At 55.0% G+C, this 57,671-nt stretch carries 49 protein-coding genes, 1 tRNA gene and 1 pseudogene (1 of these 51 running past the window's edge); 26 read left to right on the top strand and 25 right to left on the bottom strand.

Translation table 11 applies throughout. From position 1 onward, the window contains the following. The 4 genes from asnB to ACR0KN_RS15700 form a co-directional block, all read right to left on the bottom strand. On the bottom strand, nt 1-659 hold the start of the coding sequence (gene asnB / locus ACR0KN_RS15715; protein ID WP_480654865.1) for an asparagine synthase (glutamine-hydrolyzing). The gene continues 1,255 nt to the left of window position 1, outside the view; the window shows 659 of its 1,914 coding nt (coding positions 1-659); the start codon lies at nt 657-659; its stop codon lies beyond the left edge, outside the window. A gap of 3 nt (nt 660-662) precedes the next feature. Beyond that, the gene (locus ACR0KN_RS15710; RefSeq protein WP_480654863.1) at nt 663-1,538 is read right to left on the bottom strand and encodes a class I SAM-dependent methyltransferase; all 876 of its coding nucleotides are present in this window, start codon (nt 1,536-1,538) and stop codon (nt 663-665) included. Beyond that, nucleotides 1,525-2,457 carry a glycosyltransferase family 2 protein gene (locus ACR0KN_RS15705; protein WP_480607236.1) on the bottom strand — a complete coding sequence of 311 codons (933 nt, stop codon included), beginning with the start codon at nt 2,455-2,457 and terminating at the stop codon, nt 1,525-1,527. Before ACR0KN_RS15705 ends, ACR0KN_RS15710 begins: the two co-directional genes overlap by 14 nt. A gap of 77 nt (nt 2,458-2,534) precedes the next feature. Continuing rightward, nucleotides 2,535-4,187: a hypothetical protein gene (locus ACR0KN_RS15700; RefSeq protein ID WP_480654861.1), complete on the bottom strand. Its 1,653-nt coding sequence runs from the start codon at nt 4,185-4,187 to the stop codon at nt 2,535-2,537. Nucleotides 4,188-4,222: 35 nt separating this feature from the next. Here ACR0KN_RS15700 and ACR0KN_RS15695 point away from each other — a divergent pair, with 35 nt between their 5' ends. Next, nucleotides 4,223-4,432, top strand: a complete 210-nt coding sequence (locus ACR0KN_RS15695; RefSeq protein ID WP_480654859.1) for a hypothetical protein — start codon at nt 4,223-4,225, stop codon at nt 4,430-4,432. Between the two features lie 66 nt (nt 4,433-4,498). Here ACR0KN_RS15695 and ACR0KN_RS15690 read toward each other — a convergent pair whose 3' ends face one another. After that, a complete protein-coding gene (locus tag ACR0KN_RS15690; protein WP_480654857.1) occupies nt 4,499-5,806 on the bottom strand; it encodes a nucleotide sugar dehydrogenase in 1,308 nt (435 codons plus the stop codon). Between the two features lie 226 nt (nt 5,807-6,032). Here ACR0KN_RS15690 and ACR0KN_RS15685 point away from each other — a divergent pair. The 5 genes and pseudogenes from ACR0KN_RS15685 (at nt 6,033) to ACR0KN_RS15665 (ending at nt 11,943) form a co-directional block, all read left to right on the top strand. Further along, nucleotides 6,033-6,790 (top strand): annotated as a pseudogene (locus ACR0KN_RS15685) (IS5 family transposase). Nucleotides 6,791-7,055: 265 nt separating this feature from the next. Continuing rightward, complete coding sequence (locus tag ACR0KN_RS15680; protein ID WP_480654855.1) at nt 7,056-8,249, top strand: YcaO-like family protein; 1,194 nt, start codon at nt 7,056-7,058, stop codon at nt 8,247-8,249. After that, the gene (locus ACR0KN_RS15675) at nt 8,246-9,562 is read left to right on the top strand and encodes a TfuA-like protein (protein WP_480654853.1); all 1,317 of its coding nucleotides are present in this window, start codon (nt 8,246-8,248) and stop codon (nt 9,560-9,562) included. Before ACR0KN_RS15680 ends, ACR0KN_RS15675 begins: the two co-directional genes overlap by 4 nt. A 12-nt stretch (nt 9,563-9,574) precedes the next feature. Next, complete coding sequence (locus ACR0KN_RS15670; RefSeq protein ID WP_480654851.1) at nt 9,575-10,885, top strand: gluzincin family metallopeptidase; 1,311 nt, start codon at nt 9,575-9,577, stop codon at nt 10,883-10,885. Nucleotides 10,886-11,022: 137 nt separating this feature from the next. Beyond that, a complete protein-coding gene (locus ACR0KN_RS15665; protein WP_480654849.1) occupies nt 11,023-11,943 on the top strand; it encodes a hypothetical protein in 921 nt (306 codons plus the stop codon). A gap of 164 nt (nt 11,944-12,107) precedes the next feature. On the opposite strand, the gene ACR0KN_RS15660 is transcribed toward ACR0KN_RS15665, so the two are convergent. From ACR0KN_RS15660 to ACR0KN_RS15635, 6 genes are all read right to left on the bottom strand, one after another. Beyond that, nucleotides 12,108-12,605 (bottom strand): GNAT family N-acetyltransferase, encoded by a 498-nt coding sequence (locus tag ACR0KN_RS15660; RefSeq protein ID WP_480654847.1) that lies wholly within the window; start codon nt 12,603-12,605, stop codon nt 12,108-12,110. A 7-nt stretch (nt 12,606-12,612) separates the two neighbouring features. Further along, on the bottom strand, nt 12,613-12,876 hold the full coding sequence (locus ACR0KN_RS15655; RefSeq protein WP_170471250.1) for a YjhX family toxin: 264 nt from the start codon (nt 12,874-12,876) through the stop codon (nt 12,613-12,615). Between the two features lie 92 nt (nt 12,877-12,968). Continuing rightward, complete coding sequence (locus ACR0KN_RS15650) at nt 12,969-14,738, bottom strand: tetratricopeptide repeat protein (protein ID WP_480654845.1); 1,770 nt, start codon at nt 14,736-14,738, stop codon at nt 12,969-12,971. Between the two features lie 78 nt (nt 14,739-14,816). Beyond that, a complete protein-coding gene (locus ACR0KN_RS15645; protein ID WP_480654843.1) occupies nt 14,817-15,452 on the bottom strand; it encodes a GNAT family N-acetyltransferase in 636 nt (211 codons plus the stop codon). 170 nt (nt 15,453-15,622) lie between these two features. After that, complete coding sequence (locus tag ACR0KN_RS15640; protein ID WP_010443061.1) at nt 15,623-15,922, bottom strand: lipid-A-disaccharide synthase N-terminal domain-containing protein; 300 nt, start codon at nt 15,920-15,922, stop codon at nt 15,623-15,625. Beyond that, a complete protein-coding gene (locus ACR0KN_RS15635) occupies nt 15,919-16,680 on the bottom strand; it encodes a glycosyltransferase family 2 protein (protein ID WP_480456035.1) in 762 nt (253 codons plus the stop codon). Before ACR0KN_RS15635 ends, ACR0KN_RS15640 begins: the two co-directional genes overlap by 4 nt. A 117-nt stretch (nt 16,681-16,797) precedes the next feature. Between ACR0KN_RS15635 and ACR0KN_RS15630 the strand changes: the two genes are divergently transcribed. From ACR0KN_RS15630 to ACR0KN_RS15605, 6 genes are all read left to right on the top strand, one after another. Continuing rightward, nucleotides 16,798-18,288, top strand: coding sequence for an ArnT family glycosyltransferase (locus ACR0KN_RS15630; protein ID WP_480654840.1), 1,491 nt, complete (start codon nt 16,798-16,800; stop codon nt 18,286-18,288). Continuing rightward, nucleotides 18,288-18,521 (top strand): hypothetical protein, encoded by a 234-nt coding sequence (locus ACR0KN_RS15625; RefSeq protein WP_480654838.1) that lies wholly within the window; start codon nt 18,288-18,290, stop codon nt 18,519-18,521. The genes ACR0KN_RS15630 and ACR0KN_RS15625 overlap by 1 nt, the downstream gene beginning before the upstream one ends. 32 nt (nt 18,522-18,553) lie before the next feature. Next, nucleotides 18,554-18,880 (top strand): potassium channel family protein, encoded by a 327-nt coding sequence (locus ACR0KN_RS15620; protein ID WP_170471240.1) that lies wholly within the window; start codon nt 18,554-18,556, stop codon nt 18,878-18,880. Nucleotides 18,881-19,059: 179 nt separating this feature from the next. Beyond that, nucleotides 19,060-20,139, top strand: a complete 1,080-nt coding sequence (locus ACR0KN_RS15615; RefSeq protein ID WP_480654836.1) for an AI-2E family transporter — start codon at nt 19,060-19,062, stop codon at nt 20,137-20,139. Further along, complete coding sequence (locus ACR0KN_RS15610; RefSeq protein ID WP_480617747.1) at nt 20,136-21,200, top strand: HlyD family secretion protein; 1,065 nt, start codon at nt 20,136-20,138, stop codon at nt 21,198-21,200. Before ACR0KN_RS15615 ends, ACR0KN_RS15610 begins: the two co-directional genes overlap by 4 nt. After that, nucleotides 21,190-22,200, top strand: a complete 1,011-nt coding sequence (locus ACR0KN_RS15605; RefSeq protein ID WP_010443054.1) for a DUF2955 domain-containing protein — start codon at nt 21,190-21,192, stop codon at nt 22,198-22,200. Before ACR0KN_RS15610 ends, ACR0KN_RS15605 begins: the two co-directional genes overlap by 11 nt. Before the next feature lie 669 nt (nt 22,201-22,869). On the opposite strand, the gene gntH is transcribed toward ACR0KN_RS15605, so the two are convergent. Next, the gene (gene gntH, locus ACR0KN_RS15600; protein ID WP_480655008.1) at nt 22,870-24,102 is read right to left on the bottom strand and encodes a guanitoxin biosynthesis MBL fold metallo-hydrolase GntH; all 1,233 of its coding nucleotides are present in this window, start codon (nt 24,100-24,102) and stop codon (nt 22,870-22,872) included. Between the two features lie 556 nt (nt 24,103-24,658). Continuing rightward, nucleotides 24,659-24,735: transfer RNA gene (locus ACR0KN_RS15595), tRNA-Arg, on the bottom strand. 115 nt (nt 24,736-24,850) lie between these two features. On the opposite strand from ACR0KN_RS15595, the gene ACR0KN_RS15590 reads away from it, so the two are divergent. Beyond that, a complete protein-coding gene (locus ACR0KN_RS15590; RefSeq protein WP_480655006.1) occupies nt 24,851-25,876 on the top strand; it encodes a LacI family DNA-binding transcriptional regulator in 1,026 nt (341 codons plus the stop codon). 6 nt (nt 25,877-25,882) lie between these two features. Further along, nucleotides 25,883-27,097 carry a winged helix-turn-helix domain-containing protein gene (locus ACR0KN_RS15585; protein WP_480654833.1) on the top strand — a complete coding sequence of 405 codons (1,215 nt, stop codon included), beginning with the start codon at nt 25,883-25,885 and terminating at the stop codon, nt 27,095-27,097. Between the two features lie 8 nt (nt 27,098-27,105). Here the strand turns inward: ACR0KN_RS15585 and ACR0KN_RS15580 are convergent, their stop codons facing one another. Next, on the bottom strand, nt 27,106-28,002 hold the full coding sequence (locus ACR0KN_RS15580; RefSeq protein ID WP_480654831.1) for a helix-turn-helix transcriptional regulator: 897 nt from the start codon (nt 28,000-28,002) through the stop codon (nt 27,106-27,108). Nucleotides 28,003-28,155: 153 nt separating this feature from the next. Continuing rightward, nucleotides 28,156-28,590 carry a homoprotocatechuate degradation operon regulator HpaR gene (hpaR, locus tag ACR0KN_RS15575; RefSeq protein ID WP_170773808.1) on the bottom strand — a complete coding sequence of 145 codons (435 nt, stop codon included), beginning with the start codon at nt 28,588-28,590 and terminating at the stop codon, nt 28,156-28,158. Between the two features lie 149 nt (nt 28,591-28,739). Between hpaR and ACR0KN_RS15570 the strand changes: the two genes are divergently transcribed. Then, entirely contained in the window at nt 28,740-30,149 is a 1,410-nt protein-coding gene (locus tag ACR0KN_RS15570; protein WP_480654829.1) for a pyridoxal phosphate-dependent decarboxylase family protein, read from the top strand. Here ACR0KN_RS15570 and ACR0KN_RS15565 read toward each other — a convergent pair. Further along, nucleotides 30,146-31,288: a DUF3095 domain-containing protein gene (locus ACR0KN_RS15565; protein ID WP_480654827.1), complete on the bottom strand. Its 1,143-nt coding sequence runs from the start codon at nt 31,286-31,288 to the stop codon at nt 30,146-30,148. The genes ACR0KN_RS15570 and ACR0KN_RS15565 overlap by 4 nt on opposite strands. A 146-nt stretch (nt 31,289-31,434) precedes the next feature. Between ACR0KN_RS15565 and ACR0KN_RS15560 the strand changes: the two genes are divergently transcribed. The 5 genes from ACR0KN_RS15560 (at nt 31,435) to ACR0KN_RS15540 (ending at nt 38,430) form a co-directional block, all read left to right on the top strand. Next, on the top strand, nt 31,435-32,607 hold the full coding sequence (locus ACR0KN_RS15560; protein ID WP_480654825.1) for an MFS transporter: 1,173 nt from the start codon (nt 31,435-31,437) through the stop codon (nt 32,605-32,607). 15 nt (nt 32,608-32,622) lie between these two features. Beyond that, entirely contained in the window at nt 32,623-32,754 is a 132-nt protein-coding gene (locus ACR0KN_RS15555; RefSeq protein WP_480654823.1) for a hypothetical protein, read from the top strand. Nucleotides 32,755-33,171: 417 nt separating this feature from the next. Next, a complete protein-coding gene (locus ACR0KN_RS15550) occupies nt 33,172-34,194 on the top strand; it encodes an aspartate-semialdehyde dehydrogenase (RefSeq protein WP_170591181.1) in 1,023 nt (340 codons plus the stop codon). Between the two features lie 357 nt (nt 34,195-34,551). Then, the gene (locus tag ACR0KN_RS15545; RefSeq protein WP_480654821.1) at nt 34,552-36,738 is read left to right on the top strand and encodes a HEAT repeat domain-containing protein; all 2,187 of its coding nucleotides are present in this window, start codon (nt 34,552-34,554) and stop codon (nt 36,736-36,738) included. A 216-nt stretch (nt 36,739-36,954) separates the two neighbouring features. After that, nucleotides 36,955-38,430 carry an NAD-dependent succinate-semialdehyde dehydrogenase gene (locus ACR0KN_RS15540; protein ID WP_010443040.1) on the top strand — a complete coding sequence of 492 codons (1,476 nt, stop codon included), beginning with the start codon at nt 36,955-36,957 and terminating at the stop codon, nt 38,428-38,430. A gap of 58 nt (nt 38,431-38,488) precedes the next feature. Here ACR0KN_RS15540 and ACR0KN_RS15535 read toward each other — a convergent pair whose 3' ends face one another. From ACR0KN_RS15535 to ACR0KN_RS15520, 4 genes are all read right to left on the bottom strand, one after another. Beyond that, the gene (locus ACR0KN_RS15535) at nt 38,489-39,694 is read right to left on the bottom strand and encodes an MFS transporter (RefSeq protein WP_480654818.1); all 1,206 of its coding nucleotides are present in this window, start codon (nt 39,692-39,694) and stop codon (nt 38,489-38,491) included. A gap of 179 nt (nt 39,695-39,873) precedes the next feature. Continuing rightward, entirely contained in the window at nt 39,874-40,305 is a 432-nt protein-coding gene (locus tag ACR0KN_RS15530) for a universal stress protein (RefSeq protein WP_010443038.1), read from the bottom strand. Further along, a complete protein-coding gene (locus ACR0KN_RS15525) occupies nt 40,302-42,911 on the bottom strand; it encodes a TRAP transporter permease (protein WP_480654816.1) in 2,610 nt (869 codons plus the stop codon). Before ACR0KN_RS15525 ends, ACR0KN_RS15530 begins: the two co-directional genes overlap by 4 nt. A 107-nt stretch (nt 42,912-43,018) precedes the next feature. Beyond that, nucleotides 43,019-43,981, bottom strand: coding sequence for a TAXI family TRAP transporter solute-binding subunit (locus tag ACR0KN_RS15520; protein ID WP_010443036.1), 963 nt, complete (start codon nt 43,979-43,981; stop codon nt 43,019-43,021). A gap of 244 nt (nt 43,982-44,225) precedes the next feature. Between ACR0KN_RS15520 and ACR0KN_RS15515 the strand changes: the two genes are divergently transcribed. Continuing rightward, entirely contained in the window at nt 44,226-46,616 is a 2,391-nt protein-coding gene (locus ACR0KN_RS15515; RefSeq protein WP_480654814.1) for an ATP-binding protein, read from the top strand. After that, on the top strand, nt 46,613-47,230 hold the full coding sequence (locus ACR0KN_RS15510; protein ID WP_480654812.1) for a response regulator transcription factor: 618 nt from the start codon (nt 46,613-46,615) through the stop codon (nt 47,228-47,230). The genes ACR0KN_RS15515 and ACR0KN_RS15510 overlap by 4 nt, the downstream gene beginning before the upstream one ends. Before the next feature lie 278 nt (nt 47,231-47,508). On the opposite strand, the gene ACR0KN_RS15505 is transcribed toward ACR0KN_RS15510, so the two are convergent. Genes ACR0KN_RS15505 through ACR0KN_RS15495 form a run of 3 tightly spaced genes read right to left on the bottom strand, consistent with a single transcriptional unit; the run spans nt 47,509 to nt 50,511 of the window. Beyond that, entirely contained in the window at nt 47,509-48,507 is a 999-nt protein-coding gene (locus ACR0KN_RS15505; protein WP_480654810.1) for an ABC transporter substrate-binding protein, read from the bottom strand. Then, a complete protein-coding gene (locus ACR0KN_RS15500; protein WP_480654808.1) occupies nt 48,486-49,853 on the bottom strand; it encodes a sensor histidine kinase in 1,368 nt (455 codons plus the stop codon). The genes ACR0KN_RS15505 and ACR0KN_RS15500 overlap by 22 nt, the downstream gene beginning before the upstream one ends. Further along, complete coding sequence (locus tag ACR0KN_RS15495; protein WP_170542436.1) at nt 49,843-50,511, bottom strand: response regulator transcription factor; 669 nt, start codon at nt 50,509-50,511, stop codon at nt 49,843-49,845. Before ACR0KN_RS15495 ends, ACR0KN_RS15500 begins: the two co-directional genes overlap by 11 nt. A 109-nt stretch (nt 50,512-50,620) precedes the next feature. Here ACR0KN_RS15495 and ACR0KN_RS15490 point away from each other — a divergent pair, with 109 nt between their 5' ends. The 4 genes from ACR0KN_RS15490 (at nt 50,621) to ACR0KN_RS15475 (ending at nt 54,843) form a co-directional block, all read left to right on the top strand. Further along, nucleotides 50,621-51,601, top strand: a complete 981-nt coding sequence (locus ACR0KN_RS15490) for a Bug family tripartite tricarboxylate transporter substrate binding protein (protein ID WP_170542439.1) — start codon at nt 50,621-50,623, stop codon at nt 51,599-51,601. 69 nt (nt 51,602-51,670) lie between these two features. Then, complete coding sequence (locus ACR0KN_RS15485) at nt 51,671-52,153, top strand: tripartite tricarboxylate transporter TctB family protein (RefSeq protein ID WP_170471194.1); 483 nt, start codon at nt 51,671-51,673, stop codon at nt 52,151-52,153. Between the two features lies 1 nt (nt 52,154). Next, the gene (locus ACR0KN_RS15480) at nt 52,155-53,666 is read left to right on the top strand and encodes a tripartite tricarboxylate transporter permease (protein WP_170542443.1); all 1,512 of its coding nucleotides are present in this window, start codon (nt 52,155-52,157) and stop codon (nt 53,664-53,666) included. Then, on the top strand, nt 53,656-54,843 hold the full coding sequence (locus tag ACR0KN_RS15475; protein ID WP_480654804.1) for a CaiB/BaiF CoA transferase family protein: 1,188 nt from the start codon (nt 53,656-53,658) through the stop codon (nt 54,841-54,843). Before ACR0KN_RS15480 ends, ACR0KN_RS15475 begins: the two co-directional genes overlap by 11 nt. Nucleotides 54,844-55,042: 199 nt before the next feature. Here ACR0KN_RS15475 and ACR0KN_RS15470 read toward each other — a convergent pair whose 3' ends face one another. Together ACR0KN_RS15470 and ACR0KN_RS15465 are read right to left on the bottom strand one after the other, a co-directional pair. Further along, nucleotides 55,043-56,530, bottom strand: coding sequence for a heme biosynthesis HemY N-terminal domain-containing protein (locus ACR0KN_RS15470; protein WP_480654802.1), 1,488 nt, complete (start codon nt 56,528-56,530; stop codon nt 55,043-55,045). A 10-nt stretch (nt 56,531-56,540) separates the two neighbouring features. Continuing rightward, the coding region (locus ACR0KN_RS15465) for a COG4223 family protein (RefSeq protein WP_480654800.1) at nt 56,541-57,671 on the bottom strand (1,131 nt) is incomplete at its 5' end.

The following is a 57,671-nucleotide window of genomic DNA, read 5'->3' as shown; positions in this document are numbered from 1 at the left end:
TGACCTTGCGCAGTGCAAACCAAAGCACATCCCGGTTCCAGCGCCCGTATATCCTCGAATGCTGTAAAGGGCTCGGAAACATACATACTGCCGAGAAAGGTGGCGAGCCCTTCGGGGCTATATTTGTTCGAGAAGCCCTTGACCGATTTGAGCGCATTGAGCTCGCTGGCAAATAGCAGATCACCAGGGACCGACAGGCTCTTAAGAAGATAAAGGGGCTTCATGCCAAAGCGATCGCGGGCAATGATCACCTTACCCTTGCGCAAATCGTAGATTGCAAAGGCAAACATACCGTTGAGATGATCCAGAACTTCAAGCCCAAATTCCTCGTATCCGTGAACCAGAACTTCGGTATCAGTGTCGGTGGAAAACCTGTGCCCCATTGCCGTCAGGCTGCGTACGAGGTCTGGCGCATTATAGATTTCGCCATTCATTACGACGACGACAGTGCGGTTTTCGTTCCAGATCGGCTGGCGACCGTTCTCCTCACCGACGACCGCAAGACGGGTGTTACCCATCCAGACGCGATCGCCGTTATACTGTCCACGTTCGTCAGGACCACGATGATGAAGCCGATCCAACATCGTCGCGAGACAAGCTTCAGCTTTTGTTGGATCAATGGTCTGCGTTAGCGCCAAGATACCCGCGATGCCGCACATTCCTCAGGCGTCCCGCTGTTTTTCGGCAATCATATACATTACATCGCCGGTCGGGACATAAATGGTAAGCTTGCCCAAACCCATCTTCACCGCGAGCTTTCCGAATGACTTCGGCAACAGGCCAACCCTCCCCGCCTTGTAGACAATAAACGCGACGTTGGCGTATTTCCCCATAGACTTGGAATATGATGTGTATAGCCCAGCGCTTAGAAGCGCCTGCGCCATCGCGGGACGAGTAAAAAATGAAAGGTGTTCCGGTGGTGTCATAAATGGCCACCGACGGCCTGTAAGCTTAGCCATATTCGCGCCAATGTCAGGGGTCGTCACGATCATGCGACCTCCCGGCTTGAGCCAGCTTGCCGCGCGCTTCAGAACTGGTTGCGGATCGTACACATGCTCAATGGTGTCAAAGATCAACACGCCGTCAAAGCCACCGTCCGGGAGGCTGGGGTTAAAATCTTCGACTGACCCTGAACTCAGCCTGTCGGCAGGTAAATTCGGAAGCCTGGTCCGTGCCTCCTCAATCCCGGCCTCTGAAAAGTCCATACCGTACCATTTGTAAGTATCTGCACAGGTTGCGATAAACTGCCCTGCTCCACAGCCGATTTCCAGCAGACTATCCCCGGGCTTGAACCCGGCGCGATCCATTAAATTGTGGCGACGCTCATACTCAAGCTCTATGGCTTTTGGATCGGTATATTTGGCTTTCTGAAAATAGAGGGTCCCATAGAGCTCTTGAAGTTCTGCAACAGAAGGCTCTGGGTCAATTTGCTGAAACCCGCATGCGCCACATTTGAACAGGTCAAACTGTTCAAAGCGATAACCCGATCGCAGTTCTGTCGTACCGCCGCACAGGCGGCACCGTTCATGCAGCTTCATCTTTTTGCATGGTGCCTGCTTCTATGCGCGCCAAGGCCGCGTCGGTACGGGCTTGTGCGATACGGATGGCTGAAACCTGATCGCAAACGATCCCCATGAAAAAGAGGATCAGAGATGTCAGAAGCATTACAGCGCCAAGGACAGGCAGACCCAGCCCCTGTGCGACAATCACGATCACCGAGTAAACAATACCCAGAGCGGCCAGCGTAAACGAGGGCAACAAGAACAAGCGAATTGGATCATATAAGGCCACAAGACGGGTGATCAGGAGAAGCACATTAAAGCCATCCTTGATTACAGAAACCGATGACTTGCCAACCCTTTTGCGAGTTTCAATGGGCATGAAGCTCACGTCGAATTTTTGTTTGAGATAAAGGATCAGCGATGTTGCGGAGGCTGAAAATCCATTTGGCAACAACTCTGCGAATGACAACAACTGAGTGCGTCGGTAGATCCGCAAGCCGCAATTAAGATCGGGGATTTGCTGACCCACCAGAAGCCTCGAGAACCCCGACAGTATCATCTTACCGGGTTTGCGAACCGGGTCCACATGAGAAGATTTGCTGCGTGCACCAGAAATCAGCGCGGGCTTGGTTCGCTGCCATTGTTTGATCAATGCACGGGCCTGCTGGGCCGTGAACTGACCGTCAGCATCATAAAACATGACAAACGGAGTCGTGGCCTCTTTCAAACCTGTTTTCCATGTTCCCCCATAACCACGATTGCGAGGGTGCGAAATAACATGAGCCCCTGCCGTACGGGCAACTTGGGCCGTATTGTCAACGCTTCCATCGTCAACCAACAGCAACGTCACTTCTGGAAGCTCATCCCGCAATTCGCGGATCACCGCACCGACGGCCTGTTCCTCGTTATAGGCAGGCAATATGATTGTGATATTTTCCGGTGAGAATTCTTCCACGGTTCAGCGCTTTCTATGGCCTAATCGATATTGCTGTTAACAGGGGACATGCTTTCTTACAAGCGCGGTCGTTGCTGCTATTGTGCGCGTCGGTAGTATGCAAATGGACCAAGTTCCAACTGCAAGTCAAAACCATACTCGGAGACAAGCCGTGCTTCTGCCAGTTCTTGCACGACGCGACGATCAATCACCACATCTGGTGAACCAAGCACATCCACAAATCCAGTAATAATTGGAACCTGAGCGTCGGGATCACGTCGCGCTTTGCGGATGGCATCAATTTGGTCCATCAATGCGCGATGCTCGCGCGAATCAAGGCGACCGCTGTACGATATAAAGTTATTGTCCTTGCGATTAAAAGTCAGCGGTAGGAACGCGACGTAACGCAATGCGCTAGAAAGATAATCATAGCGCAAAACCGGGGTGATCGGACCAACGCCGTCAATTTCAGCCATCTTCTGAGAGAACTGTCCAAACTGCGTCAGATTGGTATCTTCTATGCTCTGACCTTTGGTCATGCGATACAGACCGTGGCTGGTAGACGGGTAGGCAAACAACCAGACCCAGGCGGCGAGCGCTATCGTACAAGTCGGAGCGAGGCACGAGGCCTTGGGCTTAAACCGCTGCGCCAGATATGTGATCAGCATAAACATGCCAATATATGCTGCGGGAACTCCAAAACGCGTGGCTCGAATGAAATCAAGCTGCAGAGGGCCACGCGCCTGCGCCGCCGCGATAGCTTGATCAATCGCAGAAATACCCAATGCCAAAAAAATCGTGGTGGTAAAGAAACCAGCAACCCAATACCACGACTGCGGAAAAGACAGACGTGACCGTAGATGCGAAGGCAGAATGCTTGCAAAGGTGACGACCAATACGGATAACCCGCCAACAACGAATAACACGCCGAAGAAAGGTACGACAACTCGATCCGCCCACTCCATGCCCGGTACGCGAGAAATCAAGATAGACATGCGTCTGACGCCTCGCAATGTTGATAGATGATCAATCGCCATGCCGACATTCGCATAAGGAGAATTTGCAAACTGCTGCAAGGCTTCCTTGTCCCCTGCAGCGAAGGTTTGAGAAAACAACAAAGCATACGGGCTCATCAGCGCGAGATATAGCACCCCGGCAAGCACATGATGAACTAAAGCATAACCCGAGCCTTGGCCCTCACCTCGCCGCAACAAACTGACAAACAGAAGAGCCAGAGCAACAGGTGGGCCAGAAGGAAGATGCAGGTAGCTCGCAGCGGCAGCGGCGGCCATCAGTGCATAGGGTCTGGGTCGGGACGGGGATATCAATATCAACAAAAGCCAGGGCAACGCTGCACCGTATGCGCTGCGCAGAAGCGGTGAATAGTAGTGACCCCATAAATCACCGGAAATCGTAAAAACCGTGGGAATGCTGATCAGTGCAAGAGCGATCGCAACATTCCGATTTAAAAAGAGCTGTTTTCCAAGAAGGTAAAAGCCGCCCATCTGCGCCATCGCTATTGGGAAACATATGATCACATAAAAAAAGCCGAGCTGAACCCCTGCTAACCCAAGCAGATAGTTGGGCCACATCAAAGCTGCCTGATAAAAACTGGTTGTGCCATCGACGCCCAACAACACATCATCCATGAACGCTTCGGGCTGAATCCAATGCGCGATGATATAGAGAATGGAACCGTTGTCACCGTTTTCGATCACGAATGGCGCACGTGTGTTCAAGGCGAGAAACATTTGAAGGAGAAACGCGACGCCGACAAAAATTGCCCATGCTGACCACTCCGAACCGTATCGCCCAACTGCAGAGCGGTGCTGAAGTTCATCAAGATTGTCAGACCCGTTTTGACGCATGGGTTCCATTTGTTAACTTTCAATCTATCGATATACGAATCCTGCAACCAAAGACGGCTTCGCGGTCACAACTGTCTGGTGATATTTGTCAGCTCGCGGATATTACATTGCACATAGTAGATCTTTGAGCCTCTATCTCTCTTCCGCATCTGTCCACGTCAGACGCAATTACATGCGCGCGCAAAGTCACCCTGCTAGGCTCTTACGACATTTTTCGCACCAGTATCATATACACCTCTTGTGTCGATGATGAGCTGGGCGTGCTTGGTGATCATTTCATAGTCAAACTTATCATGATTGGTCGCGAGAATGATCGCATCTTGCGCGGCCAGCACTTCGGGCGTCAGCGCTTCAGACGACAAGTCGAACTGGTGTTCCCTCATATTCGGGAAAACCGGAACATGTGGATCGGAATAACTTAGGACACCACCTCGGTCCCGAACTTTCTCCATCAGCGCAACGGATGGGCTTTCACGCATATCATCTACATTTTTCTTGTAGGCGATCCCCAGAACCATGATTTTACTTCCGCGAACCGATTTGGAACGCTCGTTCAAAGCCGAGGCGAGCTTGCCAAAGACATAGTCCGGCATTGCGGTGTTGATTTCACCGGCCAATTCGATGAAACGCGTATTTACACCGTATTCACGGGCCTTCCAGGTTAGATAAAAAGGGTCAATCGGGATACAGTGCCCACCGAGGCCAGGGCCAGGATAGTAGGGTGTAAACCCAAACGGTTTTGTTGCCGCTGCTTTGATCACCTCAAAGATATCAATTCCCATTCGATCGGCTACGATCTTCATCTCGTTTACAAGACCAATGTTCACCGCGCGGTGGATATTCTCTAGAAGCTTCGTCATTTCGGCGGTCTCAGTCGAACTTACTGGAACAAGACTGTCAATCGCGTGATCATACAGAGCAAGACCTGCTTCAAGACAAGCTTCGGTGTGACCTCCAACGACCTTCGGAATAGTATGGGTAGTAAAATCTGCGTTGGCCGGGTCTTCGCGTTCTGGAGAGTAGACAGCAAAAATTGTCTCACCGGCCTTTAAGCCATTGCGTTCCAGACGTGGCAGAACTTCTTCCTTAGTTGTGCCTGGATAGGTGGTGCTTTCCAATGCTACGACCTGCCCTTCACGCAAGTACGGAGCGATCTGATCGCAAGTACTCGTGACAAAGCTCATGTCGGGCTCGCGATACTTGTTCAGCGGAGTCGGTACGCAGAGCATTATTCCGTCGGCTTCTGCAATCCGTAAGAAATCGGTTGTCGCTTCAAAGCCATTCTCGCACGCTTGTCCAATACGTGCATCTTCGATGTGTTCAATGGAGCTATGTCCGCTATTCAACTGGCGAACACGCTCTTCATCAAGATCAAAGCCCAGAACTTTGTATCCGATTTCTGAGTACCGAAGCATCAGAGGTTGGCCGACATATCCTAGTCCGACAATACCGATTACGGCAGTTTTGTCCGATAATTTCTTGAGTAGATTATCCAAACACATTTTTTGTGAAGAAGAAGCGTTCATTGAATCATACAGACCATTTTTTTAAAAGTTATTTCAGACCAAGAGAATTTTCCCGGCGGGCTCTTTAGGTCGGCTTTTATATATTTGCACAAGGATGGCAAACAAAAAACTGTTACTGAGCTTGTCTAGGTTCTGGACTCATTAAATTGGTGATGGTCATCCCACCTGCGCGATTCATACCCGTGAGTTTCAGGGGTATAACATGAGCAATCTATTCTGGTTGAGTGACGAGCAGATGGCGCGGCTTCAGCCTTACTTTCCAAAGAGCCATGGTAAGCCGAGGGTTGATGATCGACGCGTTCTGAGTGGAATTATCTTCATAAATCGCAATGGGTTACGTTGGTCCGATGCGCCGCGCGAATATGGGCCACCAAAGACACTGTACAATCGCAGGAAACGATGGAGCGATTTGGGTGTGTTCGCTCGCATCATGACTGGGCTTTCTGCGGAGGGAAGCGATCATAAGACCATCATGATTGACGCGACTTACCTCAAAGCACACCGCATGGCTTCCAACCTGCGGCTAAAAATGGGGGGCGCGGCAGGCTGATAAGGCGCACCAAGGGTGGCATGAATACAAAACTGCAGGCCGTTACTGACAGCCTCGGACGCCCTATCCGCTTCTTCATATCCGCTGGGCAGGTTAGCGATTTCACGGTCGCCAGGGCTCTGGTGAACAGTCTGCCTTCGGCTGACTGGCTGCTGGGTGACCGCAGCTATGACGCCGACAGGTTCCGCGAGGCCCTTAATGAAAGGAGAATAAGACCCTGTATCCCGAGCCGCGAATCACGCGATAAACCTGTCCGGTACGACAAGCGTCGCTACAAACGTCGCAACTGAATCGAGATTACGTTTGGACGTTTGAAAGACTGGCGCCGGGTTGCTACGCGCTAAGACCGATGCCCAAAGGTCTCCCTCCCTGCCATCGCTCTAGAAGCTACCGTGCTATTCTGGTTGTAAATCAATGAGTCTGGAGCCTAGAAGTATCTAACTGGCAAATATGGCGCCTTGAGGGGTCTCGAATTCCCGACCTTCGATTATGAAGAATCTGCTTTACCGGTAGAGCTATTGAGGCGCTCCATCTAGTCGCGCGATGTGGGCCATGCATCGCCGGTTCGCTCAGGCAGTGGTGTTGACCCATTCGCTATCATCCCGCATCCTGACTCCGACTTGATCCGCTTGGCGGGTTTGGTTGGTTAATCAAATATTTACCAAGGTCATTTGAATGCTCGGAGAATCGCAGAAGACCTATGTTCTGGATACCCACCGGCTGCGCGATCCGGAAGAGACCCTTGCCATCGTCAAACCGTTTCTCAAAGAGATGGGCATCACACGGATCGCAAATTTGACCGGACTGGATCGAATCGGGTTGCCGACCGTGATGGTGACGCGGCCGAATTCGCGCTCGGTTGCGGTGTCGCTGGGCAAGGGATTGTCGCTGAGTGCGGCGCAGGCCTCGGGGGTGATGGAGGCGATCGAGTCGTGGCATGCGGAACGGATCGAGCTGCCGCTGCGGCTGTGCAGCCACACCGGTCTGGCGCAGGAAAACGTGGTTGATGTGGACCGCCTGCCTCGCGTGACCGGAGGGCAGTTTGACCCTCACGGCGCGATGCTGTGGGTGCAGGGGCAGGACCTGAACGCGGATGCTGCTTGCTGGGTGCCCTATGAGATGGTGGATACGGATTACACGACCTCTATGGCCAACGGACAGCGCGCGTTTCCGCGTACGACAAATGGTCTGGCATCGGGCAACGATGCCGCTGAGGCTAGCTGCCACGCGATCTGCGAACTGATCGAGCGCGATGCGACGACGCTGTGGCATCATCGGGGTCCAACACCCCGCATCGATCCTGATACAGTCGATGATCCGCGCTGCCGTCAGGCAATGGGCCTGATCACAGAGGCAGGGCTAGAACTGGGGATCTGGGACACGACCTCGGATATCGGCATCGCCAGTTTTCGCTGTGTAATCTGCGAGACCGGAGAGGCAAACGGCCATATCGGGATCGGGGATGGCTGTCACCCCGACCGCGCCATAGCGCTGCTACGCGCGCTGACCGAGGCGGCGCAGACACGGCTCACCTATATTTCAGGCGCGCGAGACGATCTGGACCCTGAGGAGTTTATCGACGAGGCGCGCCTGTGGCGTGGACGGTATGTACGCGAGCTGATCGAAGGCGCAAAGCCGACAGAGCGTTTTCCGGATTGCCCCTCGCATGTAACAGGGTCTTTCACGGAGGATCTCGATCTGATTCTGTCCCGGTTGTCTGAGGCCGGGATCGGCCAAGTGGTAACGGTTGATCTGTCCCGACCCGAGATCGACATCGCGGTCGTCCGCGCGGTCATTCCGGGGCTGGAAGCCCCGCATGACGATCCTGACTTCATCGCCGGTCCGCGGGCGCGAGCGGTGTCGGCATGACCGTCGTTGTTTTTGTTGGACCCACGCTGCGACCCGAGGCCGTGCAGGAACAACTGGATGCCACCATCCTGCCCCCAGTTCAGCAGGGCGATGTGTATCGTGCGGTGCGCGACAGGCCGCAAGCAATTGGCATTATCGACGGGTATTTCGACGGGGTGCCTTCGGTCTGGCACAAGGAAATCCTGTGGGCGCTGGAACAGGGCATTCCCGTATTCGGCAGCGCCAGCATGGGTGCTTTGCGGGCGGCGGAACTGGCTGATTTCGGGATGATCGGCGTCGGACGGGTGTTCGAGGATTACCTGAGCGGCGCCATTGCAGATGACGATGAGGTCGCGGTGCTGCACGGCCCCGCCGAGCTTGGCTTCATACCGTTGAGTGAGCCTATGGTCTCGATCCGGGCCACGCTGTCCGCAGCGGTGAAGGCCGAAGTGGTGTCGGAGGATGAGGCACAGATATTGCTGGGTGCAGCCAAGGCACTGCACTATCGCGACCGGGTTTGGGACAAGGTGATTTCGGCTGCAAAGACCGACACAGACTCGGCGACGTTTCGGAACTGGTTGCCCGGCGGGCAGGTGGATGCCAAAGGCGACGATGCACGCGAGATGCTGGCGCAGATGGCGCGGTACCTGGAAGCAGGTTCCGACGCGCCGGAATCGACACGCGTCGAACGAACTCTGGTCTGGCGTGAACTGCAGACTCGTGTGGATTCCGAGACCGCTCCGCATGACCCGGATGCGCAGGCACTGGTGGATGAGCTGCGGCTGGACCCCGCCCTTTATGTCCAACTACGCGACCGCGCCGCGCTGCACCTATTGGCGCGCGACGAAGCATATCGGATAAATCACCTGCCCGATCGGGATACCCTGCGAAAACAGATGACTTTACACCGTCGCGCGGCCCGCCTGCCCCGCCACTCCGATCTGATGGAATGGTTGCAGGACAACGATCTGACGCTTGCTCAATACGAGGCGTTGCTGGCGGACTGTTCCTACAAAGATACGGCCATCACAGCGCGCGCGGATGAGCTCGACGTTGCCCTGCTAGCCCAACTGCGCCACGATGGTCGCTATGGCGCGCTGAGAGATCGGGCGCGACGCAAGGCCAGCCGGATGGCGGGGCTGGATCGGGTGAATGGTTCTGCAAACAGAATGCAATCGCTGCTCTGGTATTTTGAAACGCGGCTTGACCAGGCGGTGCCAGATGATCTTGAATCCCATGCAATCGCGCTTGGTCTTGACGGGCGCGAGGCGTTTCTTGATCTGATTGAAGCTGAATACATGTTTTGCCACACCGAAGGTGAACCGGGACAATAACGGGAGGGGACAATGACGATCTGGCCCGACTACTCGGACAACGAAACTCCGGGCACACGGTTCTTGCTTTATCCGCAATCGCCCTTCTTAGAGCCGAATTCGAAACCTGAACTGGTCGAGATCTCTGCCCCGCAGGGTACGATCGGACCCGGCCCCTCGGGGCCGCGAATGTATGCGATGTACCCGGTCGACAAGACGATCCCCTATGGCGCGATGATTGAGGGCGAAGAAGGGCCCGAGATGTATCTGCCCGCCTGGGATGGCTATATCCTGCCGCCCCCTGAACCCGACGAGTTCGGAAATTTTATCCATATCGATCCCGACGATCCGGCCTTTGAAGCTGCCCATCTGTTTGGCGCAGCACATTTTACGATGGATGTGTGGGAGGGCTATTTCGGCCGCCCTATCCCCTGGCATTTCGAGCGTGATTTTGAACGGTTGGAACTTTCCCTGCTGCCCAGCCTTGATAACGCGCATATCGGCTGGGGATTTCTGGAGACCGGCGGCACTCGAGAACATGGCGAGGAATACCGCCCCTATAGCCTTAATTTTGACGTCGTAGCGCATGAGATCGGCCATGCCATCATCTACAGCGTCATCGGCATGCCGTCAGAAGAGGACGCAACTGGCGAGTATTATGGATTTCATGAATCAGCAGCAGATATGGTGGCACTGCTTGCATCACTGCATTTCGGTTCAGTCGTAGATGAACTGCTGAAGAACACGCGCGGGAACCTGTATACCTATAACCGGCTCAGCCGATTTGCAGAGCTGTCCCAAAACTCGCAGATCCGCATCGCCGCTAATGACCGGACTCTGTCCGAGTTCTCACATGGCTGGTCCAGTGAACACGCGCTGTCGGAACCGCTGACCGGGGCGATGTTCGACATTCTGGTCGATATCTACCACGAGCGGCTGGTTGCACATGATGTGATCGACCCCGAGATGGAGGAGCTTTCGGATGAGCTGGAAGGCTCTGACGAATACAACGCGATCATGCAGGATTTATTCGACGAGCATTACGCCGCTGAACCGGAAGGATTCCGCGTGGCGCTGATAGAAGCGCGGGATTTGCTGGGAACCTATCTTGCCGACGCTTTGGACATGCTGGATGCTGATATGTTGAGCTACTTCGGGGTTGAGCGCGCGTTGGTTGTTGTTGACCAAGAGATCACAGGAGGGGCATTCCGCCAGATCATCGAAGGCAATTTCCGCATGCGCGACATCGGATTGACACGCCCTGGCCCGCGTCTGACTAAGCCGGATGGGTCGAGCCATGCAGCATCGGTCCGAACACTAGCGCCCGAGCCAAAAGAACCTTAAAGTCTTTGTTTTTACCTCGGTTTTATGTCAGGTTACGGGCACGGGGTGATAATTCGACAAACGAAGCGCAGACCAATGCGCAAACAGGGACGGACGTGGCAGAAAGCTCCGTCAGCCCCCGATAGGGAGAAAGTGATATGTCTGAGTCGTTACTCAGTTTTTCCGAGGTATTATTGTTTGGGCGAGAGTTAAGTGATCTAAAACTTAAACAGAAATCGGTCCGGTTGGCGCTTGAGTCGCCAGATGTCGCCAGCATTCCGACAGGATTTACCAGAATAGACGGTGTACCGGTCAGAGAAAACGACCGGGTAATGCTTCAGGTCGGAACGACGCCAAACACAGACTCGGGTATCTACAAAGTTGTATCTGCCGGAGGAAGTACCTTTAATCTGGACCTGACCAGACGCAAGAAGGTTTCACACGATTCTCTGGTTTACATTCGTCGGGGGCGGCAATTCAAACATACATTCTGGCTGCAGGCCGCAGATCACCACAACAGGCAGTTATATGTTGAACAAGATGACCGCAGAAGGGGTCGTGGCGTCAACAACTTCATCGGGGACCAGTTCGGAGGCGATGCCCGGCTGGCCCGGATTTATGGCTTCGCATATGACGGCACATATTACGAGATGCCGGAACCGACAATCTTTCTGGTCCATGGCGAAGGCGACAGTGCCACAGGTGGCAACCTGCCCTATGGGTTCAGCATGGAAACTGCCGGAGGTGCAGATACGACACAACAGGCCGCGCGTGCTCCGCTGGATCCGTCCAGGTCCGGTGTCGCGGCGGCGGATTACCAGATGGCGAACGACATCCGTGTCTGGAACTATGATCAGGCCGATTACACCATCCGCATGGATATTGCTGCCGGTCAGGTCGAAGAAGTGCTGCTGGACGTCTATTTCGAATACGACGCGCCGATGATGGCCGGAGCCAAGGTATCGGGAGCCAAGGTGAGCGGGGCCAAGGTTTCAGGCGCCAAGGTCAGCGGGGCCAAAGTTTCGGGTGCTAAAGTTTCAGGTGCCAAAGTCAGCGGTGCAAAGGCCCGCGGGGAATAGGGCCTGATTAAGCAAAGCGCGGTTGGGTTAAGCCTGATATGACAAGTGTTGCTGGCCACATACGTGCAGGTGTGTGGGCTGCAGCAACTTTATATCAGCATTGAACCCAATCCAGGCTTTGTCGCACCGCCCTATTTCTGCATGGGGCGAAGCTTCGAGACTTATTACTCAATGAAAAACGCGGGATGGTAAGTTACCGCGCCGTCAGGTTGCTTTCCTTTTAAGACTTGCTGCATGAAATACTCGGGCGGCACGCCTTCAAATCGAAGTCTGTCATCTCGTACAAACCCGAAACGCGGATAATAATCCGGGTGCCCCATAACAACGCATCCATTTGCATCCAGAGCGCGGAGCTTCCCCAGCCCATCTTGGATAAGAGCGCCACCAATTCCTTTGCCCTGGTGGTCAGGACGGACGGATACTGGACCCAGGCCATACCAATTCATGTCTTTGCCATTAATCAGGACCGGGGAAAATGCAGCGTGGCCTAACAGCTCCCCATCTTCCTCAGCGACCAAGGACAAGGTGAGAGCGGAAGCTTCGCGCAGGCCATCGACTATAGCAGCTTCCGTGCCTGAACTGTGCTCTGCTGTAGCAAACGCTGCCTCGGTGACAGCCTGAATGATCGCAATGTCAGCGCCTGTTTCGTTACGTATTATCATAACATCATCATGCTGTTCTGTTGTTTAGCTGTCGCCCAACAGAGCGGCGACCGATAGCCGTTATGCTGTTAGAGCCGGAGTTTCGCGACACGGTCAAGCGCTTACGGCGCAGCTTACCAATGATGTCGAGTGTGCAGTCGGATAGCAGGGATCTGTCAATTGTATTGCACACGACATGCACTATTTTTCCATTGGGATTGCGTTCGTGGCGGATTGTTCCGCCTTGAGCCAACATGCGCAGGACGCGTTGTTCAGTTATTGATATATTCATGGTTACCTGCGGAAACTTCTAATTGTGCGTCGTTGCATCGGACACCGCGCCGGATGAAAGGCGGCGGCGCAGGACGCATCCGTTGTTGCCACTCAGAATCCAGCCTTTTTCAAACCTTCGACAAAATGCTGCGTATCGTCGGACAGACGGTCTGGTTGAACCTTGGCCCAACGCGAGAGTGAGAAATTTGGATGCGCCGCGCGATGTTTGTCAGCGATCTGGCGGGCCATGTCCAATTCGCCTTTATGCGCATAGCTGGCGGCCAGCACCCGCTGCCCCTCGGTCGGGTTGTTCATCTTGTTCACGCACGCGATCACATCGTCGTAGCGCTTGAGGTTGTAATAGGCTCCGCCCAGATGCCAAAGGTATTGATCAGGGAAATACGGGTTCAGACGCATTGCCTGTTGCAGATGCTTGATCGCAGTATCGTTATCTCCCCAATGGGCCAGTGCGTCTGCGTAGTCCGAGTGCATATCCGCGTCATTGGGGTTCAGCTGCAGGGCGCGCTTGTAGGATTCGATCGCGGAATCGAACTCTTTTCGATAAAGCTGTACATAACCCAGCTCTCCAAACCCGCGTGCATCGGTCGGGTCGAGTTCCACGGCGCGTTGGGCCAACGATAGTGCCTTGTCGAGTGCGCTGTTTGGGTCTTCAGTCCACGAATAGCGCCAATCAATGTTCAACGTACGCGACAGGGCTGCTGCAGCCCGCGCATAGCCGCCGTCACGCTCAAGAGCGGATTCATAGCAATGCTGCGCCTTGCGGTTATCGTTGCGTGTGTACTTGAAGATATGATGCTGCCCCTGAAGGACAGACCCATAGGCCTGCAAGTCTGACGGGATCGCCTGTACCATGCGCTGTTTTTCATGCGACTCGATCATCACTGCGGTGGCTGCAACAATGCATTCAGTCACTTCATCCAGAATATCGAATATATCGTCGAGCTTGCGGTCAAACCGCTCGCCCCAGATGGTGCGCTCGGTGTTGGCGTCAATCAGCTCGGCCGTGATCCGGATTCTGCTGGATGATCGGCGCACGCTGCCGCGCGCGATGTAGCGCACGTTTAGGCGCCGGGCAGCTTCTTGAGGCGACATTGACTGGGTTTTGAAGAAGAAGGACGAGTTTCGGGCGATGATGAACAGGTTCCGGAACTTGGACAGGTTCATGATGATGTCATCGGTTAGCCCTTCGGCGACCCAGTTATCATCTTCCTCACCACCCTGACTGGCAAACGGCAATACCGCAACCGAGGGGATATCGGGCCGTTCGAGCACCTCCAACTGCATCTCAGGACGCAAGGTGGCGGCCATTGTCGCTCCTTCGACCTCGGTTCGAACACAGTATGTCGCGACCGGAGACATGATGTTCTTGAGCTGTTTGGGGCCAAGGAATTCATAGCCATAACGCAGCCGGTTGCGGATCTGCTCATAAACGGCCGCACTAACATAAACCCGCTCGGGCTCGGCAATCTCTTGCAGGCGGGCGGCGATGTTGACGTTGTCGCCGTGGATGCCACGTTCATCCATCAAAACCTCGCCCAAATGAACGCCCGCACGGAATTTGATGTGCTGGCCGTCCGGCCGCGTCAGATTATGCTCGGCCGCAATTCGATGCAGTTCGATGCTGAATTCAACCGCGCTGGTGGCCGTATCAAACAATGCAAGAATACCGTCGCCGCGCACTTCAATGATTTTGCCCTGATATTTCGAGCAAGTCTCTTCGAGCTGGAACAAAAGAGATTTCAACGCGTTATACGTATCCATCTCGTTCTCACTCATCAGGCGGGAATAGCCGACAACATCGGCAAACAGCACCGCCCCGAGCTTTTGTCTGATTGATGTGTCCGAACCGGTCGTATTCACTGGGTGCACTCAACTGCGTGGTCTCGTCGAATCCGACAAGAGCGTTTTAACAATATACCAAGCAAAATTCGCATCATTTCAAATAACAGAACCGCATTCAGGCGGCCAAGACATGCCTGTTGCCCCAAAACTGACCACCGTTTCCCGGCCCAGTTCCTGTGCCAACACGTTCCGACGCTCAGCCCAGTCCTGTTGCAACATACCGACGACCACCATGTCGTGAAACTGCCCGTCCGCGAACCAAGCCTGCCGCATCGTGCCTTCGATCTGGCAACCCAATCGACTGATCAGATCGCGGCTGCCGTGATTGTCGGCCCGATAATAAGAAGTTATCCGGTTAAGTCCTAATTGCTGAAAGGCAAAATCTAACATCAATGCAACAGCTCGCACCGCCACGCCCCGGCGCCGCAATGACTTTTCTACAAAAACCGGAACAACCGCATCCCGATTGAAGGGTGAAATCGATTCGAGACCAACCACGCCGACCGCATCTCGATCATCATTTTCAATCACAAACCAACATTTTTCCTCTCTGCTAGAAATGCCAACAGCGCCTTCCCAAAAGTGTTCGGTTTGCGTCAGATTTTGCGGAATTCGCGTGGTTCTGTCGAACAGAGCTAGGTCTTGAACATCCTGAAACCAGCGGGCCACGATCTCAAGATCAGCCTTTTCCAGAGGGCGCAGCTTGAACTGCCGGTGTGAGGTATCGGGCAAAGGAAACGACTCCTGAAACAAAATGAAAAAATCTATGCGTGCGATACTAGCACAAATATCCCAGAAACAAGAAAGGGTTATTCACACAAGCCTGACGTCGGCTGCGACCCGCTGAACGGGGCAACCAGTCAAGTCCGAAGAATGTTTGAATAGTGCGAGCGAAGACCTAATCAGCGCTTCTCGGCCCGGATCAGGAAGATGTTGCGTAGGTAGATCGACAAACCCATCGACTGGCCCAGAATAAACACTGGATCACGGCGATAGATCGCATAGCTGAGAAGTATCAGCCCGCCGCCAATCGAAAGGTACCAGAAGGCCATCGGTATGACCGATTTCTTTGCGCGTTCTGATGTAATCCACTGAACGATGAAACGAGCGCTGAACATCAATTGACCAGCCAGGCCAATGAATACCCAAAGGGCCTCGGTCGGGCTGTCGACGTGCAGGATTTCCAGAATGGTTTCTTTCACGACCGGTTTGCCTCGGTTGCTGAAACAGATTTGGCGCGGCGGGTCAGCCAGACAACACCGAACAAATCCCAAATGCCGACCATGGCCCGCCCGAAATTGGTGTATTTTGACTCACCGGTCATGCGCTGCTGATGCGCCACATCAACCAGTGCAACATTCCATCCGTAGGCTTTGAACAGCGCTGGCAGGTATCGATGCATATGGTTGAAAAACGGAAGATCGACGAACGCCTGCGTTCTGAACGCCTTGAAACCGCAACCCGTATCGCGGGTACCGTCTTTCAGCATCCAGCCCCTCAAGGCATTCGCAAATCGCGAGGCGAGCTTTTTTGATGCGGTATCTTTCCGACCGACCCGTTGCCCCGCCACAAGACCGACCTGCGCATCATCGCCAGATACCAGCGGCGCCCAGATCTTGGGCAGTTCTTCTGGCGGGTTCTGTCCATCGCCATCCAGAGTGCAACAGATATCGGCGCGCGCGGCCTTGACGCCAGAATGGACAGCGGCACTTTGCCCACCTGCCGTTTTATGCCGTAGGATGCGCAACTGCGGGCATTCTTTCTGCATCTCCTGCAGCGCCGCAAAGGTACCATCGGTCGAACCATCATCGACCGCGATGATCTCGAACGCAGGAAGATCAGAAGCGGCGTCGCAGATCCCCTGAATCAATCCAGCAGCGGCCCCTTGCTCGTTATGCATGGGAATCACAATCGAAACTGTGGGTCGATTATCAGCATTTTCCTTAGATTCGGTCGACATCGCAATCAAAGCTTCTTGGATACAGTCACCGGGGTTTGTGATTGATCAGACCCCGAAATTCAAGTACTCGCCTAGTCCAAAACACATCATATTACAACAAGTCAGAGGATAACCAGAGTGGTCCAAAATTCGGACATCGAACATTTGCAGACCCACAAATGGCTACCTTATGCAATAACAGGCATCACCATCGCATTGTTGTGGTGCTGGTACATGTCCGGGTTGGGGCAAGATGGCCTGTCAAAGATTGATGAATTTTTTACTTATGACCGCAGCCTGGGTTTCATCCGCAACAATGACTGGCTTGCAGTATATTCTCAGAATGAGCCCAGCCTAAAAAAACCACCCCTTCAATATTGGATGACAGCGGCATTGATCGAGCAGGGAATGTCGCACATGCTGGCCCTGCATCTGCCCTCGATGCTGTTTGCGCTTGGGTCGCTGATCGCAACGGCTTTGCTCGCCCGAATTATGGTTCCCGATCAACCTTGGCTGATGTTGCCTGCGGTGTTGCTTGTGTCCAGTTCAAAAAACTTCTGGGGACATGCGACATCGGCCATGCTGGATAGCGGGGCAATGCTTTTTTCCACCTTGGGGGTGGCCACCATGCTTGCCGCGTTCGAGCGTCCAAAGCTGTGGCCATGGTTCGGGGTCACTGTGTTTCTGGCTGGATTGCAGAAAAGTCCGACCCCACTCGCATTTTTGGCTCTGGCACTCCTGACACTTGCTCTAACCCGGCGCTGGCAGGATCGACCCGTAAGCGAGATTCTAAGAAACAAAACCTTCCAGTGGACCATGGCGGCCTGTTTACTGCTGGCATTTCTATGGCCGTTGTTCCAGTACCTGCGCTTTGGTTTTGGTGCCGAGTTTCAGGGCAGTGTGCGGGATGAAATGCTACACCGGTTTGCGCCCACCGTGTCAGATCGAAGTCTAAAGAAGCTGTCAGAAATCATCCTGGGTAATGCACCAGTCTTAAGGTTTGCGGGTTTCTTAGGCCTTTGCGCCCTGCCCTTCGCACTCGGCCGACCACGGCTGCTTGCCCCTGCCGGGATCGCAGTGTTCTTTTTCCTGGCAATGTGGATGGCATCGGGAAAGGTCTATGATCGCTATACTTTGTTGATATTGCCGATGTTGATGGTGGGCGCAGCTGGGGGCATCTTGCTGATCTCAAAACGGCTTTGGGTGCGGGCCTTACTGCTGGCGGTGTTGTGTTTTTCCGAGCAGGGTCCGATCAAACGTACGGTTGATTATAGTCATCCCAACACCGCAGAACAGTTCGGTATAGACCTTCAGGATCTGCTTTCGCCGTTGCAATCAACCCATCAGCCAGATGAAACACTTGTTGTATGCGGTTTCAAAAACAGACACCGATTGCCCTTGGGTGCCGCCTCAGTGTACGCGTCACCCGACCGACGGTTCGTGTATATGAGGCACTCTGATTTACCGGGCTACCTCAAAAGATTTGGCTATACTTCCGGTCCTTTGAGAGGGGTTTGCCGAGCCCAAGAACTTAACCAGTTCTCAGATGAGCTTTTTGGATTGGATCGGCAATCTGTTGAAGGCACAGATTTTGTCTATTGGACTGCACGCGGTTTGCACCTTGATTGATGACAAGCCCATTCACTCGCAAACAATCTCTGTTCGGTTGCATGCGGGCAAAGTTCTTCGGAATGGAAGTGTTTCCCATCCCTAAGATCGGTAAGGTGTTTATTCCAAATGAGCATCATCGCCAGAGCGGTGACGACCTTAAAACCCTGTTTGGTTTTGGCAGTTATGGAACATTCCGTGAAATTAGCGGCATGTTCATCGGCTTTGTTTCTTCCGAAAATCCTCAATTCTGATACAAATGCAATTATTCGAAAGTGAGATCGCAATGAATGCACTAACCAGAATATCGCGAGGGATCGGTGTCGCCTTCAAGGACGGCAGAGTAAAGGGACTTTTGGCGTTTACGGCCGGTATGATCCTTTGGGCATCGGTGTTTTATCATTATGTCGAAGGCTGGAGCTGGCTCGATTCCATCTATTTTTCTGTCGTGACGATTTCGACTGTGGGATTTGGTGACTTTTCTCCGGAAACCGCGGCGGGGAAGATCTTTACGATGATCTACATCATCGTCGGCTTGGGTATATTTGTGACCACGGCAACCACTGTGGCGGATACCATTTTGTCCCAGAACGATGAGAAATCAGAAAAATAAACCTCGTAAGGTTCGACCCACAAAAAGTCATGTGCGATCGCTTTATTGCCAGAACAGCTAAAGCCTTAATCCGGATACGCCTGTGTATTCAGGCTGCTGTAAGATCCTTGGCAGTTTAAAAATATACATATCGAGTTTTTTGAGTGTAATGTTCAGATAACAAATAGTGGAGGGATAGAATGGAAAAGACCCAGGACGCAAAGATTGTCGATTTGGCAATACGATTGCTTTTTCTCGGATTATTCCTCTACAGCGCCCTGGTCATGGTGGCCCCGCTTGCAAGCGTGGTTATCTGGGCAACGATACTCTGCGTCGCGCTCTATCCGGTTTTTGATTGGCTGCAATCCAAGTTGGGCGGGCGGAAGAAGATTGCCGCGACAATTCTCGTTCTGGCGGGCTTGGTTTTGACCTTGGGACCCGTCGCAACAGCTGTTTCTGGCGCTGCAGAACTTGGGTCTGAATTTGCGCAACAAGCGGACAAAGGCGAATTAAAGATCCCACCGGCACCCGAAGGCCTTAAAGAACTACCGTTGGTCGGAGGCAAAATTGCCGAGGTCTGGGGATTGTTTGAGCGGAATCTGGATGGAGCGCTCGCCAAATATGGTGCGCAAATCCTTGAGATTACAAAGTCTCTATTTGGAAAAGTACTGGGGATCGGGATCGGGCTTCTTGGACTGGCGCTGTCTGTACTGATTATGGGAGCCTTGTTCAGCCCAGGACCAAGTCTGGTTCAGGGCCTTCAGCGCTTTGCCAATCGTGTGTTTGCGCCGCGCGGCGGCGAATTCATTACACTGGCGGGTGCAACGATCCGCAATGTAACCAAAGGCGTGATTGGCGTCGCGGCCATTCAGGCAGTCGTCGTTTGGATATTGCTGGTGCTGTTCGGGATATCTTCGGCCGCCACCTTGGCGTTCGTTTGCCTGATACTCTCGATTATCCAAATCGGGCCCGGCTTGGTTCTCTTACCGGTGATCATCTACGCCTGGAGTTCCATGTCCGGAGGGGCTGCCCTGATCTTTACCATTTTAGCCATACCAGTAACCATTATGGACAGCTTCCTGAGACCTGTGTTCATCTCAAAAGGCCTTGAGACTCCCATGCTGGTGATCCTCATCGGTGTTCTTGGTGGCATGATGGCCTATGGCTTGATCGGCATATTCATGGGGCCAGTTCTTTTTGCTGTTTTCTATGAATTGTTCAAAGTCTGGATCGATGCCAGCCCCGAAGCCGAAAGCGCGGCAAACGGAGACGCAAAATGAGAAAGACAATTTGGACAACTCTGGCTGTCATAATTGTATTTCTGGTCTGGTATCTCGTTGCTGACCGAAAAACGCCATTTACCGGGAATGCCCGAGTAAAAGCAATTGCGACACAGATCGTTCCACAGGTCACCGGTACAGTCACCGAAGTTCTTGTCGAAAACGGCCAGGTCGTATCAGCCGGTGATGTTCTGGTTCGAATTGACCCAAGGCCTTACGAAATTGATCGCGACAAGGCCGAGGCTGATCTTGAATCAGCCACGCAGGAAGTGGGTGCATCCTCGGCAGAGGTGAGCGCTGCACAAGCCAAGCTGGCAAGGGCACAAAGCGACCTCGACACGATGCGCATTCAGACCGAGCGTGTTTTTGCGCTTGAAAAGAAAGGGTTGATTGCGATTTCAAAGGCCGATGACGCGCGTGGGCAACTGGCAGAATCCGAGGCAAATTTTGAAAACGCCAAAGCGGATCTGGAAAAAGCCAAACAGCGATTGGGCGACGACGGAATTAACAACCCGAAAATCCAGCGCGCATTGGCTGCCTTGGCGGATGCAGAGCTTAATCTCGAGTGGACAGAACTGCGTGCTCCAGCGACAGGTGTCATATCCAATTTGTTGATCGCACCCGGAACATATGCGCGATCTGGTCAGGACCTATTGACGTTTCTGGATGCAACAGACGTTTGGATCGAAGCGTATTTTACCGAAAACAACCTTGGTCGGGCTTCGGTAGGATCACCTGTCGATGTGGTACTGGACATGCATCCAGGCCAGATTGTTCCAGGCGTGATCGAGAGCTTCAGCGCAGCAGTCTCCCTGAGCGGTGGGGATGAGCCCGGCCAGTTGGCCAGCCCGCCCAGCACCAAAGGATTTCTTCGAGAGCCTGAACGCTTTCCAGTCCGGATCGTATTGCCTGGCTACGAAGCCGGGAATGCCGAAGACGACTTGCGCTTCCAGCTTAATGGGCAGGCCGACGTTATCATGTATCTGAGCGAAAACTCTCTGCTGAACGTAGTAGGTCGGACCTATATCCGTTTGGTATCAATCCTGTCCTATGCGTACTGAGGATCGAAATTCGGTTGTACGCCTGGCACTCGGCGTCACCGGGGTATTCTCCTTGGGCTTATTTCTGGGGTGGCCACTTGCGGTGGTAGGAGCGGTCTTCACCGCGCTGTTTCTTCAGGCACCCGCTGCTTTGCCCTTGGCAGCATTTGCAAAGCTCTTTGTTTTCTCGATCGGGCTGATGTTCATTTCATTCCTGCTGTCGTCAGTCTTCGCCCCATATCCCGTGGTGTTTCTGATTCTAGTTGCCATTGGGATCATCCTGTCTTTCATGTGGTCCGTTTCAGGTGCAGGCGTCCTGCCTGGTGTCATAGCCCTCATGGGTGCGTTGATGATCCCAAACCTTGTTCTGCAATCACAGGATCTGGCATTGGTGCTTGTATTTTGGATACCTTTGAACCTGCTATTTGCAGGTTTCATATCAACGCTGATGTTCGTGTTGATACCCGCTGCCCCCCCCACAGCGGCTCAGAAAAAGACCAATACTTCGCCTGACTTTGACCCGCACCGCCGGATCGCCAGAATGTCGCTTGTCACGGTTCCGTTCGCGATGGCGTTTTTTGTGTCCGGCGCTTCGGCCCTGTTGGTCCTATTCTTTGTCGCACTTCTTAGCCAACAACTTGCAGCCATGCCGTCGATGGGCAAAACGGTGGCCAAAGCCATGCTGACGGCTAATCTCCTCGGGGCGGCGGTTTCAATCATCTGCTATGAAATAAACGTAATAGCTCCGGTTATTCTTACCCCAATTTTGTTGGGTTTTTTCATTTGCCTGACACTCGGAGCGCTTGGCAAATCGCAGGTCCCGCTCGCCGCTGCTGCAGGTTCGGCATTAACAACGGTTCTGATCGTTTACGGTGGTTCGATCGCTCCGTTTTCCGATGAGGCTGACGTCAAGAGCATCACAAGAGTATTGCAGGTCGCCAGCGCGGCCATTTTCGTGATCATCGCATATGTCGTGGTCGATGAGTTTTGGCCAGAACAAGAGCGCCGTGCAGCTCAATAGAGTGTGTTGCAAAAGTGCTTTGATCTAAAACCAGTGGCGTCACCAACTTAAACCTTCTGCTCTGTTCATTTGGCCTGAAATCCGTTCAGGTCGGTCTGTTTGCGGTGACTTAAGTACTCATAGGTCGTCGCGGAAGCTAAACCGGTTCTTCGATGTGTGTCACAATTCGGGGTACAGGAAGCATCTAGGAGATAGAAAGCGCAGTATTTGTATGAATAGTCTGGCGACCCCGGCAGGATTCGAACCTGCAACCTGCCCCTTAGGAGGGGAACAGGTCAGCATGGTTTATTGTTATTTTTCAATTTTTTAATGGAAATCAGCTGTGCTGTTGTGCGGGTTTTGTGCAAATTTTCTATTGTTTTGGGCATTTGAATTCGCCATTTGCACCCCTTTGTTCGCCATTTGTTCAATCCAGAAACTGTTATTTGAAAGCTCGTCAGCTCGACGTGTGGAGCGATAAGGTCTTGTGCAACGCACGTTCGTTCGTGCGCAGATTTGCGCCTATTACGTACGATGGCGAACCCCAAGGTTTTTTGAGCTCGAGAACTCCATTGCTCAGTTCGTTACCAAAGTTGCCTGACCGCTAGCGCATTTGTCCTAGCTGCCGTCGACGCGAAGAGAACAGTATGCGGCCTAAGTCGAAACTGGCCAAAAACCGCAATTGTCACATTACTTGAATGGGAGACTAGTGTAAGCGCCTACTTCGTTGTTCCCCGAACGCGCGTTGAAAGCTTCGATCATTTCATTCGTCGCTTCCGCAGCGCCTAGGTCCATACTCTCAAGATCGAATTCCGAGAAAGGAAACTCAGCAGCAGAATCTGGCGGTTGCTTGGCCATTTGAACGGGTGCTGGAAAGGACTCTTCATTCGGTACGCCCTGGCGCGTGCGAATTTCGTCTTTCGTCACGTTCCACGTCATGAAGTCGGCAGCCAGGTCCAAGGGACCATCATAGGTTTCCCGAATTGCCGAATAGACAGCCAGTGCGATGTCATGATCGTTTTGGAAATGATAGCAAACCGCCAACCGCGGTTCCGTCTCGGACATTATCTTCCCGAATGCCTGCGCGGAAGTGTGCCCCTGTGAGCCCACGAAAATGGCTTCCGAAGGTGCAAATCCGTATTTCTCAATCATGAACTCAGGCGGCGTGAAGCATTCGTGAATGGCAAGATCAGCCCCAGCAGCGTGTTCGCGCCACCAACGAGTCGGAAGCGTATCGGAAGAAAAAGCAAACTTCAGGCCATTCCATTCGAGCAAGAAACTCACGGCCTGTTCACCATGAATTGCCGGAAGTGTTCTAACCTGAACCCCGTTTTCGTCAAAAATAACGTTGTTTACTGCTTTCCAGTCGAATTCGTTGACCTCAAGCTGGAGCCCTCTTGGATCGACGGCTGCACCTCGTGTCGCTTCTTCCCACGCCCACATCTGCTTCATGTGATTTGCCCATGATTTGGTTCCCCATTCAGGTTTAATCCCCTCGGGTCCCCAAAGACGTACAGGCGTAAGGCGATTGTTCACAGGGCCAGTAAAGTAAAAGGCAGGAAAATCGCCGGCATGATCGAGGTGTAGATGGCCCAGGAAAACCTTGTCGAGCTGATCCAATGGAATTCCAAGCGCCATGATCCGCTCGTAAGATCCCTCACCCATATCAAATATGAATTTCTCACCATTCCCTAGCTCAACTAGGAAACACGCGGCAGCTTGTTTTAGACGTGGTTGGGGCATGCCGGTTCCGCACGCGATAACTCGCATTTCGTCTGGACCAAGTGCTTCAGTGCCAGGATAATAAACCGTTTGGTTGGGGAAAGGTTCGGTCCTAGACCATTCGGTTGGGGTTTGGTTTTCCGCAATCCCGGTGTTTGCGAAAGCAACAAAAATACCAAAACTGAGCGCTATTGCACGCATGAAAGGTTTCAAAAAAGCCATCGACAATCTCCCCCTATAAGAACCTGGCAAAAATACATCTGCTAAGATTCGTCATACTAAAGGATCGCAATTATTGAATGCAGCTGGCAAGTCTTGTCACAAAAAACCCGTTTCACTGAGAAACCGAAAGCTAAACGGCAATCACTTTCTAAGTTCAATCAATCAATTTGAGTGAGCTATGAATTCAGGCCTCAGGAAGCTAAAGCGTTCGATTTCTTGTGTGCCGTTTAGGACAGTTAGAGTCCTTACCCTGATCGCTCCACCGTGCATAACTCAATTATTTTGGGCACCATTGGAAATCTTTGGTTGGAGACAAAGCGGGAGACTGGCTGGTAAATCCGAAACATTTACAATCTTCACAGTCGCCCGAACAAAATCGCGTTTTCTGTGCAAGTTTTGTTCAAGTTTTTGATCTTAGTTCAAATTTCAATCGTGTATCGCCAAGTATAATGGGCATCGCGCTAAATCCTGACGCATTGCACAAACCGCTTCTACTTCGTGATTAACAAAATTTACTGATTATTTCTGAATCTTATGGCGACCCCGGCAGGATTCGAACCTGCAACCTGCCCCTTAGGAGGGGGCTGCTCTATCCAGTTGAGCCACGGGGCCGCGTTTCGCTTTCTGTAACCGGGTTTATTCGGATTGTCATCGGCTTTGCACAACAGTTGAACAGATCGCCCTGTTCACGCTACCATCGGGGAAACAAACAATGCAGGTATCCCCGGTGACAATAGAAACAAAACGCCCGCTTACCCTTCGTGATGTCTCAGAAGCGTCCGGAGTGTCGGAGATGACCGTCAGCCGGGTGCTACGCAATCGCGGAGATGTATCGGACGCCACCCGTACCCGCGTTCTGGCTGCTGCGAAGGAACTGGGATATGTGCCCAACAAGATCGCCGGTGCCTTGGCATCAAGCCGCGTAAATCTGGTTGCAGTGATAATCCCGTCGTTGTCGAACATGGTTTTCCCCGAAGTTCTGACAGGCATCAATCAGGTACTGGAAGATACTGAACTGCAGCCGGTGGTCGGTGTCACGGACTATCTGCCTGAAAAGGAAGAAAAAGTGCTGTACGAGATGCTCTCGTGGCGGCCTTCGGGCGTGATCATTGCCGGACTGGAACATACTGAAGCCGCCCGCGCCATGCTGGATTCGGCAGGCATTCCGGTGGTCGAGATCATGGATACTGATGGCAAGCCCGTCGATGCCATGGTAGGAATCTCACACCGCCGCGCCGGACGCGAGATGGCACAGGCGATCCTGAAGGCTGGATATGAGCATATCGGTTTCATGGGTACCAAGATGCCGTTGGATCACCGTGCCCGCAAAAGGTTTGAAGGCTTTACCGAAGTGCTCGGCAAGCACGGGATCGAGATCGAAGATCGCGAGTTTTACTCGGGCGGTTCAGCGCTGGCCAAAGGCCGAGAGATGACGCAAGCTATGCTGGAACGTTCGCCTGAGTTGGATTTTCTTTATTATTCCAACGACATGATTGGCGCGGGTGGGCTGCTTTATTTGCTGGATCAGGGGATAGACGTGCCAGGTCAAATTGGCCTCGCCGGGTTCAACAACGTCGAGCTGTTACAAGGATTACCGCGTAAGCTGGCGACGATGGATGCCTGCCGAACCGAGATCGGGCGTACCGCCGCAGAAATCATCGCGGCAAAGCTGGCCGATCCAGAATCAGAGATTGATACCCGTGTCACCTTGACCCCTAAGATCAGCTTTGGTGACACGCTAAAACGACGCTAGAATCCCATGACCCTGCAACGCCTGAACAACCGCCAAGCGCGGACAATGTTCATGGATCGCCACGCGTTGCTGGAGCAACCGGCAGGCGGTTCTAAAGGTGAGGATCTGTTGCGATTGATCCACCGCCTGGGTTTTGTGCAGCTCGACAGCATCAACACAGTCGCACGCGCCCATGATATGATCCTGTATGCGCGGCGACCAAGCTATCGCCCGCGCAACCTCAAGCGACTTTACGAGCGTGATCGGGCGCTGTTCGAACACTGGACCCATGACGCTGCCGTTATTCCGATGGATTTCTATCGCCATTGGCACCTGCGGTTCCTTCGCGATGCCGACATGCTGAAAGCCCGCTGGAAGAATTGGCGACGTGATGGTTTTGAACAGAGATTTGAAACTGTTCTTCAGCACATCCGCGATCATGGTCCCGTGGGATCATCCGATGTGGGCAAAGATGAAAAGAAGGGGTCTGGCGGTTGGTGGGATTGGCATCCGTCAAAAACTGCGCTGGAATACCTTTGGCGATCCGGGGCGCTGACTGTAATCGGTCGTGAGGGGTTTCAGAAACGCTATGATCTGACCGAGCGGGTTATCGATACCCAACTTTGCCCCGGCAGCATAGCGTGCGACGTAGGTGCAACCGTGGATTGGCTTTGTAACGCAGCACTCGACCGGCTGGGCTTTGCCACGTCAGGAGAGCTTGCGGCATTTTGGGATACCGTCAGCGCCAGCGAGGCAAAGGCGTGGTGTGATCAGGCTCTGACAAAGGGGAAAATCACAGAAATATTCGTAGAGTGTGCGGATGGAAATGAACGCAAAGTCTTTGCACGGCCCGAAGTATGCGAACAGGTGGCAGCGCTGCCAGAAGCGCCCGGTCGGATCAGGGTTCTTAGTCCTTTTGATCCCATGCTGCGCGATCGTAAACGCGCGGAACGCCTGTTTGGGTTTCATTATCGCATCGAAGTGTTCGTTCCCGAGCCCAAGCGCATTTACGGATACTACGTCTTCCCCTTGATGGAGGGGAACCGCATGATCGGCCGTATCGACATGAAGGCACACCGTAATCACGGCAATCTGCATGTTCGGGCAATGTGGCCCGAGCAATCCGTCCGCTGGTCCGATGCAAGAACCCGACGGCTGGAGGCAGAACTTGACCGGGTTCGACGATTCGCTGATCTAGACACCATAGAATTCGCTAAAAACTGGCTGAAAGACCCTAAATAGAGCCTGTATCACCTCAAGAACCCATGTTCTTCGGCAAGCTCCATCAGATCTCTGATCGACTCATTCTCGGTCCGCCCGGATGTATCCAGCTGAGCGTTCGCACGCCCGTACAATGCCTCGCGACTGGCGAGTATGCACTTGAGCTGCTCCATTGCTTTTGGATTTCCTGCCATGGGACGTTCGTCGCCTTGCGCGCGCACCCTTTCCATATGCTCGGTGGGTGTGGCCCGAAGCCAGACGGTGTGAAACCGGCTCAGCAATGTCGTATAGGTCGAAGGCTCTGAAACGATGCCACCAGCGACAGCAAGAACCATTCGATCATCGGCGGCAATGACCCGGTCCAACGCTTGCGCTTCGAGGTTGCGATATCCCTCTTGCCCGTAGAAGGCCATGACTTCAGCCAATGGCATCCCCGACATTTCTTCGATCTGAGCCGTCAGTTCCACAAAGGGCAGCTTAAGCGCAGCGCCAAGTAGAGCACCCAGCGTTGATTTCCCGGCGCCACGTAAACCGATAAGACAAACCCGCTGTGCCCGAGCATTCTCAGCAGGATCGGGACACAGTGCCCTCATGACGTTGTCTTTGACGTCATCGCTGGCCTGCCGGAACAGTTCGAGCATCTGCAAATCATCCGAATCCCAGGGATCTTCTTCGCCGATCAGCCATTCGGCCTTGTAATCCAGCGCCTGCGCAATCCGATGCAGTACTCCGATCGAGATATTGCCCTCACCAGCTTCGAGTTGTGCCAGATACCGGGGCGAAACACCCGAGCTTTCCGACAAAACCCGGCGCGGAATGCCGCGCATTTGCCTGGCCTTCCGCACACGCGCTCCAACGCGCTCGCTCAAATCCTGCGTGGCGAATTCTTTAGGCTGTGCCGGTTTTTGCGGCTTGGGCCCATCCATCTTTGTCAGACCGTTTGTTCCAAGTGACCCTCAAGCTACGACGCTAGAACGACGCGGGCAATCGATATTGTACAAGCTCAGGAACCGATGCAGGAATTGCTGCCCCAAAAACAAACAAACAACCATTGTTTAGAGTCTATTCAGCTTGAGTAATTAGCTTTTCAATTCGTGTAGTTCGCTCAAAAGATTCAGCAGTGTTTCGTGTTGCTCAGCCCCCATCAATTCGCGCGTTTGTGCCGCCAACCGCAACATTTCCGGCAAGTTGGCGTGAATGATCTGCATTCCTTCTTTGGTAATTTCGACGATCTGGCGACGACGATCTTTTTCGACGGCCTGCCGTTTGATCAACTTTTTATCTTCCAGCTTTTTCAGAATCCGAGTCAGGCTGGGAAGCAACAAACAAGCGCGTTCTGAGATCTGCGTGGGTTCTTGCGGACCTTCTTCTTGCAAGACGCGCAGAACGCGCCATTGTTGTTCAGTTACCCCTGCGTCAGCCAAAACACCACGTATCGGCCCCATCACCCTTTCGCGCGCACGCAACAAGGCAATCGGCAGTGATCGAGACGTCAACGGCAAACTATTCGTCATGGTTAATTTTGACGCGACTCCCTTTGTTTCGCAATAGATTGCTAAGTTCAAGCAAACTTGCAGGGCTGGATTTTAATTAACTTGTTCATTAATAGTGAGTCGAAGTGATTATTCAGTAGGCAGATCAGATTAGCCGCAAGGAGACCGCAATGAATTGGGACGAATTTTCCGTATGGGGCAAAAAAATCGCTGATTGGACACAAGATTATCACCTGACCGTTGGCGACAAGCCCGTTCGTGCAAGGACTGAGCCTGGCGATATTCTGAACGCCCTACCCACCCATCCGCCCGAGCATGGTGAAGCAATCGAAAGTATTTTTCGCGATTTTGAACAGATCGTGATGCCCGGTATCACCCATTGGCAGCACCCCCGATTCTTCGCCTATTTCAACTCGAACGCGTCGGCGCCGTCGGTGCTGGCTGAATTCCTGGCCAGTGCCATCGCGCCGCAATGTATGCTGTGGCAGACCTCTCCCGCCGCGACCGAAATGGAAACGCGGATGATGGATTGGCTGCGCGAGGCGCTGGACCTGCCTGAAGGATTTGCCGGGGTCATACAGGATTCCGCCTCTTCGGCGACGCTAGCGGCTGTGTTGACCATGCGCGAAAAGGCAATGAACTGGCAGGGAAACAGCCAGGGTCTTTTTGGCCAAAAGCCACTGCGTGTTTATTGCTCGTCCGAAGTACATACCTCAATCGACCGCGCCATTTGGGTTTCGGGGATCGGACAAGACAATCTTGTGCGCATCCCAGTTCAAGGTGATTGGCGTGGGATCGATCCAAACGCGCTTGAAGCAGCGATTCAGTCCGATTTAGACTCTGGTTTACAGCCGGCTGGTGTGATCCTTTGCGTTGGTGGAACAGGAACCGGGGCGACTGATCCGGTGGATCGCTGCCTTGAGATTGCGCGTAAATACGGGCTCTATTCGCACGTCGACGCTGCCTGGGCCGGCTCTGCAATGATCTGTCCCGAATATCGCAAATACTGGCCGGGCATCGAACAAGCTGACAGCATCGTCTTCAATCCGCATAAATGGCTAGGTGTCCAGTTCGATTGCTGCGCACATTTCTTGAAGAACCCCGATGATTTGGTCCGCACGTTAGCGATCAGCCCAGAGTACCTAAAAACCCATGGGAAAGACGGAATCATCAACTACTCGGAATGGTCGGTGCCACTGGGCCGTCGGTTCAGGGCATTGAAGCTGTGGTTTGTCATCCGAACCTACGGGCTAGTGGGGCTGCGTGAACGGCTGCGCAATCATGTCAACTGGTCGGTCGCGCTGCATGATCAACTGGCAGCTGAGCCGGACTTTCGGATCGTCACACCGCCAATGTGGTCGCTGTGGACCTTTCGATATGAGCCGCAGGGCGCCACCGACCTGGACGACCTGAACTTGCGACTGGTGAACGCGATTAATGATGACGGGCGGATTTATCTGACCCAGACCCGTGTGGACGGTGATTTGGTCATCCGCTTTCAGGCCGGGCAGTTCGAAACCACCGAGAGCGATGTATTGATGGCATATGACGTGATTACAGAAATCGCGCGCAGTCTTTAGGCCCGCATCACAGCTGCGGCCTGCGCGTAGCCGCCTGAGGCACCGTCAACGAAGTGCACATGGTCATCGCTCATTGCAGAGGGCACAAAGCAGGTCATCATCGCCTCTTGCTGAGAATGCAGGCCGTATCGGATCTTACCGCGTGCCTGGGCGTCTTCCAGCATCCGGGTGATCTGCTCCAACGTGGATGGGTCACAATCCAATGTCATCTTCAATCCGTCATCAAATTTGCGAAAATCCGCGTTGCGGCTGACCATTTCTTTATAGTGATTGGGTTCGAACTGCCCCAATCTTAAACCAGTTTTGAACAACAGCCCGATCAGCATATTTTCGATCATCAGCCGTATCTTCTGAACCAGCAGATTGCGCCCAGCGCGTGAGACATGGGCATCGATATCAATACCTGGCGGAGGAAAGCTCATCGGCGGTCCCTTTTGGGGAACCGGATGACCGGCCCGGTCCAACCCTTCGGCGATCGATAAAACGGATTGGCTCAAAGCCGCGAAATCGGCCTCACTAGACTCTAATGTTGGCTGAATTACCAGAGATACTATCCGACCGTGGCGGGCCGGACTGTTGGACCAGCGGCAAGACAGGCCCGTCAGGTCGGGCTGCGCGTCAGGTCCAGCCGGTGGAATGGTGAGGTTCCCGGATTTCATCTGCGCCTCGGCCCAGGCCAATCCACCGCCTGTAAACATCGCATAGTCAACACCAGTAGAGGGCGCATAGCGGGCAACACGCAGATCGCGCCCAGCTGCTCGGATGTCAGCCACCGAAACCAGCCCTGCGCGTAGCGTGATGGCAAATTCTGTTTCGGCCCAACTCTGCAAAGCTGCCAACGTTTCGCGCGCGATCTTGGCATCTTCGCCCGGCACTGCAAAGCCGGCCCCATCGCCGCCAAAGACATAAGGAAATACACGACCTCCCAGCGCGTTGATCATGCCTGAAATAACCGCAGCACCAACCATGTTGACGGTTTTGTAACGGCCACGCGCGATCTCTCCGGTCGAGTCCACGATATCCGCGACTCCCAAAACCCACGTATCAGGCAAAGGTGTAAACTGCACCGGATCGCTCAGTCGCAGGAAGCTGTCTGAAATAGGGACTGAGTCATAAAATAAAGAGTCGGAAGGGGGCATAACACTCTCTGAAATTCCCAAAACTGCTTTCAAGATAGCCCAAATGTGAAGGATGTCTGCCCCTTTCGCACCACCCCGAGCGCTTGTGCAGACCTGCACAACGTGCAAAGCATCTCGGCAGGGCATACGGGCAATAGAGGCGGCAGATGCAGACAGGCTTGTTAGTTTTATGTCTGGCTTACGTCCTCAGCCAGTTTTTTCGCGCCTTCCTGGCCGTGCTGACTACCGATCTGGGCAGAGACATCGGGGCCACGCCCGAAGACCTGGCATTTGCGTCGGGGCTTTGGTTTCTGGTTTTTGCCGCAATGCAAATCCCGGTGGGCTGGGCTCTGGATCGTGTCGGCCCAAGGCGCAGCTCTGCGATGCTGTTGCTGATTGGCGGCGCAGGCGGGGCTGGCCTGTTCGCCGTTGCAACCACTCCGTTTCATGTTGCGCTGGCCATGGCGCTGATCGGAGTTGGCTGTTCACCTGTCCTGATGGCGTCCTATTATATCTTTGCCAGAGAGTTTCCAGCTGCCAAGTTCGCCACGCTCGCCGCAGTAATGCTGGGCGTTGGGTCAGTCGGCAATTTGGTGGCCTCTTACCCCACGGCTCTGGCGGTTGAGCTTATGGGGTGGCGGGCGACTTTGGGTGGTTTGGCGATCACTTCGGGCGTGGTGGCTGCAGGGATCTGGCTGACGGTGCATGACCCCAATAAGGTCGAGACGGAACACAAAGGATCGGTTCTGGACCTGCTGAAACAGCCCGCCCTCTGGACCATCCTGCCACTTATGCTGGTGGCCTATGCGCCCTCTGCGGCGTTGCGCGGTCTCTGGGCAGGGCCTTATCTGCGCGATGTATTTGACCTCAGCACTACTCAGATCGGGCAGGCAACGCTGATCATGGGTGCCGCGATGATTGCGGGCACCTTTGCCTATGGGCCTTTGGACCGCATCCTTAAGACCCGCAAATGGGTGATCTTCGGTGGCAACGCCCTGGGCGCAGCCACTTTAGGACTGCTGTGCCTTTGGATCGACGGGGGCGTCTGGCTCTCGGTCTTGCTGCTTGCGGTCATCGGCTTTCTGGGCGCCAGTTTTCCGGTCATCATGGCGCATGGTCGCGCCTTCATTCCAGCGCATCTGGTCGGGCGTGGTGTTACCCTGCTGAACCTCTTCGGCATCGGCGGTGTCGGGTTGGCACAATTTGCCACCGGGCGCATCCATGCGGCCAGCGCCACGATCAGCCCCTCGGCGCCCTATACCGCGATCTTCGGCTTTTTCGCCACCACCCTTGCCATTGGCTGCGTGATCTATCTATTCAGTCGGGACAGCGTGGACTGAAACCGGAGGCCACCCGTGCAGGACATCGAGGTGGTTGCGCCCAATCTGAAGCATTCCCTTTCGGGCGTGACGACTACTGTGATCCGGCTGCTGCCGATACTTGAAAAGAAGATCGGCATCCGCACCTCCAAAGCGTTCCAAGCCTAGCAGGAACAAAGACTGCAGGACGCCGGGCTTGTAGACCGCGTTCATTTTCTGGGCGAACACCCCTGGGATGAGATTGTCGAGACCTATCGCGCGCTCGATCTGTTTGTGACTCCGCGCGGCAAGAAGGATTTGGCCTGACCCCGCTTGAGGCGCTGGCCAGTGCGCCGGAAGATATGCTGCATGACCGCGCCGCATTAACCACCGCGGGACACGCCGCGTGCACCCATGTCGAACAGAGTTTCGAATCGAAGGCGAAGCGCAGGCAATTGTCGAGGTTTGTCGATCCTTGCTGAAACAACCCTGAACGGTATTGAACTGTGTCAAATCGGTGTGACGGGGTGAAATAAGCCGAAACGCCTCTTTTTTCTTTGCCGCAACGCGGCTATGAACGCGCGTCCTTAACTTTGGAGACATGAAATGGGCTATCGCGTCGTAGTCGTCGGCGCCACAGGAAATGTGGGCCGCGAAATGCTGAACATCCTGGCAGAACGCCAGTTCCCCGTCGATGAACTTGCCGCACTGGCAAGCCGTCGTTCGCTGGGGACTGAGGTGACATTTGGCGACAAGACCCTCACGACCAAGGATCTGGATACATTCGATTTCACCGGCTGGGACATGGCGCTGTTCGCTGTGGGGTCCGAGGCCACCAAAGTTTACGCCCCCAAGGCGGCGGCAGCTGGCTGCGTGGTGATCGATAACTCGTCGCTCTATCGCTATGACCCGGACATTCCGCTGATCGTGCCGGAATGTAACCCGCAGGCGATCCACGACTACAAGAACAAGAACATCATCGCCAACCCCAACTGCTCGACCGCGCAGATGGTTGTCGCGCTGAAGCCGCTGCATGACCGTGCCAAGATCAAGCGCGTTGTCGTCTCGACCTATCAGTCGGTCTCGGGTGCCGGTAAGGAAGGCATGGACGAGCTTTGGGATCAGACCAAGGCCATCTACAACCCCACCACGGAGGTTGAGCCGAAGAAATTCCAAAAACAGATCGCGTTCAACGTCATTCCACAGATCGACGTCTTCATGGAAGACGGCTCGACCAAGGAAGAGTGGAAGATGGTTGTCGAGACCAAAAAGATCGTCGACCCGTCGATCAAGGTCACCGCAACCTGCGTCCGCGTTCCGGTCTTTGTTGGCCACTCTGAGGCCGTAAATATCGAGTTCGAGGAATTCCTGGACGAAGACGAAGCCCGCGACATCCTACGCGAAGCGCCGGGCATCATGGTGATCGACAAGCGTGAAGCGGGCGGCTACGTCTCGCCCATCGAATGCGCGGGTGACTTCGCCACCTTCATCAGCCGTATCCGCCAGGACTCGACCATCGAGAACGGTCTTAACCTGTGGTGCGTGTCCGACAATCTGCGCAAAGGCGCAGCGTTGAACGCAGTTCAGATTGCAGAATTGCTGGGCCGTGAGGTTCTGAAAAAGGGCTGAGGCTGCACAATTTCGAAAGTCGATTAAACCCCGCTGCGCCGTCAGCGGGGTTTTTCTTTTTTGAGGACAAATGGGGCGTCAGCCCGCAGGACTGCCGACGCCCGTTGCTGATAAAAACCCGCAACGACCATCGATCGATTGGCGGGCAGAGTTGACGTTCAGCTTAACACTTCTTCGGCGGTATCTATTGCTCAAATTCAACGGCCTGAGACCTTCATCTCAATCCAAATAGCTGGCGCGCAGCATTCAAATGTCAGCGCAAAATGCTCTGCCGTGAAAACCATTTCCCAGAAAAATGCCCAAATGATAGGCTGAGAAATTATGGAAAGCCGACCAAATCGTCGATTAGCAGCTATTTTGGCCGCCGATATCGCAGGCTATTCAAGACTGGTCGGTTTGGATGAAGAAGGCACCATAGACAAACTGCGTTTGATCCGTGCCGAAGTCATCGAGCCATTGGTCTCAGGGCATTCGGGGCGCATTGCGAACACGGCAGGTGACAGCTTTCTGATCGAATTCCATAGCGCGGTCGATGCGGTGCGTGCGGCGGTCGAGATACAATCGGAACTTTTGAAAAGAAACTCAGATATCGAACCTGACCGCGCCATCGTTTTTCGGATCGGATTGAATGTCGGTGATGTGGTCTCGAACGCGAATGACATATTGGGCGACGGCGTCAACGTGGCCGCGCGACTTGAGGCATTGGCGGAACCGGGTGGAATTATCGCATCGCAGTCGATCGTTGAATATGCCCGCAACAAGGTTCCTTTCAGGTTTGAGTCAATTGGTCCGCAATCAGTCAAGAACATCGCAGAACCTGTTGAGGCTTTCCGAATAGAAACTGATGCGGCACCATTTCTTTCAAAGCCGAAAGCGACGAATGCGCCACGGTTTCTTAAGTTGGCTGCGGTTATGGCTGTGCTGATATTCATGGGGTATTTCGGGGCCATGACCTGGAAAAAGGGGCAACTGCGCGCCTCAGAAGCACAATTGGCCTACCCGCTACCAGACTTGCCATCAATTGCCGTGCTTCCGTTGACAAATTTTACCAGCGACCCGTCCAACAAGATGCTGATCGACGGCGTTTCTGAGGACCTGATTACGGATTTATCCCGCATTTCCGGTTTATTTGTCATCGCGGGAAATACCTCTTTCGCTTTTCAGGACCGCGACATTGATGTTCCAGGCTTTGCCGAAAAACTGGGTGTTCGTTACGTCGTCGATGGAAGTCTTAGACGCACCGACGAAGGTTTTCGGGTCAATATCCGCCTGACCGACACGGTAAACGGTAGATTGATTTGGGCCGAACGTTTCGATGGTGAAATTGACGAGATTTTTGACCTGCAAAACATCATTGTGTTGGCGATTGCGCAGGAGCTTGATGTTCCTCTCGATTCTCAAAGTCGGATTGCAATCGAAAACGTAGAAACGGAAACCATCGAAGCACGCGAAGCATTCCAGCGCGGTTGGGAGCTTTATTCGCGTTTCAATGAACGCGACAATCTGGCCGCAATTCCGCATTTTGAACGCGCAGTCGAGTTGGACCCTGATTATGGGCGTGCCTGGGCGACTCTTGCTCTGGCACATTTACGACCGCACATTTTCCACCATTGGACAGGCTTCGCAGGCGCTGACGAACAGATGCATATTGGTCTGTTCTATAAGTACTTCCGCGAACTGACGGAGCAGGACACCTCATTGATCCACGTCGTTCGGGCGATAGTCAGTCTTAACCTTCCGGATTGGGACAGTGCCCAGGGCGTAAGTCGGGGAACGGATGAAGCCAGGCAAGAGGCTGCAAAAGCCATTGCCCTGCAGCCCAGCGATCCAGAGGCGCATTTGACAATGGGATGGGCCCTGATTGCGGGCGGTGAACCTGAGGAAGGACTGGCCTTTGTACAGGCTGCAATGCGTCTCGACCCTGCGTATCCCAGCCACTACGCGTTGTTTGAAGGTGCTGCGCTTTTTGCAGTGGATGATCTGAACGGCGCAGAGACGGCCATATTGCATGAACTGGATCGGAACCCTCAGGCAATTGAATTGATGCCATTTGCGGCCTCGGTTTTGGCCTTAAATGGCGATCGGAGCTCTGCGCGGGCAATGATCGATCGATGGCAGAAAGGAAAGCATGAGCGAGTTCTGAACGAAGTTGTTCGCGAGTACTTCTTTATCGTGCGCTGGATTGGCGCGCAGCAATATTTGAACAATCGCTTGAAAAAAGGCCTTCGATTGGCCGCGCTTGCACCGAGTACAACGATTGCAAGCCTCAAAGCCGATTTGTCACGCGGGGATGCCAAGGAACAGCGTGAAGCAGCTCAAAGATTGGCGCTGTTTGGTGCCAAAGCAGCACCAGCAGTTCCTGAGTTGATCAAGCTGCTCGACAGCCCGTCGGTTTTTGTAAGAAAAGAAGCAGCCATTGCTTTGGGAGAAATTGGAGAAAGTGCCTCATCTGCGTTGCCCGCATTGGAAGCAAGCGTTGACAAATCCTTGTCGGGGAGTTTCGCTGCCCGAGCCATTGAACAGATACGCGGATACTCACAATAGTGGCGACCTTGATCTCTGCCCGGAGACAGGACCCAAACACAGAAATGGTGAGATTGTGTATACGAAAGCCATGAGGCGTGGATTGATCCTGCTGACATGTGGCGTATATGGGAACGTAATCCGATTCCTCGCACCACTAACGGTACAGGACAAAATCTTCGCCAAGGCCATGTAAATCCTCGAAGCCTCGGTCGACGCTACTAAAGGAGCCTGATCATGCTGGACACCAAAGTGACGAAACTGGAGCTGAAGGATCCCAGCCTTCTGGAAACCCGCGCCTATATCAACGGCGCATGGGTTGAGGGTGAGGCGACCTTTCCGGTTCACAACCCTGCCACCGGCGATCTGATCGCCAATGTGACGGATATCGACATCGAAGGCACCAGGCAGACCATTGATGTGGCTTATGCAGCGAAAAAGGAATGGGCCGCGCAAACCGGTAAGGAACGCGGCGCGATCCTGCGCAAGTGGTTCGATCTGATGGTCGAAAACGCTGATGATCTGGCAACCATCCTGACCGCTGAGATGGGAAAACCCTGGGCTGAAGCGCGCGGAGAAATTCTGTATGGTGCGTCCTTCATTGAGTGGTTCGCGGAAGAGGCAAAGCGTATCTACGGCGACGTGATCCCCGGCCACCAGCGTGACAAGCGCATCGTGGTGCTAAAGCAGCCCGTGGGCGTGGTGGGATCGATCACACCGTGGAACTTCCCCAACGCGATGATCGCGCGCAAGGTCGGCCCGGCGCTGGCCGTGGGTTGTACGTTTGTGGCACGTCCTGCAACGCTTACACCGCTTTCAGCGCTGGCGATGGCAGTACTGGGCGAACGTGCGGGTATCCCGGCGGGCGTGCTGAACGTGATCCCCGGTACCGATAGCTCGGGTGTGGGCAATGAGCTGTGCACCAACGACAAGGTTGCCAAGATCACCTTTACCGGCTCGACCCGTGTAGGTCAGATCCTGATGCGTCAGGCGGCAGGCACCATCAAGAAGATGTCGCTGGAACTGGGCGGCAACGCGCCATTCATCGTGTTCGACGACGCCGATGTGGATGCGGCTGTGGACGGCGCGATGATCGCCAAGTTCCGCAACAACGGTCAGACCTGCGTCTGCGCCAACCGGATCTATGTGCAGGCAGGTGTCTACGATGAATTCGCCGCCAAGCTGGCCGAGAAAACCAAAGATCTGAATGTGGGCAATGGCTTTGGCGACGGCATCACCACAGGCCCGCTGATCAACGACGCAGCGGTCGCCAAGGTCGAAGAGCACATCTCGGACGCGGTATCCAAAGGCGCGACGGTCACGATGGGGGGCAAACGCTCGGATCTGGGCGGGACGTTCTTTGAACCCACCGTTCTGACCGGCGTAACCCGCGACATGGTGGTCGCGAAGGATGAAACATTCGGCCCCGTTGCCCCTCTGTTCAAGTTCGAAGAGGAAGACGACGTCGTTGCCATGGCCAATGACAGTGAGTTCGGCCTGGCTTCGTATTTCTACAGCCGCGATCTGGCGCGGGTCTGGCGCGTTGCCGAGGCGCTTGAATCGGGCATGGTGGGCGTTAATACCGGCCTGATCTCGACCGAAGTTGCACCGTTTGGCGGTGTCAAGCAGTCCGGTCTGGGCCGCGAGGGTTCGAAATACGGAACCGAAGATTTCCTTGAGATGAAGTATCTCTGTATGGGTGAAATCCAGTAAGCGCATTCAAGTCGTCGAAAGCCAACGCACTCGCAGGTCGCTGCGGGTGCGTTTTTTTTCAGACTGAAGCGTGCCCGCGCAAACGAACCACCAAAGGCATCATCGCCAACACCAAAACGGCCGAGAAAAAGAAGGGTGCGCCCGGAAGGTAGACGCCTTCAGCATCGACTGAAGCCTGAAACAGACCAGTCATCACCAGGGGCGACAGGACAGCAGCAACAGATGATAGCGACGCGATGACCCCCTGCACCACACCCTGACGGTCTTCGTCGGCCTGGTTCGAGGCCATTGCCGTCATCAATGCGGGCACAAGATCAGACAAGGCGGCCAGCAAAAGAAAGACTACAAGGGCGGTGATCGTCGCTGTGAAACCAAATCCGATCATTCCAATCAGCGCGGACATCATCCCCAGCATCAAAGTGCGGTAATCGCCAATCCACTTGATGAAAAGGGGCATTAATCCCCCCTGCACAATCGCCAGCATCACGCCGTAAGCAGCAAGCGACAACCCAATGTAGAGTGTCGGCCAGTCGAAAACTTCACGCGTCCAAAACGCCCAAAGGGTCGGATAGACCATATTGGCAAATTCAAAGATGAAAATGCACAGCAGCGGTATCGCCAGCCCCGGAAACCGGAAGGCGTCAAAGATCGATTTGAACGGATTCAGATCGCGCTTGCCAAAAGGGCGGCGTTTTTCGGGTGTCAGGCTTTCGGGCAATACAAACACACCGAACAGGGCGTTCGCGGCGGATAAAACCGCAGCGATCCAGAACGGCGCGGTGATACTGATCTCGGCTGCAATGCCTCCGATGGCTGGCCCAAGTACAAACCCGATCCCGAAGGCCGCTCCAATCAGACCGAAATTTGCAGCCTTTTCGGTGGGAGAGGATATGTCGGCAATGTAAGCCGTCGCAGTGATGTAAGTTGCCCCGGCCAAACCTGCGAGCGTGCGCCCGAGAAGAAGCAACCAGAAGCTGTCAGCCAATGCCATGATCACGTAATCCAGCGCGAGCATGACCAAGGCGGCAATCAGGATCGGCCTGCGTCCGATGGCGTCCGAAATGCTGCCTACAATGGGGCCGCACAGGAACAGCGCTCCGGCATAGGCCGCCATCAGCAGCCCGCCCCAAAAAGCGCCCTGCCCGGTGTCCCCAGCACCAACGCGATCCATCAGGTCGGGCATGATGGGGAACACGATGCCGATACCGATGGCGTCGATCATCAGCGTGATCAGAATGAAGGTTATGGCTCTGCTTTTGAACATATCGCCCTATCGGACGGGTACGCGGCTAAAGCAAGAGGAAAGGGCAGAACTTTTCACTTGTCGGGCAACCGTTTTCAATCAGGACAAACTCACCCGCAGCCTTGCCATCGATGAGCGAACTGGCTGCCCCCTCGAAAGCAACCAATCTCAAGTTCCCAGCCCCCTTCGGTCCGTTCGATTTATCGCACAACATATACCGAGGTATGCGAATGACGGACGACCCGGGCCGCGTTTGGACCAAGCAGATAATCCTTAAAATCAGGCTTATGCGCACCGATCACGATCAAGTCTGATCCCGCGCTTTCGGCCGTTTTCAGTATTTCCTGATAGGCGCTGCCTGTGGCCACCACATGGCGAACCTGTGCATTGCGTTCCTCACCCAGCGTTGCGGCGCAGAGGGCGACCAGCTTTTCATGAGCCTCTTCAATCACCTTTTCGTGGTGGTGGGGTTCGAAGAAACTGCTGACGAACCCCTCTCCATAATCGGGCGTCACCGTCACCACATCCAGCCGCGCGCCATCCATTTCGGCCAGCGCTGCGGCGCGTTCTAGGACAGCAACATCAAGATCGCCATTGCTGATATCCACGGCGCACAGAATAGCTTTGGTCATGCGGGTTCTCCCTGTTTTGCGGCGCGGCCGCGCTGGAGGAAGGCGACAAGACCCAACAGGATCAGCGCCGGGATAAAGATCAGCTCTTTCGCAGGCTGGCTTTGCGGAGCCTGAATGCTGGTGATGCGAACGGCATCGTCAGCATAATAGTCAAACATATCCAGCTCATCCGCGACCGGCGTGCCGAACATCGGCTCGTCAAGCTTGACCAGACCATCCTCTTCCAGCGTCATCAAGCCCAGAGCGTCGACGCGTGCTGTGCCATCGGCCCCTTCCGGAATGTCCAAAACAACGGTGGTTTCGGTCATATTGCCGGTGTCAAAGTCAGGACCGGCAACCTCGATCCGCATGGTGCTGCCCGGCGCGGCCTCACCCACGGCTTGTGTCAGCTGTGCCGGTTCGATCTGCGCAAAGGGCGGTGCGATCCGGTTCATGAAGAAATCCGGACGGAACAGTGCAAAGGCGATCAGGATTAATGCCACGCTTTCATAGATGCGGTTCTTGGTCAGGAACCAGCCCATGGTGCCAGCGGTGAAGATCAGGATCGCGATGGTGGCGGAGATGGCCACCAAGATGCCCTGTACCCAGCCCACATCGATCAGCAACAGGTCAGTGTTGAAGATGAACACGAAAGGCAGCGCGACTGTACGCAAGGAATAGAAGAAGGCGGTAAAGCCTGTCTTGATCGCATCGCCGCCAGAAACAGCAGCAGCCGCAAAGCTCGCCAGACCAACCGGCGGCGTCACATCAGCCATGATACCGAAATAGAACACGAACAGGTGCACCGCGATCAGTGGCACGATCAAGCCGTCCTGCGCGCCCAGTTCGACAACCACACCCGCCATCAGCGAGCTGACAACGATGTAGTTCGCGGTGGTCGGCAGACCCATGCCGAGGATCAGGCTCAGCAGACCGACCAGCGCCAACATAGCGATCAGGTTGCCGCCCGACAGGAACTCGACCAGGTCAGCCATTACCTGACCCACGCCGGTGAGCGTCACGGTGCCCACGATCACACCCGCAGTAGCGGTGGCCAGAGCGATACCAATCATGTTGCGCGCGCCGTCGATCAGCCCGTTCCACAGGTCAATGACACCGGCCATGAAGGCGTTCGCTGTGTCGCTTTCGCCGCGGAAGATGGACTTGAGCGGCTTCTGCGTGAGCAGGATCACGAACAACAGAGAGGTTGCCCAAAAGGCCGACAGGCCGGGCGATTTCTGTTCGATCATCAGGAAGTAGACCAGCACGATAATCGGCAACAGGTAATGCAGACCAGCCTTGTAGATCTCGGCGATCACCGGAAGTTCGACCTCTTTGGCATTAGGATCGTCAGGCACCAAGTCCTCTACTCCGGAAGCCAGCCAAAGTAGGATCAGATAGGCCAGCACAATCAGCGCCGACAGGACCAGCCCCGACGCGTCGGGCATGAGCGCAACGATCGCCTTGATCGGGTACTGAATGCCGTAGCACAGCCCAGCAAAGCCCACGAAGAACAGCGCCATGCCGCCAATCGTACGACCCATCGAAACAACGCGGTCGCCCAATGTCGGCATGTTCCGCTTCACCGCTTCAAGATGCACGATATAGACCAGCGCGATGTAGGAAATTGCAGCAGGCAGGAATGCATGGGTGATCACCTCAACGTAGGAGATGCCTACATATTCCACCATCAGGAAGGCCGCAGCGCCCATCACGGGCGGCATAATCTGACCGTTCACGGATGAGGCAACCTCGACCGAGCCTGCCTGTTCGCTAGAAAAGCCTACACGTTTCATTAGCGGGATGGTGAACGTACCGGTCGTCACAACGTTTGCGATGGATGACCCCGAGATCAGGCCGGTCGCTGCCGAACCCACAACAGCCGCTTTGGCCGGGCCACCGCGCAGGTGTCCTAGTGCGCCAAAGGCCATCTTGATGAAGTAGTTGCCCGCGCCCGCCTTATCCAGCAGTGCGCCGAACAGCACGAACAGAAAGACGAACTTGGTTGAAACGCCCAGCGCGATGCCAAAGACACCTTCGGACGTGATCCACATATGGCTCATCGCCTTTTGCAGGCTGGCCCCTTTCCAGCGGATCACCTCGGGCACCCACTCGGAGGAACCGAAGAAGACGTAGGCGAGAAAGATCGTGGCAATGATAGCCATCGCAGGGCCAAGCGCGCGACGCGCGGCCTCAAACAGCAGCAGTAGGCCAACAAGGGCGAACCATTTGTCGGTGTCGTCTGCAAGGCCGCCTGCATCAACGATCTTTTGGTAGAAGAAATAACCGTAAAGCGCCAGGAATGCGCCGACGATCCCCATAATCCAGTCTTGAACAGGGATATAGTTTCGCGGGCTGGATTTAAGCGCCGGATAGGCCGAGAAGGCCAGGAACATCGCAAAGGCCAGATGTATCTGGCGCGAGTTATTCACCACGCTGCCCGGCAGCAGGTAATTCGATAAGGGAGAGGCCAGAACGACCTGAAACACCGACCACAAGACCGCAACGATCGCTAGAAACAGCCCGACATTTCCCGCCGGATCACGCGCGCCTGCATCTGATGAGGCAACCAGTTCCTGAAGCTCTTCTTCGGAAAGAGGGCGGTTGCCCTGTGTGTCGGAACTCATGTTGGTATCTCCCTGTCCTTCGGCCTTGGTTTTTGCAGCCGTCTTGTCTCCGGTTTAGCCCGGATATGAATCGGGGCGCCCCGAAAGGCGCCCCGTGTCAGGTCTGGTTACTGAATCCAGCCTTTTTCTTTATAGTACTTCTCTGCACCTGGATGCAGCGGTGCCGACAGGCCATCCGCAATCATCTCTTCCGGTTTCAGGTTGGCAAATGCCGGGTGCAGCTTTTTGAAGTCATCGAAGTTCTCGAAGACTGAGCTGACAACCGCATAAACCGCGTCTTCCGACACATCTGCCGAAGTCACGAAGGTCGCACCAACACCAAAGGTCGATGTGTCACCATCCGAACCACGGTACATACCACCGGGGATGGTTGCGGTACGGTAGAACGAGTTGTCACCCACCAGCTTGTCAACCGCATCGCCACTGACATTCACCAGAACCGAGTCGCACGCGGTGGTTGCTTCCTGAATCGATCCCGAGGGATGACCAACAGTGTATACCATCGCGTCAATCTGGTTATCGCACAGAGCAGCAGACTGTTCAGCCGCTTTCAGCTCGGTCGCCAGTTCGAAATCGTCGGTAGTCCAACCCATTTCGCCCAGCAGAACTTCCATGGTGCCGCGCTGACCGGAACCAGGGTTGCCGATATTGACGCGCTTGCCCTTCAGGTCTTCGAAATTCGAGATACCCGCGTCGGCACGCGCCACAACCGTGAACGGCTCTGGGTGTACCGAGAACACGGCACGCAGGTTCTCAAACGGGCCGGCTTCTTCGAATTTCGAGCTGCCGTTATACGCGTGGTACTGCCAGTCCGACTGTGCCACACCAAACTCAAGCTCGCCTTCGCGAATGGTGTTGATGTTGTAAACCGACCCCCCAGTCGACTCCACCGAACACCGGACCCCGTGTTCTTTCCGGCCCTTATTGACCAGACGGCAGATTGCGCCACCCGTCGGGTAATATACACCCGTAACGCCGCCAGTTCCGATCGTGATAAACTCTTCTGCATATGCCGCTGGTGCCATCAGGGCCGCCGCGGCAAATGCGGTGATTGAGGATTTCTTGAACACTTTGACACTCCTGTTGTCAGTCTTTTTTGATCTGTTGGGGCGCCTGAAACCGTTCAGAACACAACAGAAAAAATCGCACTGGAATCAGGCCCCCCGATGAATAAGAGAAAAGCGAAACCAAACAGCAGGTGTCTATACGGTTGATTACGTATAGGCTTGGATTCAAAGATAGGGGAATGAGGGTAATCGGCCGCAGGTCGCGTCTTAGGTACCGATACTTGTATTAAGGTCGTTTGGACAGAATTTGGACCACGCAGGACATCAAGAACTTCGTCCAGATCATGCCGAACCCGCGCGCAGGCGCAGGTCGCTGCGTGCAACGCTTGCATTGTGCCTGGGTGGGTTGCAGTTTCTCGCGATCCTTTCCGTCATCCTGTCGACCTTTGTCAGCTCGGAAAACGCGCTTTTGCGGCAATCGCGCAATTCTCTGAACGAGGTTAGCGTAAACGTCATCGGGCAGGTCAAAAGTTTCCTGAACCCGGCCCGTCAGGCTTTGGATGCTACAAGGCGTCTTGCCGAAAATGACGTTCTGGACATCAGCGATGCCACCGTTTTGGAAAGCCATTTCTTCCAGCAGCTTCAGGTCGCACCACAGCTTGCAGGGATGTATCTGGCCGATAATACGGGCAGGTTTGTCTATGTGATGCGCGCAGAAGAGGCCGGGCGCTATCGCACCAAGTACGTTCCGCCATTTCTTGAGGGCACGACCGAGCATCCCGCCGATTTCAAATGGCGCAATGATCAGTTTACTCTGCTTGAGACGGCGGCCACCGACACCGATACCTATGAGGCGCGCAGTAGGCCTTGGTTCCGAATGGTCTCTGAGACCAAAGCGCCGATCTGGACAGAACCCTATATCTTCTTCACGACGCGCCAGCCGGGGATCACCTATAGCGTGCCGATCTTGGACGAGGATGGAAACATCCGCGCCATTTTGGGTGTCGATATCCAGATCGACGCCCTGTCGGGATTCCTGCTGGATATCTGGTCTGAACGACGAGGCGCCGCGCTGGTTTTGAACGGAGATGGTGCGGTTCTGGCACACCCAACGCTCGTGTTGATCCGGCAGGAAGCCCATATGGAAGCGCCTGAGTTGACCCGGGTGGATCAGATCGCGGACCCAATCGCGCAAATGGCGTTCGGAGATGTGGTGCAAACCGATCTGAGCGACGCTGAGGGTCCTGTCCACACGGATTTCCAGCTAAACGGTCAAGACTATGTGGCGATGCTGATCGAGGTGTCCGAGCCGGGGCTGCGTTGGCTAATCGGCCTTTATGCGGCCGAGGACAACTTTATTGGCGAGATCAAGAAGAACCGGACACAAGGCGTCTGGATCGCGCTGGCCATCGCCATTCTGACCGGCGCAATCGGGCTTGCCATGGCCGACCGGATCTATGCCCCGGTGCGCACCTTTGCCAGTCAGAGCCAGCAACTGTTCAGTGGGGAGATCACGCCCGAAGAAGGTTTGCACAGCCCTTATCGTGAGCTGGAAGATACCGGTGTGGCTCTGACGCAAGAGGTCAAACAACGTCAACGGTTCGAAACCGCCTATGGCCGCACCTTCGATCTGGCCTCGCGGGGGATGGCCCAGATCTCGCCCGAGACGGGGCGGTTTCTACGGACCAACGAACAGCTTTGCGACATCATGGGGTATAAGCCGGAAGAACTGGAGAAGATGACGCTGGCCGACATTCTGCCCGAAGACGGTCATCAGATTGCGGTCAAGTTCCGCGAAACCCTGCTGCAGGATTCCGAGTTCATAATCGAGAGCCAGTTTATCCGCAAAGACGGATCTCCGATCTGGCTGCGGGTCAACGCAATCCTTATCCGCGATGAAAGTGGCATACCCGATCACGCAGTTGCCATTATCGATGATGTGAGTGATCGGAAGCAGGCCGAGGATGAGGCCGGCCGCCTTAGCCGCGATCTGTCCCATGTGGCGCGGGTCAACTTGATGGGTGAGATGGCATCCGGGCTGGCGCATGAGCTGAACCAGCCACTTAGCGCGATCTCATATAACGTTGACGCTGCGAAGATCACGTTGGATGAAATCGGCGATCCCGATCCTGAACTGACCGAGATCCTTTCGGATATCGACCGCCAGTCTCGCCGCGCAGGCGACATCATCCGCGCCCTGCGCGAAGTGGTGCGAAAGGATCGCGGACGTCAAACGCCGTTTGAGCTGAGCGGGCTGATCCGGCAAACCGTCAGTCTGATGGAGGCCGAGGCGAAACTGCATGAGATCAAGTTGCATTTTGAGGAATCCGGCCTTCCCCCGGTGATCGGAAACCGGACACAGATCGCGCAGGTGCTGGTCAATCTGCTGCGCAATGCAATTGATGCTCTGGCGCGTGATCCGGTGGCGAAAGGCCAGATCAACATTATGACCCGAACCACAGATGAAATGGTCGAAGTCCATGTGCAGGACAACGGTCCTGGCGTCAGTGATGATGTCACTTTGTTCAATACATTCGACACGCAAAAGACCGACGGAATGGGCCTGGGCCTGTCCATTTGCAGAACCATTGTCAAAGCCAACGGCGGAACGATTTGGTATGAACCCACCGAAACAACAGGCGCATGCTTTTGTTTCACCCTGCGCCGCAGTGACTTATCCGAGGAAAATCAGGAATGATCTTTGATCCGCAGGTTGTATACATCGTCGATGACGACGAAGATGTGCGTATCGCACTGTCGCGCTCCCTCAGCAAACGTGGGATGCGGGTCGAACACTTTCCGGATGCACAGGCCTTTCTGAACCAAGTGCATGAAGATGCAAAAGGATGCCTGATCCTTGATTACGGAATGCCGGGGATGGACGGGCTGGAACTGCAGGATCATCTGAACCGGCGCGACTCGACCCTCCCGGTCATATTCATCTCAGGCCATGGGGGCATTCCGGAATCGGTCCGCGCCACAAAGGCAGGCGCAATTGACTTTCTGGAGAAACCTTTCGACCTGCAGGTGCTGGTTGAACGAATTCAGGCCGCTTTCGAACTTGGCACAAAACTGCGCACCGATAAAACAAGGCGTCAGATGCTTGCAGATAAGCGCAGACTTTTGACCGAGCGCGAGGAACAGGTGCTGCAGCATATTCTGACCCACCCCTCGCGGACATCTAGCAAAGAGATTGCCACTGCACTGGGAATAAGCCCTCGCACGGTGGAAATTCATCGGGGACGCATCCAACAGAAGGTTGGTGTGAAAACGACCATCGAGCTGTATGAGCTATTTGGGCAGACGCACTGATGGCAAGTGTTACGACGTACACGCCCACAACTTGATTTGGCGCAGCAGTAATACTGAGCCTTGGTCCTAGGCATCCTCTGCGGATGTGTAGCAATTATTCATCGAGCGCCTGTGCTTAGATGCGTTATCCTGCGAGGTCGGCAAAAGTCGAAAGGCAGATGCTGTTTGGCTTGCGAATTGCGTCTTGCAGATCATATTGGCATTTTCGATACCGGCCCGCCCTATGCGACGGCAACATTGGCAAACGGAACCGATTGGTACAATCGGCCCCTGCATCACTATTGGATAACAGCGTTTTCCCAGGCCGAGATGAACTTTCTGCGTTTCAATACGTCCAGATAGGTCAGCAGCGCAGGGTTTAGTCCGATTGCCTCCTGTTCGCTATCGGCGGATGCAGACAAGACCGGCAGAGGCGAGCGCTCAGGACTTTGTACCGTACCGTTAATCAGATAACGCACAAATGCTTCGGCAACCTCAGGTTTTTGTGTCGCCTTAGAAACCATGACCGTTCGCATCATCGTAGTCTGGAAATCAGACGGCAAAATGATTTCAAGAGCACCCTCACCTTCAGTCTGAGCCGCCGCGTAGCTGCCCAGCACGTTATAGGCGACCAGAATTTTCCCGTCGGCCAGATCGCGAATCATGTCGCCGGAGCAGCAATATAGCCGGATGCCCAGACCGCCCATCACCTCCATCAGGCGCCAATAGGTTTCCGACGCACGCGCATCCTGCGTGGCGAACAGATAGCCCAGCCCGGATTGTCGTACGTCATAAGTTCCAACCTTGCCTCGAAACACCTCGGGCCGTTCTCGCAGCGCTTCGATCAGGCCCTGACGCGTTTGCGGGATGGTTTGGCCTTCGAAAGCTGCGCGGTTGACCACAATGGTGGCGGGCTCGGAGGTAAAGGCAAACAGACTGTCGTGCCACTGCGCCCAAGCAGGAATGGGCATACCGTCCAGAGGCAGTGCAAACCCGTCATTGGCGAGTTTCAATTGCAGGTCCATGGCACTTGAGATGACAACGTCAAATGCATCAGGTGTTGCTCGAACGCGCTCATAGATATCGGCAGTCCCTGACACCAAATATTCGACACTAAATATAGGGTTTCTTGCAACAAACTCTTCGATGAACGGTGCGAACAGAACGGTGTCGGTACTCGATATGACACGCAAGGGCGTGCCCTCGGCGCCATCGTTGAACAAACGGCGATCTTCCCAGTCGTCGGCGGTTCCAACATGCGGAAGCAGCAAAAATATCAGAGCGATAAAATAACGCATGCGCCGCCCTCTGATTGATTGGTCAGAACCAGCGTGCCGCCGTGGGCTGTTGCCACGTCCTGCACAATGGTCAGCCCCAAGCCCGAACCAATGGTCCCCGTCGCGTTCTGGCCTCTCTCAAACCTGCGGGTCAACGTGTCAATCTCATCAGATGGAAACCCCGGACCAGAATCTTTGACGCTGATCTGGATCTGAGGCGTTGCGGTGACGTTGATTTCAACGGTGCTGTCGGGGGGTGCGTATTTTAGAGCGTTGTCGACCATGTTACGCACGGCGTTCTGCAACAGGATCGGATCACCTGAGTACTGAACCGAAGCGTCACCCGTCAGAGACAACGAAAGGTCTTTCATTTCGGCGATGGGCGTCAGGCGCTGCACAAGCTCATGGGTCAAAGCAACAAGATCGAGGTCTTCTCGTTCCAGATGATCGGCCCGGAATGTGATCATGGCATGATCCAGAAGTTGCCCTGCCGCCCGAGAGCTTTCGTCAATAGCCCGCACCATCGCACGCAAAGCTTCGCGATTTTCCTTGCGTTCGACGCGTTGCAAGGTCGCCTCGGCATAGGACCGGACGGTCGCCAACGGAGTACGCACCCGGTGCGCCGCCTCTGCGATGAAATCTTCCGATTGGCTGAGAGACTGATCCAGCCGCCCCATCAGGGAATTCAGCGAAGACACCAGAGGTGCCATTTCCTTGGGCACCGGTTTTCGGAACGGGCTCAGGTCCTGCGGTCCGCGACGGGTCACCGAGGTGGTTAGCTTGTTTAACTGTCCGATGGTTGCTGTTGTAACCCAAAAAGACAATGCCGCGGTCAGCACAAAAAAGCCGATCCCCAGAAAGGCCGCATTGCGCGAGATCTGATCCAACGTTTCGGCCAGTGCATCCTGCGTCTGCGCAAGCGCGACCTCGATTTCGGTCTGACGGCCCAGACCGACCAATGTGCGGCTGGCGTTGACCTGCCGAACGCGCTCACCCCGAAGCTCACCCGCATTGAAGGTCCAGTTGCCATCCCTCGTATCTTGGGCAAGCTGAAGATCGTCATAGCCCGATATGAATGCACCATCCTGATAGATTGCATAGAACACTCGGTCATCCGACGGGGTCGCCAGCATAGAAAACGCGGCATAGGGAATATCGATCTCGAGCTGCCCATCACGCAGCGCAGCTGCATCCAGGATCGAGGCCGCCGACGCACCAAGGATATTGTCCTGCCCCTGCTGGGCCACTTGCGCTGCATAATTTCGGACCGCGAAGAACAGTAGAACGGCCAATAATGCCGCGCCGCTGATCAGCGCCAGCACAAGCCGGTTTCTGAGCGATCCATAAACAGCCGGACTAACCGTCATGGTCCAGCCTGTAGCCCAGCCCGCGCAACGTGGTGATTTTCAGTTCGGATTTCTCAAGGTGCTTGCGCAGTCGACCCACATAGACCTCAATCGCGTTGTCCGAGATGTTGTCGTCGTAAGAAAACAACCTGTCGGCCAGCTTCTGTTTCGAAAAAACCTGACCTGGCGCGTTTATGAACAGCTCCATCATCCGCAGCTCGCGATTGCGCAAGGATATCGTTTCTCCCCGCACGCTCAAATGGCCTGCGACAGGGTCAAACACGATCCCGCCGACCTCGATCCTTGATTTGGCAATCCCTGATTTGCGCCGCAAGACGGCCCGGCAACGGGCTTCTAGCTCGGCGTGATCAAAGGGCTTGGTTACATAGTCATCCGCCCCCAGATCGAGCGATCCGATTCGATCCGAAACCTGACTGCGCGCGGTCAAAACGATAACTGGCGTATCCGGATCACGGGCCCGATGACGCTGCAAAAAGTCCCGGCCATCTCCATCGGGCAGCATGATATCCAGCAGGATCAGATCATATTCCTCGATCTCAGCATAGGCCGTTGCATCGTCCAATTTCTCTGCATGATCAACGACATGACCATCCAGGCGCATGCGGGCACACATCGCATTTGCAAGATCCAGATTATCTTCGACCAGAAGGAATTTCATGAGGGCTGGGGCGCTTCCTAACGCGTGACAGGTTGATGTCAGGTTCGTGTGGTTAAACTTCAGAATAATCTGAGCCGCCCCGCGGCCGGATGTCAAATGGGAGGACATCATGACAACATTCAAACTGGGCCGTCGTGCCCTGATCGCAGCCGTTGCTGCCGTTGGTCTAACCGGACCTGCATTGGCGCAAGACCAGGTCGTGGACAGCATCCACTTTCTGATCCCCGGTGGCGCCGGCGGCGGTTGGGACGGAACCGCACGCGGAACTGGCGAGGCCCTGACCAATGCAGGTCTTGTGGGCACGGCGTCCTACGAGAACATGTCAGGCGGCGGTGGCGGTAAAGCCATCGGTTATCTGATCGAAAATGCCGAAAGCAATCACGGAACGCTGATGGTCAATTCAACACCCATCGTAATCCGGTCTCTGACGGGCGTGTTCCCGCATAACTTCCGCGACTTGACTTTGGTATCGGGCACCATCGGTGACTATGCGGCAATCGTTGTTGGCAAGGACAGCCCGATCAACTCTATGGCAGACCTACTGGCAGCCTATGACGCCGATCCAGGTGCCACCGCCATTGGCGGCGGCTCGGTTCCGGGCGGCATGGACCATCTGGTGGCAGCCATGGTGATGGAAGCAGCCGGCAAAGATGCGCTGGGCGTCAAATACATCCCTTACGATGCAGGCGGTAAGGCCATGGCGGCACTGCTGTCTGGCGAAATCGCAGCCTTGTCGACTGGCTTCTCAGAAGCTGTCGATCTGGCCAATCAGGGTGAGGTGAAGATCATCGGCGTTACCTCTGAGGAGCGCGTAGACGCGGCACCCGACGCCCAGACGATGAAAGAACAGGGCATCGATACCACCTTCGTCAACTGGCGTGGTTTCTTTGCGGCACCCGGACTGCCCGAGGACAAGCTGGCCGCCTATCAGGACGCCATCACAAAAATGTATGATACACCTGAATGGGAAGAAGTACGCGCGCGCAACGGTTGGGTGAACATCCACAACTCGGGCGACGACTTCTCTGCTTTCCTTGAAGATCAAGAAAAGCAGATCAGCGATTTGATGAAGAAACTGGGCTTCCTCTAAAGGCGGCTTCGGCAGAGCGGTCCTCCGCTCTGCCCCCAAACTCACAACAATAATACGGGAGGGGACACCATGGCGCTGGATCGCTGGATCGCGCTTGTTCTGCTGGGGATTTGTCTAACCTATGGCTATGCAGCCTGGTTCACGATGGACGGCAGCCTGCCCCCTTTCATGCAAAGGAACCCGATATGGCCCAGCACCTTCCCCAAGGTCCTGTCCATACTGGGGATAATCGCTTGCACAATCATCCTTCTGGGCTTTGAGAAAAGTGAAATAAAAGAGGCGGATATCGACTACCGCCGCCTTGGCGAATACCACCTTGGGCAGGCGATTTCGCTGCTGGTTCTGATGGTCGTCTACGCCCTGTGTCTGCGCCCCGTCGGATTTCTGATCGCGACATCGGGCTTTTTGATTATTGGTTCGTACATTCTGGGTGAACGCAAATGGCATATCATGGTGCCTGTGGCCCTGATCGCAACCGGATCGGTCTGGTATCTGGTTCAGGAAGTACTTGGAATTTACATGCGCCCACTGCCCGGCGTTTTCGGAGGCTGACATGCTTGAAGGACTTCTGATCGGTCTGCAAACGGCCTTTTCGCTTCAAAACCTATTGATGGTCATCGCGGGGTGCCTGATCGGTACATTCATCGGCATGTTGCCCGGACTGGGGCCAATGTCGATCATCGCGATCATGATCCCGGTCGCAATTTCGATGGGAGATCCATCCGCTGCTCTGATCCTTCTCGCGGGCGTCTACTATGGCGCGATTTTCGGCGGCTCGACTTCATCCATCCTGCTGAACGCACCGGGGGTCGCGGGCACGGTGGCTTCAAGCTTTGATGGCTATCCTATGGCGCGACAAGGCAAAGCCGGTAAAGCGCTGACCATTGCTGCGATCGCAAGTTTCGCAGGAGGTACGATCGGGGCAATCTTGTTGATGGTATTCGCCCCGGCGCTGTCTTCCGTGGCGCTGTTGTTTCATTCCGCCGAATATTTTGCGCTGATGGTCGTTGGCTTGTCAGCCATTGCGGCATTTGCCGGTTCAGGTCAGGTGGCAAAGGCGCTGATCATGACCATTCTCGGCCTGATCATGGCCACCGTTGGCGAGGGTGCGCTGTTCAACCTGCCGCGCTTCACTATGGGCATCATGGACCTGCAATCCGGCTTTGGCTTCATCACGCTGGCCATGGCAATGTTTGCCTTGCCCGAGGCGCTTTTCCTCGTCCTCAAGCCCAAGAATCTGCAAGGCGATGATGGTGAAATCAAAGATCTGCGCATCACTAAAGACGAGGCAAAAGCCATCGCGCCGGTTATTGGACGCCAATCGACTCAGGGTTTTTTCATCGGGGTCCTGCCGGGCGCGGGTGCGACTATTGCGAGCTTCCTTGGCTATGCGGTCGAGCGCAATATCGCGCCAAAAAAAGAGCAGGAAGAATTTGGAAAAGGCTCTATCAAAGGGCTTGCGGCACCTGAGGCGGCGAACAACGCGGCCTGTACCGGTTCGTTTGTGCCGCTGCTGACATTGGGCATTCCCGGATCGGGCACCACCGCAATTCTGCTAGGCGCGCTGATCGCGCTGAACGTCACACCCGGCCCGCGTCTGATGATCGACGAGCCGCAGATCTTCTGGGCGGTTATTATGTCGATGTTCATCGGTAACCTCGTCCTGCTGATCCTGAACCTGCCACTGATCCCCTACATCGCCAAAGTCCTGGCCGTTCCGCGCAACTATCTGATCCCGTTCATTCTGTTCTTCACCTTGATGGGTGCATATATCGGCCAGAACAACGCCACAGAACTTTTGATACTGGTCGGTTTCGGGGTCTGCGCGACGGCTCTTAAGTTCGCGGATTATCCACTCGCTCCCCTGCTGATTGGCTTTATCCTTGGGGGAATGATGGAGGACAACTTCGCACGCTCCATGCAGCTTTACGATGGTATCGGATTTATCTGGGAGCGCCCGATGACGCTGGCGCTACTGGTCGTCGCCGTGCTGTTGGTGCTGCTGCCCAGCTACCGCGCCCGCCGAGCACGGGCACGGGCAGCAGGGATCGCCGATGGCGACTGAGCCACTCTCTGGGGTCCGCGTCCTTGACCTGACCAATGTTCTTGCAGGCCCCTATTGTTGCTATCAACTTGCCCTGATGGGCGCCGAAGTCATCAAAGTTGAACGCCCCGGCAGCGGGGACCTGGCCCGCGTGCTGGGCGCGGATCCTGAACGCAACAAGGCCGGAATGGGCATCAGCTTTCTGGCTCAAAACGCCGATAAGAGGTCTGTTACGCTGGACATGAAGGCCGAGCAGGGTAAGGCGCTACTCAAAAGGCTGGTTCAAACCGCCGACGTTCTGGTTGAGAATTTCCGCCCAGGTGTCATGGATCGACTGGGGTTGGGTTATGAGGTTCTGCGCGACGAAAATCCCAACCTGATCTATTGCGCGATCAGCGGATTCGGTCAGGACGGGCCGAGGCGTGATGACCCCGCCTATGATCAGATTGTTCAGGGTATCAGCGGTGTCATGTCGATCACGGGCGCCCCCGATACGGCACCTTACCGGGTCGGCTATCCTCTGGCAGATACTGTGGGCGGATTGACCGCAGCCTTTGCCATCAGCGCGGCCTTGAACGCCAATCCACGCGGCGCATTTCTGGACGTCGCGATGACCGAGGCCGTTGTCTCGACAATGGGTTGGGTCGTTTCGAACTATCTTCTCGGAGGCGTGTTGCCGGGTGCCCATGGCAACGAAAACACCACCTCGGCCCCGTCCGGTACATTCGCCACGTCCAACGGCCCGATCAACATCGCGGCCAATCGGGATGAGCAATGGCAGGCCCTGGCAAAGCATCTAAACCGAGACGATTTGCTGACCCACCCCAACTATCAGACCCGTGAGGACCGCAAACAAAACCGGCATACCCTTCGGCAGGAACTCGAACGTGTGTTGATCGCCCGTCCGGCCGAAGATTGGGTTCGCGAATTGAATGCGCTCGGTGTACCGACGGGGCAAGTTCTTACAGTGCGTGAGACTTTGTCAGACAAACAATTGGATGGGAGGGGATTGATAGCGAGCCTGTCAGCTCACGGTGAAAAGATGCGCCTCGCAGGCAGTCCGATAGTCATGGACGGCGAGCGGAGAACTCCCCAAACTGCCCCGCCTACCCTTGGTGCCGACAACGCTGCGATCTGGTCCGAGCTTGGCTTATCTGACGCAGAAATCGACGCACTAAAACAAGAAGGGATCATATGAATGACGTGACCGATCGGGGTAGACGGCCTGTATTACTATGGAACCCGTGCCGATCGGCTGAGTTGCCAAACGATTGAAAGCCTGGTTGGGGCTGTTGGCGTCGCAGAAATGACTGATGGTACGTGATAGCAAAGAACCCACCACGCCTGATTACAGCTCAAACCATGCTAATGAACAGCCCTAACGAAGTATCGAACCATTAGGCCCGTTTCTCTTGCTCGATTTCAACGGGCTCGGCGTTTACTTCAATCACCTCTTCCGACTCTGGCTCGTCGACTTCTGGTTCTTCCTCGGCTTCCGATTGATCCTCAAGCGTTCCGACGATCAGAGGCAACATGTGCACACCTGTCGCACTGGCGATTTCAGGCGTCTGCGGTGTCTGCCAACTGAGTGTGTCGAAGCTGCCGCAGTTCTGGCAGACTGGACCCCATTCAGGCTGAATATCGTGGCAATTGTCGCAGACCCATTGCGGCCCGCGCGGTGCGTTCAACGCCTTGGCCAGCCAGCCCTGAACCACTGCGTCCGAGGCACCCTCTCCCCGTTCAATCGCAGCCATCAGCGTGTAGGCCCTGGCATCCCCCTGCTTTTCAACCACATCGCCCAGCGCGCGGCGCGCTTCGGGGAAGTCTTCGGCAACGATGTTGAGCTCGGCCAGGATCAGGCGGGTCTCCATGTTCTCCGGGTGAATCCGGGTCAGCGCCGTGAACCGCTTGACGCGTTGATCGGGCGTTTCATCCGGCGCTATCTCGGCAAAGGCATGGGCCAGATCGGGATGAGGCTGAACCTCCCATGCCTTTTTGATAATTTTGGTTGCCGCGCGCGGTTTGCCCTTTTCAATATAAGCCCGTGCGGCCATGGCGGCCGCCGGCACTAGATCGGGCGACAGGCGGTTTGCCTCAATCGCGTGTTCCTGCTGTTCAACCGTTGCCGTATCATCCAGCAGCACCTTGGCCTCAGACAAGGCCAAAACCGCATCGCGCCGCTTGAACACGTCGCGCGGCAAGTACCCGGCCTTCAGCTTTGACGTCAGCGTGGACCGCGCCCCAGCCCAATCCTGCGCCTTGGTCTGCAAGTTCAGCAGCACATCCTGCGTCTCTTCGTGCCGGGGCTTCAAGGCCAGAGCCTTCTCGGCCAGCTTGCGTGCGGTTTCATCGTCACCTTCAGCCAGTTTCTGCTTCATGATCCCGCGCACGCCGACAAATCGTGTGGCGTTGTTGGTGACCAGCTTCTTGTAGGTCTCTGACGCTTTCTTGGTATCGCCAGTCATCTCAGCGGCCTGCGCCACTAGAAGATTGGTCAATTCCGGCTTGTTCAGCAGCTTCTCGGCCTTGTTGGCCTTGGTCATCGCCACGCGCCCTTCACCAGAGGCCAGCGCCATCAACCCATCCGCCAGTGCCTTATATCCGCGCTTTTCCCGACTGCGGTCGAAATACCGCGACAGGGCGGTTTCATCACCGTTGAGGAATTTCAACGTCGCGATCAGCAGCGTCAGCAGTTTGAAGAACAACCAGACTGCAAACACCAGCACGCCCAGCGCGATCACCGATTGCAGCGGCCCAAGCGTGTATTCCGTGCCCGCGACGGTTATCTGCACGCCGCCTGATGATTCCATCAGGAACCCTGCACCCATGGCCAGCAGGCCGATAATCGCAACAAAAACAAGGATCTTTAACAATGACCACAGCATGGCAGGTCCTTCAGTTCGAGTTCAGGCTTGAAGCAAGCGTATTTGCAGCCTCGACGGCTGAGACCCGCGTCTGCGCCGCCTGCTCCCAATCCGCCAATGCAGTCTGCGCCGCTTCGGGCAGTGATTTCAATTCGGTCAGCGCCTTTGAGACATCACCATCCGCCAACGCCGCCTGAGCGCGCGACAGGACTGCGTCCGGGTCGTCCCCCTCTTGCGGTGTCACCGACCGCGCGCCCGTCTGGCGCTGCAGGAAGGCAACCAAGCCGGTCCCCTTGTTGGCATCGCGTGCATCGGCGAGCGCAGTGCGCGCAGCAGGGGCAAACGTCGAGCGCAAGGCTGAGAGCGTCTCAACCCCGTCCGTCGCTGACGCAGCCAAAGCATCCGGCACGTCAACACCCCCGGCTTTCAACTCAGCAACCAGTTCTTCATAGGGCTGACCGGCATCCAATTGGCCATGCAGACGCGACAGGATTGCAGCGTTGGTCGCCGCGCGAGCCTCGGCTGAGGCCTTCGCCTCAAGCGCCTGCGCATCTGAGACCATCTTTTCCACTTCGCTTCGCTGCGAGGCCAGGGAATCCTGCAGTTTCTTCAACTCTGCCTCGAACGCGGCGGTCGCCTCGGGCGAGACATTTGCCTCAAGCGGTTGTTTCTCAAGCGCGGTCAGGCGTTGCTCCAACGGATCGACCTTACCGGTCAGACCTTCGACACTTGTCTTCACGGCACCCAGATCGCTTTCGACCGGCGTTAGCTTGTCAGACAAAGCCCTGATCTGATCCGAAAGGCCCGAGACATCGGGGCCATCAGCAAGAGATTTGGTCAGTTGGGCAATCTGATCGGATTGTTCCGCTAGCTTCGACTCGAGCGCGGAAATCGCGTCCGAGCTATCTGTCCCACTGGATAAAAAACCGCCACTGCCCACGGCAAACCCGATTCCGGCCGCAACAATGCCGCCCAGCAGCGCCGGAACAAACCCGCCGCGCTTTTCGACGGTGCGTTCGACTACTTTCTCTTCTGCAGGTGCAACCTCTTCGACAGGCTCAGAAGCGGCTTCGGCTTCGGCTTCGGCTTCGGCTTCGGCTTCGGCTTCGGCTTCGGCTTCGGCTTCGGCTTCGGCTTCGGCTTCGGCTTCGGCTTCGGCTTC

The sequence above is a fragment of the Ruegeria sp. AP7 genome, from assembly GCF_056539905.1.
This window is presented reverse-complemented; position numbering and strand designations above follow the sequence as displayed.

Coding starts and splice junctions, on each gene's coding strand:
- ACR0KN_RS15710 (WP_480654863.1), bottom strand. CDS start 1,538: ATGAAGCTGCATGAACGGTGCCGCCTGTGCGGCGGTACGACAGAACTG.
- ACR0KN_RS15700 (WP_480654861.1), bottom strand. CDS start 4,187: ATGTTTCTCGCCTTGAACACACGTGCGCCATTCGTGATCGAAAACGGT.
- ACR0KN_RS15695 (WP_480654859.1), top strand. CDS start 4,223: ATGCTGACCACTCCGAACCGTATCGCCCAACTGCAGAGCGGTGCTGAA.
- ACR0KN_RS15690 (WP_480654857.1), bottom strand. CDS start 5,806: ATGTGTTTGGATAATCTACTCAAGAAATTATCGGACAAAACTGCCGTA.
- ACR0KN_RS15680 (WP_480654855.1), top strand. CDS start 7,056: ATGCTCGGAGAATCGCAGAAGACCTATGTTCTGGATACCCACCGGCTG.
- ACR0KN_RS15675 (WP_480654853.1), top strand. CDS start 8,246: ATGACCGTCGTTGTTTTTGTTGGACCCACGCTGCGACCCGAGGCCGTG.
- ACR0KN_RS15670 (WP_480654851.1), top strand. CDS start 9,575: ATGACGATCTGGCCCGACTACTCGGACAACGAAACTCCGGGCACACGG.
- ACR0KN_RS15665 (WP_480654849.1), top strand. CDS start 11,023: ATGTCTGAGTCGTTACTCAGTTTTTCCGAGGTATTATTGTTTGGGCGA.
- ACR0KN_RS15660 (WP_480654847.1), bottom strand. CDS start 12,605: ATGATAATACGTAACGAAACAGGCGCTGACATTGCGATCATTCAGGCT.
- ACR0KN_RS15655 (WP_170471250.1), bottom strand. CDS start 12,876: ATGAATATATCAATAACTGAACAACGCGTCCTGCGCATGTTGGCTCAA.
- ACR0KN_RS15635 (WP_480456035.1), bottom strand. CDS start 16,680: ATGTCGACCGAATCTAAGGAAAATGCTGATAATCGACCCACAGTTTCG.
- ACR0KN_RS15625 (WP_480654838.1), top strand. CDS start 18,288: ATGACAAGCCCATTCACTCGCAAACAATCTCTGTTCGGTTGCATGCGG.
- ACR0KN_RS15620 (WP_170471240.1), top strand. CDS start 18,554: ATGAATGCACTAACCAGAATATCGCGAGGGATCGGTGTCGCCTTCAAG.
- ACR0KN_RS15615 (WP_480654836.1), top strand. CDS start 19,060: ATGGAAAAGACCCAGGACGCAAAGATTGTCGATTTGGCAATACGATTG.
- ACR0KN_RS15610 (WP_480617747.1), top strand. CDS start 20,136: ATGAGAAAGACAATTTGGACAACTCTGGCTGTCATAATTGTATTTCTG.
- ACR0KN_RS15605 (WP_010443054.1), top strand. CDS start 21,190: ATGCGTACTGAGGATCGAAATTCGGTTGTACGCCTGGCACTCGGCGTC.
- gntH (WP_480655008.1), bottom strand. CDS start 24,102: ATGCGTGCAATAGCGCTCAGTTTTGGTATTTTTGTTGCTTTCGCAAAC.
- ACR0KN_RS15585 (WP_480654833.1), top strand. CDS start 25,883: ATGACCCTGCAACGCCTGAACAACCGCCAAGCGCGGACAATGTTCATG.
- ACR0KN_RS15580 (WP_480654831.1), bottom strand. CDS start 28,002: ATGGATGGGCCCAAGCCGCAAAAACCGGCACAGCCTAAAGAATTCGCC.
- hpaR (WP_170773808.1), bottom strand. CDS start 28,590: ATGACGAATAGTTTGCCGTTGACGTCTCGATCACTGCCGATTGCCTTG.
- ACR0KN_RS15570 (WP_480654829.1), top strand. CDS start 28,740: ATGAATTGGGACGAATTTTCCGTATGGGGCAAAAAAATCGCTGATTGG.
- ACR0KN_RS15565 (WP_480654827.1), bottom strand. CDS start 31,288: ATGCCCCCTTCCGACTCTTTATTTTATGACTCAGTCCCTATTTCAGAC.
- ACR0KN_RS15560 (WP_480654825.1), top strand. CDS start 31,435: ATGCAGACAGGCTTGTTAGTTTTATGTCTGGCTTACGTCCTCAGCCAG.
- ACR0KN_RS15550 (WP_170591181.1), top strand. CDS start 33,172: ATGGGCTATCGCGTCGTAGTCGTCGGCGCCACAGGAAATGTGGGCCGC.
- ACR0KN_RS15540 (WP_010443040.1), top strand. CDS start 36,955: ATGCTGGACACCAAAGTGACGAAACTGGAGCTGAAGGATCCCAGCCTT.
- ACR0KN_RS15535 (WP_480654818.1), bottom strand. CDS start 39,694: ATGTTCAAAAGCAGAGCCATAACCTTCATTCTGATCACGCTGATGATC.
- ACR0KN_RS15530 (WP_010443038.1), bottom strand. CDS start 40,305: ATGACCAAAGCTATTCTGTGCGCCGTGGATATCAGCAATGGCGATCTT.
- ACR0KN_RS15525 (WP_480654816.1), bottom strand. CDS start 42,911: ATGAGTTCCGACACACAGGGCAACCGCCCTCTTTCCGAAGAAGAGCTT.
- ACR0KN_RS15510 (WP_480654812.1), top strand. CDS start 46,613: ATGATCTTTGATCCGCAGGTTGTATACATCGTCGATGACGACGAAGAT.
- ACR0KN_RS15505 (WP_480654810.1), bottom strand. CDS start 48,507: ATGCGTTATTTTATCGCTCTGATATTTTTGCTGCTTCCGCATGTTGGA.
- ACR0KN_RS15500 (WP_480654808.1), bottom strand. CDS start 49,853: ATGACGGTTAGTCCGGCTGTTTATGGATCGCTCAGAAACCGGCTTGTG.
- ACR0KN_RS15495 (WP_170542436.1), bottom strand. CDS start 50,511: ATGAAATTCCTTCTGGTCGAAGATAATCTGGATCTTGCAAATGCGATG.
- ACR0KN_RS15490 (WP_170542439.1), top strand. CDS start 50,621: ATGACAACATTCAAACTGGGCCGTCGTGCCCTGATCGCAGCCGTTGCT.
- ACR0KN_RS15485 (WP_170471194.1), top strand. CDS start 51,671: ATGGCGCTGGATCGCTGGATCGCGCTTGTTCTGCTGGGGATTTGTCTA.
- ACR0KN_RS15480 (WP_170542443.1), top strand. CDS start 52,155: ATGCTTGAAGGACTTCTGATCGGTCTGCAAACGGCCTTTTCGCTTCAA.
- ACR0KN_RS15475 (WP_480654804.1), top strand. CDS start 53,656: ATGGCGACTGAGCCACTCTCTGGGGTCCGCGTCCTTGACCTGACCAAT.
- ACR0KN_RS15470 (WP_480654802.1), bottom strand. CDS start 56,530: ATGCTGTGGTCATTGTTAAAGATCCTTGTTTTTGTTGCGATTATCGGC.